This window comes from Streptomyces europaeiscabiei (assembly GCF_001550375.1).
Taxonomy (GTDB): domain Bacteria; phylum Actinomycetota; class Actinomycetes; order Streptomycetales; family Streptomycetaceae; genus Streptomyces; species Streptomyces europaeiscabiei.
The window spans coordinates 1-50,016 of record NZ_LRTR01000103.1; the positions used below are offsets into that span (position 1 = coordinate 1).

At 69.4% G+C, this 50,016-nt stretch carries 36 protein-coding genes and 1 pseudogene; 13 read left to right on the plus strand and 24 right to left on the minus strand.

Features of this window, described 5'->3' with window-relative positions; all coding sequences use genetic code 11:
* A pseudogene (locus AWZ10_RS04400) lies at window positions 1-298 on the plus strand (ribonuclease D); the annotation flags it as partial.
* Between the two features lie 95 nt (window positions 299-393).
* Here AWZ10_RS04400 and AWZ10_RS04405 read toward each other — a convergent pair.
* The 3 genes from AWZ10_RS04405 to AWZ10_RS04415 are packed head-to-tail and all read right to left on the minus strand — an operon-like array spanning window position 394 to window position 3,535.
* The gene (locus AWZ10_RS04405) at window positions 394-1,251 is read right to left on the minus strand and encodes a carbohydrate ABC transporter permease (protein WP_107084586.1); all 858 of its coding nucleotides are present in this window, start codon (window positions 1,249-1,251) and stop codon (window positions 394-396) included.
* Window positions 1,248-2,219: a carbohydrate ABC transporter permease gene (locus AWZ10_RS04410; protein ID WP_060890488.1), complete on the minus strand. Its 972-nt coding sequence runs from the start codon at window positions 2,217-2,219 to the stop codon at window positions 1,248-1,250. Before AWZ10_RS04410 ends, AWZ10_RS04405 begins: the two co-directional genes overlap by 4 nt.
* Entirely contained in the window at window positions 2,219-3,535 is a 1,317-nt protein-coding gene (locus AWZ10_RS04415; RefSeq protein ID WP_060890489.1) for an ABC transporter substrate-binding protein, read from the minus strand. Before AWZ10_RS04415 ends, AWZ10_RS04410 begins: the two co-directional genes overlap by 1 nt.
* Window positions 3,536-3,696: 161 nt before the next feature.
* Between AWZ10_RS04415 and AWZ10_RS04420 the strand changes: the two genes are divergently transcribed.
* From AWZ10_RS04420 to AWZ10_RS04440, 5 genes are all read left to right on the plus strand, one after another.
* A complete protein-coding gene (locus AWZ10_RS04420) occupies window positions 3,697-6,081 on the plus strand; it encodes a glycoside hydrolase family 2 protein (RefSeq protein WP_060890490.1) in 2,385 nt (794 codons plus the stop codon).
* Window positions 6,078-7,127, plus strand: a complete 1,050-nt coding sequence (locus AWZ10_RS04425) for a LacI family DNA-binding transcriptional regulator (RefSeq protein ID WP_060890491.1) — start codon at window positions 6,078-6,080, stop codon at window positions 7,125-7,127. Before AWZ10_RS04420 ends, AWZ10_RS04425 begins: the two co-directional genes overlap by 4 nt.
* Window positions 7,128-7,354: 227 nt before the next feature.
* Complete coding sequence (locus tag AWZ10_RS04430) at window positions 7,355-8,581, plus strand: thiolase family protein (protein ID WP_046703900.1); 1,227 nt, start codon at window positions 7,355-7,357, stop codon at window positions 8,579-8,581.
* Window positions 8,578-10,713 (plus strand): 3-hydroxyacyl-CoA dehydrogenase NAD-binding domain-containing protein, encoded by a 2,136-nt coding sequence (locus tag AWZ10_RS04435; RefSeq protein ID WP_046703899.1) that lies wholly within the window; start codon window positions 8,578-8,580, stop codon window positions 10,711-10,713. The genes AWZ10_RS04430 and AWZ10_RS04435 overlap by 4 nt, the downstream gene beginning before the upstream one ends.
* 133 nt (window positions 10,714-10,846) lie before the next feature.
* Window positions 10,847-11,221 carry a PIN domain-containing protein gene (locus AWZ10_RS04440; protein ID WP_046703898.1) on the plus strand — a complete coding sequence of 125 codons (375 nt, stop codon included), beginning with the start codon at window positions 10,847-10,849 and terminating at the stop codon, window positions 11,219-11,221.
* 127 nt (window positions 11,222-11,348) lie between these two features.
* Here the strand turns inward: AWZ10_RS04440 and AWZ10_RS04445 are convergent, their stop codons facing one another.
* The 9 genes from AWZ10_RS04445 to ngcE all read right to left on the minus strand — a co-directional run bounded on the left by AWZ10_RS04445 (window position 11,349) and on the right by ngcE (window position 23,690).
* The gene (locus tag AWZ10_RS04445) at window positions 11,349-12,872 is read right to left on the minus strand and encodes an amino acid permease (RefSeq protein ID WP_046703897.1); all 1,524 of its coding nucleotides are present in this window, start codon (window positions 12,870-12,872) and stop codon (window positions 11,349-11,351) included.
* 146 nt (window positions 12,873-13,018) lie between these two features.
* Window positions 13,019-14,938, minus strand: a complete 1,920-nt coding sequence (gene dxs / locus AWZ10_RS04450) for a 1-deoxy-D-xylulose-5-phosphate synthase (protein WP_046703896.1) — start codon at window positions 14,936-14,938, stop codon at window positions 13,019-13,021.
* Between the two features lie 300 nt (window positions 14,939-15,238).
* Window positions 15,239-16,570, minus strand: coding sequence for a sugar ABC transporter permease (locus tag AWZ10_RS04455; RefSeq protein ID WP_046703895.1), 1,332 nt, complete (start codon window positions 16,568-16,570; stop codon window positions 15,239-15,241).
* The gene (locus AWZ10_RS04460; protein WP_046703894.1) at window positions 16,567-17,358 is read right to left on the minus strand and encodes an ATP-binding cassette domain-containing protein; all 792 of its coding nucleotides are present in this window, start codon (window positions 17,356-17,358) and stop codon (window positions 16,567-16,569) included. The genes AWZ10_RS04455 and AWZ10_RS04460 overlap by 4 nt, the downstream gene beginning before the upstream one ends.
* 211 nt (window positions 17,359-17,569) lie before the next feature.
* Window positions 17,570-18,661, minus strand: coding sequence for a sugar ABC transporter substrate-binding protein (locus AWZ10_RS04465; RefSeq protein WP_046703893.1), 1,092 nt, complete (start codon window positions 18,659-18,661; stop codon window positions 17,570-17,572).
* A gap of 136 nt (window positions 18,662-18,797) precedes the next feature.
* Window positions 18,798-19,997: an ROK family transcriptional regulator gene (locus tag AWZ10_RS04470; RefSeq protein ID WP_037701069.1), complete on the minus strand. Its 1,200-nt coding sequence runs from the start codon at window positions 19,995-19,997 to the stop codon at window positions 18,798-18,800.
* 202 nt (window positions 19,998-20,199) lie between these two features.
* Window positions 20,200-21,132 (minus strand): carbohydrate ABC transporter permease, encoded by a 933-nt coding sequence (locus tag AWZ10_RS04475; RefSeq protein ID WP_037700587.1) that lies wholly within the window; start codon window positions 21,130-21,132, stop codon window positions 20,200-20,202.
* A 19-nt stretch (window positions 21,133-21,151) separates the two neighbouring features.
* A complete protein-coding gene (locus AWZ10_RS04480) occupies window positions 21,152-22,081 on the minus strand; it encodes a carbohydrate ABC transporter permease (RefSeq protein WP_046703892.1) in 930 nt (309 codons plus the stop codon).
* A 136-nt stretch (window positions 22,082-22,217) separates the two neighbouring features.
* Window positions 22,218-23,690 carry an N-acetylglucosamine/diacetylchitobiose ABC transporter substrate-binding protein gene (gene ngcE / locus AWZ10_RS04485; protein WP_060890492.1) on the minus strand — a complete coding sequence of 491 codons (1,473 nt, stop codon included), beginning with the start codon at window positions 23,688-23,690 and terminating at the stop codon, window positions 22,218-22,220.
* Between the two features lie 472 nt (window positions 23,691-24,162).
* Between ngcE and AWZ10_RS04490 the strand changes: the two genes are divergently transcribed.
* On the plus strand, window positions 24,163-27,960 hold the full coding sequence (locus AWZ10_RS04490; RefSeq protein WP_060890493.1) for a GH92 family glycosyl hydrolase: 3,798 nt from the start codon (window positions 24,163-24,165) through the stop codon (window positions 27,958-27,960).
* A gap of 393 nt (window positions 27,961-28,353) precedes the next feature.
* On the opposite strand, the gene AWZ10_RS04495 is transcribed toward AWZ10_RS04490, so the two are convergent.
* The gene (locus tag AWZ10_RS04495; protein WP_173531599.1) at window positions 28,354-29,427 is read right to left on the minus strand and encodes a lytic polysaccharide monooxygenase auxiliary activity family 9 protein; all 1,074 of its coding nucleotides are present in this window, start codon (window positions 29,425-29,427) and stop codon (window positions 28,354-28,356) included.
* A 540-nt stretch (window positions 29,428-29,967) separates the two neighbouring features.
* Window positions 29,968-30,831, minus strand: a complete 864-nt coding sequence (locus AWZ10_RS04500; protein WP_060890494.1) for an NmrA family NAD(P)-binding protein — start codon at window positions 30,829-30,831, stop codon at window positions 29,968-29,970.
* 192 nt (window positions 30,832-31,023) lie between these two features.
* On the opposite strand from AWZ10_RS04500, the gene AWZ10_RS04505 reads away from it, so the two are divergent.
* Entirely contained in the window at window positions 31,024-31,710 is a 687-nt protein-coding gene (locus tag AWZ10_RS04505; RefSeq protein WP_060890503.1) for a TetR/AcrR family transcriptional regulator, read from the plus strand.
* 90 nt (window positions 31,711-31,800) lie between these two features.
* Here AWZ10_RS04505 and AWZ10_RS04510 read toward each other — a convergent pair whose 3' ends face one another.
* From AWZ10_RS04510 to acnA, 5 genes are all read right to left on the minus strand, one after another.
* Window positions 31,801-32,229, minus strand: coding sequence for a hypothetical protein (locus AWZ10_RS04510; protein ID WP_060890495.1), 429 nt, complete (start codon window positions 32,227-32,229; stop codon window positions 31,801-31,803).
* A gap of 60 nt (window positions 32,230-32,289) precedes the next feature.
* Window positions 32,290-32,769 (minus strand): hypothetical protein, encoded by a 480-nt coding sequence (locus AWZ10_RS04515; RefSeq protein WP_060890496.1) that lies wholly within the window; start codon window positions 32,767-32,769, stop codon window positions 32,290-32,292.
* 177 nt (window positions 32,770-32,946) lie between these two features.
* Window positions 32,947-34,386 carry a sensor histidine kinase gene (locus AWZ10_RS04520; protein ID WP_408991565.1) on the minus strand — a complete coding sequence of 480 codons (1,440 nt, stop codon included), beginning with the start codon at window positions 34,384-34,386 and terminating at the stop codon, window positions 32,947-32,949.
* 209 nt (window positions 34,387-34,595) lie between these two features.
* Window positions 34,596-35,324, minus strand: a complete 729-nt coding sequence (locus AWZ10_RS04525) for a response regulator transcription factor (RefSeq protein WP_060890497.1) — start codon at window positions 35,322-35,324, stop codon at window positions 34,596-34,598.
* A gap of 178 nt (window positions 35,325-35,502) precedes the next feature.
* Window positions 35,503-38,220 carry an aconitate hydratase AcnA gene (acnA, locus tag AWZ10_RS04530; RefSeq protein WP_046707221.1) on the minus strand — a complete coding sequence of 906 codons (2,718 nt, stop codon included), beginning with the start codon at window positions 38,218-38,220 and terminating at the stop codon, window positions 35,503-35,505.
* Window positions 38,221-38,635: 415 nt separating this feature from the next.
* On the opposite strand from acnA, the gene AWZ10_RS04535 reads away from it, so the two are divergent.
* The 4 genes from AWZ10_RS04535 to AWZ10_RS04550 all read left to right on the plus strand — a co-directional run bounded on the left by AWZ10_RS04535 (window position 38,636) and on the right by AWZ10_RS04550 (window position 42,506).
* Complete coding sequence (locus AWZ10_RS04535) at window positions 38,636-39,358, plus strand: VOC family protein (RefSeq protein ID WP_060890498.1); 723 nt, start codon at window positions 38,636-38,638, stop codon at window positions 39,356-39,358.
* A gap of 463 nt (window positions 39,359-39,821) precedes the next feature.
* Entirely contained in the window at window positions 39,822-40,019 is a 198-nt protein-coding gene (locus AWZ10_RS04540) for a DUF4236 domain-containing protein (RefSeq protein ID WP_173531637.1), read from the plus strand.
* Between the two features lie 139 nt (window positions 40,020-40,158).
* Complete coding sequence (locus AWZ10_RS04545) at window positions 40,159-41,688, plus strand: helix-turn-helix domain-containing protein (RefSeq protein ID WP_060890499.1); 1,530 nt, start codon at window positions 40,159-40,161, stop codon at window positions 41,686-41,688.
* A gap of 482 nt (window positions 41,689-42,170) precedes the next feature.
* Window positions 42,171-42,506 carry a hypothetical protein gene (locus tag AWZ10_RS04550; RefSeq protein ID WP_060890500.1) on the plus strand — a complete coding sequence of 112 codons (336 nt, stop codon included), beginning with the start codon at window positions 42,171-42,173 and terminating at the stop codon, window positions 42,504-42,506.
* A 126-nt stretch (window positions 42,507-42,632) separates the two neighbouring features.
* On the opposite strand, the gene AWZ10_RS04555 is transcribed toward AWZ10_RS04550, so the two are convergent.
* From AWZ10_RS04555 to AWZ10_RS04575, 5 genes are all read right to left on the minus strand, one after another.
* Window positions 42,633-43,919, minus strand: a complete 1,287-nt coding sequence (locus AWZ10_RS04555; protein WP_425264477.1) for a PucR family transcriptional regulator — start codon at window positions 43,917-43,919, stop codon at window positions 42,633-42,635.
* Between the two features lie 148 nt (window positions 43,920-44,067).
* Window positions 44,068-45,303: a cation:proton antiporter gene (locus AWZ10_RS04560; RefSeq protein ID WP_046706973.1), complete on the minus strand. Its 1,236-nt coding sequence runs from the start codon at window positions 45,301-45,303 to the stop codon at window positions 44,068-44,070.
* Between the two features lie 563 nt (window positions 45,304-45,866).
* Complete coding sequence (locus AWZ10_RS04565; protein WP_079104289.1) at window positions 45,867-47,483, minus strand: SPFH domain-containing protein; 1,617 nt, start codon at window positions 47,481-47,483, stop codon at window positions 45,867-45,869.
* Window positions 47,484-47,582: 99 nt separating this feature from the next.
* Window positions 47,583-48,092: an NfeD family membrane protein gene (locus tag AWZ10_RS04570; RefSeq protein WP_060890502.1), complete on the minus strand. Its 510-nt coding sequence runs from the start codon at window positions 48,090-48,092 to the stop codon at window positions 47,583-47,585.
* Between the two features lie 125 nt (window positions 48,093-48,217).
* The gene (locus AWZ10_RS04575; protein ID WP_046706970.1) at window positions 48,218-48,442 is read right to left on the minus strand and encodes a heavy-metal-associated domain-containing protein; all 225 of its coding nucleotides are present in this window, start codon (window positions 48,440-48,442) and stop codon (window positions 48,218-48,220) included.
* A 203-nt stretch (window positions 48,443-48,645) separates the two neighbouring features.
* On the opposite strand from AWZ10_RS04575, the gene AWZ10_RS04580 reads away from it, so the two are divergent.
* On the plus strand, window positions 48,646-50,016 hold a 1,371-nt coding region (locus AWZ10_RS04580; protein WP_060890504.1), incomplete at its 3' end, for a methylmalonyl-CoA mutase subunit beta.

A 50,016-nucleotide genomic window follows, 5' to 3' on the forward strand; every position in this document is an offset into this window, starting at 1 on the left:
CGTGACCGGGCCGCCCCCGCCGAAGGCCTGGGCCGACAAGGATCCGGCGGCGGCCGCGCGCCTGTCAGCGGCTCGGGCCGGGGTGAGCGCGCTCGCCGAGCAGATCAACATGCCTCAGGAGAACCTGATCACCCCGGACACGGTTCGACGGCTGTGCTGGGAGCCGCCGAAGTCCCTGGACGCGGAATCCGTCAGTACGGCGCTGGCGGGGTACGGGGCGCGTGCATGGCAGGTGGAACTGGTGACCCCCGTGTTGGTGGGGGCGATGGACGCGGTGGTCAAGGCCAAGGAGGCCTGAGCGCCGTAGGGATGTTGGTGCTTGCGCGAGTACGGATGCGTGGTCGTTGATCGCGCGGTTTCCCGCTCCCCCGAGAAGCCCGCCGTACCCGGCGATTACTTCGTGGCGCCCCTCATGAAGCCGTTGTAGATGAACCTCTGCAGGGCCAGGAAGACGATCAGCGTCGGCAGGATCACCAGCACCGCTCCTGCCGAGATCGTTTCCCAGTGGGCGCCGAAGGGGCCCTTGAAGCGGAACAGGGACGTGGAGATCACGCCCAGGTCGTCGGAGGGCATGTAGAGGAAGGGGATGTAGAAGTCGTTGTAGACGGTGATCCCCTTGACGATGACGACCGTGGCGATGGCGGGTTTCAGGAGCGGGAAGATGATCTTCCGATAGATCGTGAAGGCGTTGGCGCCGTCCAGGCGGGCCGATTCGTCCAGGGAGATCGGGATCGATCGCACGAACTGCAGGAAGATGTAGATCGAGACGATGTCGGTGCCCATGTAGAGGGCGATCGGGGCCCAGAGGGTGTCGAACATGCCGAAGCTGTCGACGATCTGGAAGGTCGCGACCTGGGTGGTGACGCCGGGGACGAGGGTGGCCACCAGGAAGAGGGCGACGACCAGTTTCCGGAAGCGGAAGGTGAAGCGGTCGATCGCGTAGGCCGCCATCGAGCCGATGAGGACCGTTCCGGAGACGGCGAAGAAGAGGATGAACGCCGTGTTGCCGAAGGCGGCGAGCATCTCGCCGTCACGGAAGGCCGTCGCGTAGTTCCCGAGGTTCAGGAAGCTGTCGGGCATCGTGAGGGCGCCGCTGTCGTCCGCCATCTGCCGCTCGGTCTTGAGCGAGGTCAGCAGGACCACCAGAAGCGGCAGCAGGACCACGACCGACGCACCGACCAGGGAGAGGTAGGTGAGCGTACGGGCTGCTCGCCTGCGCGCCACCGGAGCCGAGGTCGTCACCGTCGTCATACGAGGTCCACCCTGTCGTCGGGGACCAGTCGGCGTTGCAGCCACGTCACCGCCAGGATGATCAGCAGCAGGACGACCGCGGCGGCGGACGCGAGGCCCGTCTTGTTGAACTGGAAGGCCAGCTTGACCGTCTGGATCACGAAGGTCTCGGTGCCGGTGGCGCCGCCCGTCATGATGTACGGGATCTCGAAGACCGACAGGGAGCCGGAGATCGAGAGGATCACGCTCAGGCTCAGGACCGGGCGGATACCGGGCGCGATGATGTACCGGAACTGGTGCCAGCGGTTGGCCCCGTCGAGTTCGGCGGCCTCGTACAGCTCCCCCGGTATCGACTGGATCGCGCCGAGGAAGAGCACGAAGTTCAGGCCCATGTAGCGCCAGACGGAGACGCTCGCGAGGGAGACGTTCGCGGACGTCGAGGTTCCGAGCCAGGCGCGGTCGGACTCGTGGCCGAAGAGCGCCAGGACCGAGTCGAGGGTGCCGCCGTCCTGGAAGAAGTAGAGGAAGACGAAGCCGATCGCGACGCCGTTGATCAGGTACGGGAAGAAGAGAAGGCCCTTGAAGAGGTTCCGGAAGCGGATGTTGAAGCTGAGGACCGTCGCGAAGTAGAGGGCGAGCACGATCTGCACGGCCGACGCGGCCAGGTAGTAGCCGCTGACGAAGAACACCTGGAACAGCTCGGGACGCGTGAAGATCTCGACGTAGTTGTCGGCGCCGATGTAGCTCAGTTCGGGGCTGACACCGTCCCAGTCGGTGAAGCTGTACGCCAGCATGTTGGCGACCGGGGCGTACGTGAAGGTGATCAGCAGGGCCAGCGGAGCGGCCAGGAAGAGCCAGGGGGTGAGCTTCCGCCACAGGCGCACCTTGCGTGGGGCGCGCAGGGGCGTGGGGGCCGACGGCGCGGCCGTCGAGGGCCGCGCCACCTTCTTCGTCGCGTGCGAGGGGTCCGTCGTACGCGTGTGGGGCATCAGGAACCCACGGTCTTCCGGGCCTCGGTCCAGCGCTTGCCGAGGTCGGCGAGGAAGTCGTCGACGTCACCGTCCTTGGCGCCGCGGGCGAGGTCGATCAGCTCCTGGCGGTAGGCGGGGCCGTAGATGCCGACCTCGGAGGCGCTGTCGATGTCCTTGACCGTGCCGCCCGCGGTGTCGTCGAGTTCGATCAGCTCGACGCCCTGCTCCTCGTACGGCTTGAGCACCTCGGGCAGCGGGGCGTCCTTGAGTGTCGAGATCGAGAGGTTGTCCGCCGCGTAGCCCGACTTGTCGGTGAACCAGTCGATCCAGGCGCGGGCCGCCTCCTTGTGCTCGGAGTGGATGTTGACGGCCTGGTTGTAGTCGGGGTTGGCGGTCGCGCAGGCCTTGCCGTCGACCCGGGCGGGGAACGGCATGAACCCGATGTCGTCGGGGTCGGCTCCGGCCTTCTCGGCCGCCTGCCGGAACTGGGTGACCGCCCAGCTGCCGAGCCACGCCGTGGCGATCTCGCCCTTGGCCAGCTGGGGCTTGGAGTTCTCCCAGTTCGTGGTCGCCGGGTCCTTCTCGATCAGGCCCTGGTCCACGATGTCGTACAACAGCCGGTCGCCCACGCGCAGTTCGCCGTCCTCGCCCCAGGGGTTGCCCTCGGCGAGCGCGGTGGTGGCCACGGTGTCGCAGCTGACCGAGCCGTTGATGTACGTCCACTGGGTCAGCGGCCACTGGGCGGCGAAGTTGGTGTAGTACGGGACGGCGTCGGTCTTGGACTTGATGGCCTTCAGCGCGGTGAGGAACTCCGCCGGGGTGGTGGGCCAGTCGGTGACACCGGCCTCGGCCCAGATCCTCTTGTTGTAGAGGAAGCCGGGGGTCGCGCCCATGGGGCTCTGGCCGTAGACCTTGCCGTCGACCGCGGTGAAGCCGGTGAAGCGGTACTTCTCGCTCAGCTCCTTCTGTGTGCCCAGGGAGGCGAAGAACTTGGGGTAGTCGTTCTTCTGGATGACGGCCGGGATCATGAGGACGTCGCCGTAGTTCTCCGTGTTCATACGGATCTTGACTTCGGCCTCGTAGTCGGTGATCCCGTCGAACTTGACCTTCACCTTCGGATAGGTCTTGCTGAACGCGTCGGCGTACTTCTTCATCGTGCCGTCCTGCACGATGTCCGTCCGGTGGGTGAGAACCGTGATGGTCCCGGAGACCTTTGACGGATCATCAGCCGCTCCGGCGTCGGCGCCTTTCGAACTTCCTCCGCTGCCGGTGCAGCCCGACGCGAGAAGCGCGGCCGCCAGCAGTGTTCCGGTGAGCGTCTTCCGATGGTTCATGTGCACCAGCTCCGTTCGGGACGGACGAGCACGAGTGGGTTGGCTGGTTCGGCACTCTGACAGCCGTTTACTGAACCGGTAAAGTCCCAATTCCGCCAAGGCTGTCGAAAGATTTCGCCATGCTTTCGGTGAATCGAACTGGACCGGTTTAGGGAGTGCGCATGCTGGAGGCCACACCGCTCACCGAGGGCTGGATCCTGCGGCACGAGCAAGGCCCGCTCGCCGCCGTCGTGCCTGGATGCGTGCATACCGACCTGCTGGCGGCGGAGCTGATCCCGGACCCCTTTCTCGGGCGGAACGAGGCCGAGGTGGCGTGGGTGGGGCGCCGGGAGTGGACGTACGAGGTCGAGCTGCCAGGCATCGGCGTGGCCGGCGGGCACGACCGGACCGATCTGGTCTTCGACGGGCTCGACACGGCCGCCGAGATCCGGCTCGACGGCCGACTCCTCGGCTCCGTACGGAACATGCACCGCTCGTACCGCTTCGACACCACCGGCATGAGCGGCCGGCTGTCCGTGCGCTTCACCTCCGCGTACGCCGAGGCCGAGGCCGTGCGCGAGCGGCTCGGCGACCGGCCCAACGCCTATCCCGAACCCTTCCAGTACATCCGCAAGATGGCCTGCTCGTTCGGCTGGGACTGGGGGCCGACGCTCGTGACGGCCGGGATCTGGCGGCCCGTCCGGCTGGAGAGGTGGTCGACGGCTCGTATCGCCCGGGTACGTCCGCTGGTGACCGTCGACGGCACGACCGGGCACGTGGAGCTGCTCGTCGACGTGGAGCGGGCGGCCGTGGAGACGGGGCTGCGACTGGAGGCCCGGGTGGGGGGTGTCAGCGCGGTCGCGGAGGTCGAGGGGACGAGCGGGGTCGTACGGCTGGAAGTGCCGGGCGTGGAGCGGTGGTGGCCGCGCGGCTATGGCGAACAGCCCTTGTACGAGGTCGAGTTGATTCTGCACGGCCAGGGCGGCGCGCTCGATCTGTGGCGGCGACGGGTCGGGTTCCGGGCCGTGGAGCTGGACCGGAGCGCCGATGAGCACGGCACCGGGTTCACCCTCGTCGTCAACGGTGAGCGGCTGTTCGCGCGCGGGGTGAACTGGATCCCGGACGACGTGTTTCCCTCGCGGATCACTCCCGAGCGGTATCGCGCGCGGCTCACGCGGGCGGCCGAGGCCGGTGTCGACCTCGTCCGGATCTGGGGCGGCGGGATCTACGAGAGCGAGGACTTCTACGACGTCTGCGACGAGCTGGGGCTGCTGGTCTGGCAGGACTTCCCCTTCGCGTGCGCGGCCTACCCGGAGGAACAGCCGCTGCGGGGCGAGGTGGAGGCCGAGGCGCGGGAGAACGTCGTACGGCTGATGCCGCATCCGTCGCTGGTGCTGTGGAACGGCAACAACGAGAACCTGTGGGGGTTCAGGGACTGGGGCTGGGAGGAGCGGCTCGCCGGGGAGTCGTGGGGTGAGGGGTACTACCTGGGGCTGCTGCCGCGTGTCGTCGCGGAGTCGGACCCGACGCGGCCGTACACGGCGGGCAGTCCTTGGTCGGGGTCGTGGGAGCGGCACCCGAACGACCCCGCGCACGGCACGCACCACTCCTGGGAGGTGTGGAACCGGGAGGACTACGCGGAGTACCGGGCGAACGTGCCCCGTTTCGTCGCCGAGTTCGGATGGCAGGCGCCGCCCGCGTACGCGACCTTGCGACGGGCGCTGCCGGGTGAGGTGCTCGCCCCGGACTCGCCGGGCATGCTGCACCACCAGAAGGCTCAGGACGGGAACGGGAAGCTGGAGCGGGGGCTCGCGCCTCATTTCGCCCTGCCCGAGGGGGACTTCGACCGCTGGCACTATCTGACGCAGGTCAACCAGGCGCGGGCGATCGCGGCCGGGATCGAGCACTGGCGGTCGCACTGGCCGGTGTGCGCGGGCACGATCGTCTGGCAGCTCAACGACTGCTGGCCGGTGACCTCCTGGGCGGCGATCGACGGGGACGGCAGGGAGAAGCCGCTCTACCACGAGCTGCGGCGGCTGTACGCGGACCGGCTGCTGACACTGCAGGTGCGGGACGGGGGACTGGTGTTGGCCGCCGTCAATCAGGCGGGTGAGGCGTGGGAATCGGCGGGCGTGCGGTTGCGGCGGATGTCCGTGGAGGGGGTGGTCGTCGCCGAGGTGACGGTGAGCGTGTCCGCCGCCGCGCGTACGGTCGCCGGGGTGCGGGTGCCGCGCGAGGTGGAACCCGTGGAGGCGAAGGAGTTCCTGGTGGCAGACGGGGACGGGCTGCGGGCGGTGTACTTTCCGGTGCCGGATCGCGAAGTGCCTTATCCGCAGGCGGAGTTCGATGTCGAGGTGGGTCCGGGTTCGGTGACCGTGACGGCTCGGACGCTGGTGCGGGACCTGCTGCTCCAGGCGGATCGGCTGGGGACGGCGGCTCGGGCGGACACGGGGCTGGTCACGCTGTTGCCGGGTGAGCGGGTGACCATCGGGGTGCGGGGGTGGGAGGACGTACCGGGCGTGGAGGACGTACGGCGGGCTCTGTACTGCGTGGAGCCCGCGCGATGAGTGCCTCACCGACCCCACCCCCGGCCCCGGCCCCGCGCGTGACCATCAAGGACGTCGCCGCGCGTGCCGGGGTGTCCAAGGGGGCGGTGTCGCTCGCGTTCAACCGGAAGCCGGGGCTGGCCGACGCCACGCGGGAGCGGATCTTCGCGGCGGCGCGCGAGCTGGGGTGGGCGCCGAATCTGGCGGCGCGGTCGCTGTCGAGTCAGCGGGTGGACGTGGTGGGGCTGGCGGTCTGCCGGCCGGCGAAGCTGCTGGGGCTCGAACCGTTCTACATGGAGTTCATCTCCGGGGTGGAGAGCGTGCTGACCGAGCGGTCCTGCTCGCTGCTGCTGCGGCTGGTGCGGAATCTGGAGGAGGAGGTGGGGCTCCAGGACGCGTGGTGGCGGGGGCGGCAGATCAGTGGGTCGATCCTCGTCGATTTCCGCGCGGATGATCCGCGAGTGGCCGCGGTGGGGCGGCTGGGGATGCCGGTGGTGGCCGTCGGGCATCCGTCGCTGACCGGGGGGCTGACGTCCGTGTGGACGGACGACATGACCGCCGTGACGGAGGCGGTGCGGTATCTGGCGGCGCTCGGGCATCGGCGGATCGCGCGGGTGGGGGGCGCGGCCGCGCTGGGGCACACGGCGATCCGGACGGCGGCGTTCGATCAGGTGGCGCGGGAGCTGCGGCTCGCCGGGGCCCGGCAGGTGGCGACCGACTTCTCCGGGGAGGCGGGGGCTCGGGCGACGCGGTCGCTGCTGACCGGGGCGGGCGGTGATCGGCCCACGGCGATCGTCTACGACAACGACATCATGGCGGTGGCGGGGTTGTCGGTGGCCGCGGAGATGGGGGTGCGGGTGCCGGAGGACGTGTCGTTGTTGGCCTGGGACGATTCGCAGCTCTGCCGGCTCACTCGGCCGACCCTGTCCGCGATGAGTCACGACGTGCATGGGTTCGGGGCGGATGTGGCCCGGACGTTGTTCGATGTGATCGCCGGGAACGGGACTTCCCATCCGGTGGCCACGCCTGTGCTGGTTCCCCGGGGGTCCACCGCGCCCGCCCCCTGATCGCCAGGAAGGGGACGCGGGTGCGTCGTGGCTGGTCGCGCGGTTACCCGCGCCCCTAGGATGGCCACACGTAACCGGCGGTAACCCGTGGAACCCATGTGACGTTCGCCGCTCCCCTCCCCAGGGGTGTGCAGCACTGTTACTCGTAAGTAGCATGGGGGCTGAGCGCCCGCTCAGCGGTTGCGCATCGCAGCAGTGCCGTCCCGCACCTCTGGAGGAGAGCCATCGTGCCTCGTACCGTCAAGGATGTCGTCTTCGTCGACGGCGTCCGCACCCCGTTCGGCAAGGCGGGCCCGAAGGGCATCTACCACGAGACCCGCGCCGACGACCTCGTCGTGAAGGCGATCCGGGAGCTGCTGCGCCGCAACCCCGGTCTGGAGCCCGCGAAGATCGACGAGGTCGCCATCGCCGCGACCACGCAGATCGGTGACCAGGGCCTCACCATCGGCCGTACGGCGGGCATCCTCGCCGGTCTGCCGCAGTCGGTCCCCGGTTACTCCATCGACCGCATGTGCGCCGGCGCCCTGACCGCCGTCACCTCGGTCGCCGGTTCCGTCGCCTTCGGCGCGTACGACATCGCCATCGCCGGTGGTGTCGAGCACATGGGCCGCCACCCGATGGGTGAGGGCGTCGACCCGAACCCCCGGTTCGTCAGCGAGAAGCTGGTCGACGAGTCCGCGCTGTTCATGGGCATGACCGCCGAGAACCTGCACGACCGGTACCCGACCATCACCAAGCAGCGCGCCGACGAATACGCCGTGCGCTCGCAGGAGAAGGCCGCCAAGGCGTACGCCAACGGCAAGATCCAGGCCGACCTGGTGCCGATCTCGGTACGCCGCACCAACCCCGAGGCCGGCGAGACCGGCTGGGGTCTCGTCACCGCCGACGAGCCGATGCGGCCGGGGACGACCCTGGAGAACCTGTCGGGCCTCAAGACCCCGTTCCGCGTGCACGGGCGGGTCACCGCCGGTAACGCGGCCGGTCTGAACGACGGCGCGACCGCCTCGCTCATCGCCTCCGAGGACTTCGCCCGCGAGAACAACCTGCCGGTGAAGATGCGCCTCGTCTCGTACTCCTTCGCGGGTGTCGAGCCGGAGGTCATGGGCTACGGCCCGATCCCGGCGACGGAGAAGGCGCTCGCCCAGGCGGGGCTGTCCATCGACGACATCGGTCTCTTCGAGATCAACGAGGCCTTCGCGGTCCAGGTGCTGGCCTTCCTGGAGCACTACGGCATCGCCGACGACGACGCGCGCGTCAACCAGTACGGCGGCGCCATCGCGTTCGGTCACCCGCTGGCCTCCTCGGGTGTGCGTCTCATGACGCAGCTGGCCCGTCAGTTCGAGGAGCAGCCCGAGGTCCGCTACGGCCTCACCACCATGTGCGTCGGCTTCGGCATGGGCGCAACGGTCATCTGGGAGAACCCGCACCACAAGGACGCCGGAGGCGACAAGTGAGCACCACCGAACTCCTCAAGGGCGCGGCCGAGCTGTTCCCCGACGAGGTCGTGACGTCCGCGCACGTACGCCACCTCGACCTGCCGTTCGGCGCCGGGCGCTTCGCGCTCATCACGCTGGACAACGGTTTCGACCACACCAAGCCGACCACCTTCGGCCCGGCGTCGCTGGCGAACCTGAGCATCGCCCTCGACCAGGTCGAGAAGGAGGCCTCGGCCGGCGAGATCATCGGTGTCGGTGTCACCGGCAAGCCGTTCATCTTCGCGGTCGGCGCCGACCTCAAGGGCGTCGAGCTGCTGAAGGACCACAAGGACGCGCTGGCCATCGGCAAGGGCGGCCACGAGGTCTTCAAGCGGCTGTCCGCGCTCGCCGTCCCGACCTTCGCGTACTACAACGGTGCCGCGATGGGCGGTGGCGTCGAGGTCGGTCTGCACTGCGCGTACCGGACCGTCTCGAAGGCCATCCCGGCGTTCTCCCTCCCCGAGGTCTTCCTCGGGCTGGTCCCGGGCTGGGGCGGCTGCGCGCTGCTGCCGAACCTGATCGGCGCCGACAAGGCCGTCTCGGTGATCATCGAGAACAGCCTCAACCAGAACAAGCAGCTCAAGGGCCAGCAGGTCTTCGACCTCGGCATCGCGGACGCGATCTTCGAGGGCGCCGACTTCCTGGAGCAGTCGCTGATCTGGACGGCGAACGTCCTCAAGGGCGACGTCACGGTCGAGCGTCCCGTCATCGACCGCGGTGAGGCCTGGGACCAGGCCGTCGCCAAGGGCCGGTCCATCGCGGACGGCAAGGTGCACGGGGCGGCCCCGGCCGCGTACCGCGCGCTGGACATCATCGAGGCCGCGAAGAACGGCGACCTCCAGCAGGGCTTCGACGCCGAGGACGTCGCCCTCGCCGACCTGATCATGGGTGGCGAGCTGCGCTCCGGCATCTACGCCTTCAACCTGGTGCAGAAGCGAGGCAAGCGCCCCGCCGGTGCCCCGGACAAGTCGCTGGCCCGCCCGGTCACCAAGGTCGGTGTCGTCGGCGCCGGTCTGATGGCCTCCCAGCTCGCGCTGCTCTTCCTGCGCCGCCTGGAGGTGCCGGTCGTGCTGACCGACATCGACCAGGAGCGCGTCGACAAGGGTGTGGGCTACGTCCACGCCGAGATCGAGAAGCTGCTCGGCAAGGGCCGTATCAACCAGGACAAGGCCAACCGCCTCAAGGCCCTGGTCACCGGTGTCCTGGACAAGGCCGAGGGCTTCGCGGACGCGGACTTCATCATCGAGGCCGTGTTCGAGGAGATCGGCGTCAAGCAGCAGGTGTTCGCGGAGGTCGAGGCGGTCGCCCCGGCGCACGCGATCCTCGCCACCAACACCTCCTCGCTGTCGGTCACCGAGATGGCGTCGAAGCTGAAGAACCCCGAGCGGGTCGTCGGCTTCCACTTCTTCAACCCGGTCGCGATCCTGCCGCTGCTGGAGATCGTCCGGGGCGAGACGACGGACGACGCCTCCCTCGCCACGGCCTTCGCCGTCGCCAAGAAGCTGAAGAAGACCGCGGTGCTGGTGAAGGACGCCCCGGCGTTCGTCGTGAACCGCATCCTCACCCGCTTCATGGGCGAGATCCAGAACGTCATCGACGAGGGCACGCCGGTCGAGGTCGCCGAGAAGGCGGTCGAGCCGCTGGGTCTGCCGATGTCGCCGCTGGTGCTCCTGGAGCTGGTCGGCCCGGCCATCGGTCTGCATGTCTCGGAGACCCTCAACCGGGCCTTCCCGGACCGCTTCACCGTGTCCCCGAACCTCGCCGCGGTCGTCAAGGCCGGCAAGCGCGGCTTCTACGTCTACTCCGCGGAGAACGGCTTCAAGCCGGAGCTGGACCCCGAGGTCGCCGCGCTCCTCGAGCAGGGCGACTCCGTCCTGTCCGAGGAGCAGGTGCGGGCCCGTGTCCTCGACGCCGTCGCCCAGGAGATCGGGCTCATGCTCGACGAGGGTGTCGTCGCCGAGGCGCAGGACATCGACCTCTGCCTGATCACCGGCGCCGGCTGGCCCTTCCACCTGGGCGGCATCACGCCGTACCTGGACCGTGAGGGCGTCAGCGAGCGGGTGAACGGCAAGAAGTTCCTGGAGGCCGGGGTGGCTTCGGTCCCCGCGTAACGGTCGTACGGGTATCAGGAGGGCCTCCGCTTTCGGGCGGAGGCCCTCTGCTCTTGTCCACCCCGGCGGTCGACGACGTTCGTGGCCATGGCCCCGCAGACGGTGCGGCCGCCCGGCATGCGACCCTGGCCCCATGGACGACCCCCTGCTCGTGATCGTCGACGCCGCCAACGTCATCGGCTCCGTGCCCGACGGCTGGTGGCGCGACCGACGCGGCGCGGCGGAACGCCTGCGCGACCGGCTCGCCCGGGACGGGGTCCCCGGCCGGGACGGGCCCGTCGAACTCGTGATGGTCGTCGAGGGCGCCGCGCGCGCAGTGGCACCGGTACCGGGCGTACGGGTCGAGGCGGCCCCTCGCAGCGGGGACGACCGCATCGTGGAACTCGTCGCCGCGAAGGCCCACGACCGCCCCTGCCTGGTGGTCACCGCCGACCGCGAACTGCGGCGCAGAGTGGTCGAGTTGGGTGCCGAGGTGACCGGGCCGCGAACAATTCGCGGCGCGTCCTGAAGGGTCGTCAGCCCGCCCTGCGGGGCAGGGGTGCGCCCCCGGCCGCGCGCGACGCGCTCCGGCCCCGCAGTCCCACGGGAAGCGGGACGCACGGGGCCGGAGGGTCGGCTCGGTCGCGGAGCGGCGACTACTCGGTGCCGCGTCCCGGTGGCTTGAGCGTCCCACCCGCCCCGCTCTCCTCCTGACGTCCGAGACGGCTGTGCGAGCGGCCGTAGACGAAGTAGACGAGGAAGCCGAGGAGCATCCAGCCGGCGAAGCGCAGCCAGGTCTCTGTGGGCAGGTTGAGCATCAGCCACAGCGAGGCGCACACCGACAGGATCGGGATGAACGGCACCCAGGGGGTACGGAACGCCCGGGGCAGGTCGGGGCGGGTCCGGCGGAGGATGATCACGCCGATCGCGACGACCACGAAGGCGAACAGCGTGCCGATGTTCACCAGCTCGGCCAGCTCGCTCAGCGGGGTGAAGCCCGCGAGGATCGCGATGACCACACCGAGCAGGATGGTCGGCCGGTGCGGGGTCTTGAACCGGGGGTGGACGCGGGAGAAGAAACGCGGCAGCAGCCCGTCGCGGCTCATCGCGAAGAACACCCGGGTCTGGCCGAGCAGCAGGATCATGCACACGGTCGTCAGGCCGACGGCGGCGCCGAAGCTGATGAAGCCCGCGAACCACGGGTGCCCGGTGGCCTTGAAGGCGTCGGCGAGCGGCGCGGTCACCGACAGCTTCGTGTAGTGCTGCATGCCGGTGACGACGATCGACACCGCCACGTACAGCGTGGTGCAGATGATGAGGGAGCCGATGATGCCCCGGGGCATGTCCCGCTGCGGGTTCTTCGTCTCCTCGGCGGCGGTGGCGACGACGTCGAAGCCGATGAACGCGAAGAAGACGACGGAGGCGGCCGTGAAGATGCCCATCACACCGAAGTTGGAGGGCGCCCAGCCGAACATCAGCTGGATGAGCGGCGACTGGAGGCTGTCGCCCGCGTCCACCGCCTGGGCCTTCGGGACGAACGGGTCGTAGTTGCGACTCTCGACGAAGAAGGCGCCCGCGATGATCACGGTCAGGACGACCGTCACCTTGATGGCGACGACGACGGAGGTGACGCGCGCGGAGAGCTTGGTGCCGATCACGAGGATGGCGGTGAGGATCAGGACGAGCGCGGCGGCGAGGATGTCGAAGCCGAAGCCGTCGGCCCCGTCTCTCGTGCTGAGCGCGGCCGGCAGCTCCCAGCCCGCGTTGGCCAGCAGCGAATGGATGTAGCCGGACCAGCCGACGGCCACCACCGCCGTCCCCAGCGCGAACTCCAGGACCAGGTCCCAGCCGATGATCCAGGCGGGCAGTTCTCCGAGGGAGGCGTACGAGAAGGTGTACGCGGACCCGGCGACCGGGACCGTGGACGCGAACTCCGCGTAACACAGGGCGGCGAGCGCGCAGACGACGCCGGCCACGACGAAGGCGAGGGCCACGGCGGGACCGGCGTTGTTCTTGGCCACCGTGCCGGTGAGGACGAAGATGCCGGTGCCGATGATGACACCGACGCCGAAGACGGTCAGATCCAGCGCGGACAAGGACTTCTTGAGCGCGTGTTCTGGTTCCTCCGTATCGAGGATGGACTGCTCGACCTTCTTCGTCCGGAAGAGTGTGCTGCTCACAGGCGTACCTCCCACGCTTGTCGTCCTCGACATGATCGAGAGGGGGCGTGTTCCGTATGCCCCGGCGCGAGTGGTTTCACGCGAATGGGCCGGTCTCACCACCGTAAAGGATGGTGAAACCGGCCCGAACAGCCCAGTCGGACACGTCAGTCGCGCGCGGGCTCCACCTCTGCGGCGGCGTCGCCGAACCGGCCGTCGATCCTGGAGACCAGCCCGGTGACCTGGCGGGCGATGTCGGGCGCGGTGAGCCCGATCTCGGCCAGGACCTCGGCGCGGGTGGCGTGGTCGAGGAAGCGGGGCGGGATGCCGAAGTCACGCAGCGGGATGTCGACGCCCGCGTCGCGCAGCGCCTGGGCGACAGCCGAGCCGACCCCGCCGACGCGGGAGTTGTCCTCGACCGTGACGACCACGCGGTGCTTGTCGGCGAGCGGTGCCATGTGCTCGTCGACCGGCTTGACCCAGCGCGGGTCGACGACGGTCGTGGTGATGCCCTGCTTGTCGAGCAGGGTCGCGATCTCCAGGCACATCGGCGCGAGGGCGCCGACGGAGACGAGGAGCACGTCCGGGGTGTCGGTGCCCGGCTCACGCAGCACGTCCATGCCGCCGACGCGGCGCAGGGCGGGTACGGCGGGGCCGACGGCGCCCTTGGAGAAGCGCACCACGGTCGGCGCGTCCGTGACCTCGACGGCCTCGCGCAGCTGGGCGCGAACCTGGTCGGCGTCTCGTGGCGCGGCGAGCCTGAGCCCCGGTACGACCTGGAGGATCGACATGTCCCACATGCCGTTGTGCGAGGCCCCGTCGGTGCCGGTGACGCCGGCCCGGTCGAGCACGAAGGTCACACCGCACTTGTGCAGGGCCACATCCATCAGCACCTGGTCGAAGGCGCGGTTGAGGAAGGTGGCGTACACCGCGAAGACGGGGTGCACTCCGCCCGTGGCGAGGCCCGCCGCGGACACGGCGCCGTGCTGCTCGGCGATGCCGACGTCGTACACGCGCTCGGGGAAGGCCTTGGCGAACTTGTCGAGCCCGACGGGCTGGAGCATGGCCGCCGTGATGGCGACGATGTCCTCGCGCTCCTTGCCGAGCTTCACCATCTCCTCGCCGAAGACGGAGGTCCAGTCGGCGCCGGAGGAGGCGATCGGCAGACCGGTGTCCGGGTGGATCTTGCCGACGGCGTGGAAGCGGTCCGCCTCGTCCTGGAGTGCGGGCTGGTAACCGCGGCCCTTCTCGGTGAGGCAGTGCACGATGACCGGCCCGCCGAACCGCTTGGCGCGGGCGAGCGCGGACTCCAGGGCCTCGATGTCGTGCCCGTCGATCGGCCCGAGGTACTTGAGCCCGAGGTCCTCGAACATGCCCTGCGGGGCGATGAAGTCCTTCAGCCCCTTCTTGGCGCCGTGCAGCGTCTCGTAGAGCGGCCTGCCGACGACGGGCGTCCGCTCCAGCAGGTCCTTGCCACGGGCCAGGAACCGCTCGTAGCCGTCGGTGGTCCGCAGGGTGGCCAGGTGGTTGGCGAGCCCGCCGATGGTCGGCGCGTACGACCGCTCGTTGTCGTTGACGACGATGACCAGGGGCCGGTCCTTGGCGTCGGCGATGTTGTTGAGCGCCTCCCAGGCCATACCGCCGGTGAGGGCGCCGTCGCCGATGACCGCGACCACGTGGTCGTCGCGTTTCAGCACCTGGTTGGCCTTGGCGAGGCCGTCGGCCCAGCCCAGCACCGTGGAGGCGTGGCTGTTCTCGATGACGTCGTGCTCGGACTCGGCCTGCGAGGGGTAGCCGGAGAGGCCGCCCTTCATCTTCAGCCTGGAGAAGTCCTGACGACCGGTGAGCAGCTTGTGGACGTAGGACTGGTGGCCCGTGTCCCAGAGCACTTTGTCCTTGGGCGAGTCGAAGACCCGGTGCAGGGCGATGGTCAGCTCGACCACGCCGAGGTTCGGGCCGAGGTGACCGCCGGTCTTCGACACCGCCTCGACGAGGAAGGTCCGGATCTCCTCCGCCAGCTGGTCCAGTTGCTCCAGACTGAGCCGGTCCAGATCGCGCGGTCCCCTGATGCGGGTCAGCAGCGGCACCCGTGCCTCCTTGCGATAGTGCTGTTCGAGCGTTACCGGGCTCGTCGAAGTCTAATCTTCCGCGCACACGGCCGACCGCCGGGCGGTCGACTCCTACGTCACCCGAACGGCCGTAAACCATCCTGCGCAGACGTACCCGTACGAAACGTCCGACAACAACGAGAAGTGCCCGGCGTCAGAATCGACACCGAGCACTTGTTCGTCAAGGCGACTGCGGCGCCCTGTTCTCAGGGGCGCGGGGAACTGCGCGACCAGCCACGAACGGCCGGCACTCGCGAACTCACCGCACCCCCATGGCGCCTAGGCGCGACCAGCGGCCTTCTGGCTCCTGCGGCTGACGGAGTCGATGACCACCGCACCCAGGAGCACCGCACCCGTGATCATGTACTGGATCGAGGTGTTCATGTTCAGCAGGTTGAGGCCCGTCTGGATCGACTGGATGACGAGCATGCCCAGCAGCGCGGACCACACCGACCCCCGCCCGCCGAAGAGGCTGGTGCCACCGATGACGGCCGCGGCGATAGCGAGCATCAGGACGTTGCCGCCACCGGCGGACAGTGTTGCGCTCGCGGTCTGACCAGCGAAGAACATGCCGCCGATCGCCGCGAAGCCACCGGAGATGGCGAACACGGTGATCCGGATCATCGGCACGTTGATACCGGCACGGCGGGCGGCCTCGATGCCGCCACCGACCGCGAACACCTGGCGGCCGTAGGTCGTACGACGCAGCACGAAGTCGACGATCACCAACGCCGCAAGGAAGATCACCAGCGCGTTGGAGACACCGGATGCGTCGTTGAGCACGGCGGCGGCGACGAAGGACACGACGGCGAGCGCGCCGACCCGCAGCAGGATCTCGCTGGTCGGCCGGAACGGCACACCCGCAGCCCGACGGCGGCGCTGCTCGTTGATGTTGCCGACGAGGGAGAGCAACACGGCGAGGCCGGCCAGGATGTACGCGCCGATGATGGCCTGGTCCATGAAGAAGGAACTCTTGCCGAGCAGATGGACCGGACCCGTGTCGGACGGGATGTTGATCGTGCCGCTGTCACCCAGCATCCACAGCATCACGCCGTTCCAGCCGAGGAAGCCAGCCAGGGTGACGACGAACGCGGGGACGCCAATCCTGGCGAAGAACCAGCCCTGCAGTGCGCCGATGGCGATGCCGGTGAGGATCGCGAGGACCAGCGCCAACCAGGAGCCCATGCCGTGGTTCACCGCGAGCACGGCGAACACGGTGGAGGCCAGACCGCTGACCGAGCCCACGGACAGGTCGATCTCGCCGAGCAACAGCACGAAGACCAGGCCGATGGCGAGCATGCCGGTGGCCGAGAGGAAGTAGCTGATGTCCGAGAGGTTGTCGGCGCTCAGGAAGAGGTCGTTCTGGAGCTGGAAGATCGTCCAGATGACGATCAGGCCGATGACCACCGGCAGCGAGCCCAGCTCGCCGCCCTTCACCTTACGCTTGAACTCGGTGACGTAACCCTTGAGGCCCTCTTCGCGGACCAGCAGACGCGGGTCGACGACAGTGACCGGCGCGGCCGTGGGGTCGTCGGCGGGGGCGACCGTGGTCTGGTCCTCCGCGGCGCCCTTCAGGGAATCGCTCTTCACGGTCTTGGACGTGTCGCTCACTTTGCCGCCTCCGTGGTGCGCCGCCCCGCGCGACGGGTCACGGCGTTGTCCGTGGCACCCGTGATCGCGGCGATGATCTCTTCGTGACTGGTGTCCTTCACGGAGAAGGAGCCGTTGTTCCTGCCCAGACGCAGGACCGCGACGGTGTCCGCGACCGCCTTGACATCGGCCATGTTGTGGCTGATGAGGATGACGGCGAGGTTGCGCTCGCGCAGCCGTTCGACCAGGTCGAGGACCTGCGCGGTCTGCTCGACGCCGAGGGCGGCGGTGGGCTCGTCCAGGATGACGAGCTTGGGGTCACCGATGAGGGCGCGGGCGATGGCGACGACCTGGCGCTGACCACCGGAGAGGCTCGCGATCGGGATCCGTACGCTCGGGATCCGGATGGAGAGCGTGGACAGCAGCTCCCGGGAGTTCTTCTCCATCGTCACCTCGTCGATGACGCCCCGGTGCAGCAGTTCGCGCCCGAGGTAGAGATTGCCCACGACATCGAGGTTGTCGCAGAGCGCGAGGTCCTGGTAGACCGTCGCGACGCCGAGTCCCTGGGCGTCGTGCGGCTTGTTGATCTTCACCGGGCCGCCCTGCCACTCGATGACGCCCTCATCGATGGGGTGGACACCCGCGATCGTCTTGACCAGGGTGGACTTTCCTGCGCCGTTGTCGCCCACCAGGGCGACCACTTCTCCGGCGTGAACCTCCAGATCGACGTCGGTGAGTGCCTGCACCGCACCGAATCGCTTGGAGACTCCGCGCAACGCCAACACGGGCGTAGCGGACACGTGAACCATCTCCTTCGCCGCCTGACCGGCGGGGATGCCGCGCTTGAAACCAGGCGCGGAGGAATGTGCGGGCCCCGTGCACAGGGGCCGTCGCACAGGGCTTACAAGGTGAGCATGCGGGTGTCCGCTGCTCTGTCGACAGCGGTTCCGTCCGGCGCCCGCCCCGGAAGCGGGGTATGAGGTGGGGCGGGCGCCGGACAGGCTCAGCGGGCCGGAGTGACTACTCCAGGCCGGCGGACTTGCAGGCCTTGGCGTACTCGGCGGTGCAGATGTCGGCGACCGTGTACAGACCGTCCTTGACGACCGTGTCCTTGATGTTCTCCTTGGTGACGGAGACCGGGGTCAGCAGCTTCGCCTGGACCTTGTCGCCGGAGCCGCTGGTCACCTCGGTGTCGGCCAGGGACTTGATGTCCTTGCCCTCCAGCAGGTTGACCGCGAGCTCGGCGGCCGTGTCGGCCTCCGGCTTGTAGGCCTTGTAGACCGTGGAGGACTGCGTGCCGGCGACGATCCGCTGGATGGCCGCGAGCTCGGCGTCCTGACCGGTCAGCGGGATGTTGCTGATCTTCGCACCCTTGAGGGTGTTGGCGATGCCACCGGCCATGCCGTCGTTGGCCGCGTAGACGCCCGCGATGTTCTTGGCGCCCAGCTGGGTGATCGCCGCGGACATCTTCTCGGCGGCGACGGTGTCCTTCCACAGGCCGGACTGCTCGTAGGCGATGTCGACCTTGCCGTCGAGGGCCTGGTGCGCGCCCTTCTTGAACTGGCCGGCGTTCGGGTCGGCGTCGTCGCCGTTGATCATGACGACCTTGGACTTGGTGGTCGCCTTGTCGCCGAGCGCGTCGAGGAGGGCCTGTCCCTGGAGCTCGCCGACCTTGACGTTGTCGAAGGAGACGTAGGCCGAGACCGGGCCCTGGGCGAGACGGTCGTAGGCGACGACCTTGACGCCCTTGTCCACCGCGGACTGGATGGAGGACTTGATGGCGGCGGAGTCCTGGGCGGAGACGACGATGACCTTGACGCCCTTGGTCACCATGGTGCTCATCTGCTGAGCCTGCTTGTTCGGGTCAGCCGCGGCGTTCGCGTACTGGACATCGCAGTCGTCGCAGAGTTCCTTGACCTTGGCCTCGAAGTAAGGCTTGTCGAACTTCTCGTACCGCGCGGTGACCGAGTCGGGCAGGAGCAGACCGATCGACTTGCTGTCCGAGCCGCTGTCGCTACCGCTGTCCGAGTCCTTGTCGTCGCCGGCCTTGCCACAGGCCGCCACGGACAGCGCCAGCGAGATCGCGGTGGCGCCGATCGCGACTCTACGCATCGTTGCGTTCATTTGGGTTGTGCCTCCCTGACACGGGCCGCAGCACTGCGGCCGAGGTGGCTGGAAGTCAACTCGGCCACACGTGCGACGTCAAGAAGTAAATCCTTAACGGGTTGGCAACGGCGTGTTTCGTTCTCTAAGTGAAGACAGGGGTTGCCGCGGAGAGGGTTCCGTCCAAAAGGGTCGAATCACCCATCTCGCTGAGGGCCAGGGCCAGGGCCCCGAGGACCTCGGCACGGCCACCAAGTGCCCCTGGCAGCACTGAGAGTTGACGTGCGGCACTCGGGATCGCGTACCGGCCGACCGACTCCCTTATGGGTCCGAGAACCAGCTCTCCGGCCTCGGCGAGATCGCCACCGAGGACCACGCGGCTCGGGTTCAACAGATTGCAGAGATTGGCGACTCCACTTCCGATGTGTCGGCCGACGTCGGCGATCACCCGACGGCAGCCCGGGTCCCCGTCCCTCGCCAACCGTACGACCCCTTCCATGGTCAGGTCGGTGCCGTGGCTGGACTGGAGGAGCGGCAGCACATAGCGCGCGGCTGCGAAGGTCTCCAGGCAGCCGCGGTTGCCGCAGCGGCAGACGGGTCCGGATTCATCAAGAGTAATATGCCCGATTTCTCCCGCTGTGCCACCCGGGCCCCTGTAGATCTTGCCATCGATCACCAGCCCGGCACCCACACCACTGGACACCTTGATGTACGCCAGGTCCCGAACGCCCCGGCCGCTGCCCCAGACCAGCTCACCGAGGGCGCCGAGGTTGGCGTCGTTGTCCACGTGCACCGTCACACCGAGGCGGTCGCGCATCTCGGCGGCGGGCTTGGTGCCGGTCCAGCCAGGCAGAATGGCGGTGGAGCCGAGCGACCCCGACTCCACGTCGATCGGGCCGGGCACGCCGAGACCCACACCCGCGATCTTCGTAGGATCCACACCGATGGCCTCGATCAACCGGGTGACGAGCTGCTCCGCCCGGTCGAACCCCTGGGTCGAGGAGGCGTCCACGTCCAGCGGCTCGGCCTCCTCGGCGAGCACCTGATGGGCGAGGTTCCCTATCGCGACGCGCAAATGCGTGTGCCCGAAGTCCACGCCGATCACGATCCCGGCGTCCCCGCTGAGCGAGACCGCGCGCGCCCGGCGGCCGCCCGCCGACGTGGGCGTGACCTCGACGGTTCCACCGTCCTTCAGCTCGCGCACGATGTTGGAGACCGTGGCCGCGGACAGGCCGGTCGTCCTGGCGATCTCCGCCTGAGTGAGCGACCCGGCGAGCCGCACCGCCCGTACGACGCGCTCGAGATTTGCTCGGTGCAGCGACGACTGCGACCCCGGAGTCTCCATCGACTCATCCACTCCCGTCCCAGGCTGGGCGGCCCGCACGCCGCCCGTGACCCAGCTCACAGCAACGGAACCCGGGTCACTTACAAGTTGTGAACTCCAAGCTCCGCTGAACGGGTTACCGCAGTCAAGTCCTTGACGGAAACTGAGACCGCCGAATGACCACTAAATGTCACTCTGCGGCTACTTGAGGTCCCGGAACGGGCTACTTGAGGGTCGCCGAGGTGAGGCCCGCCTGGACCTGGCGCTGGAAGGAGAGATAGACCACGAGCATGGGGATCATGGCGATGGTGACACCGGCGAAGAGGACGGGCAGGTCGGAGGCGTAGCCCTGCTGCTGCTGGAGCTGGATGAGGCCCTGGGTGAGGACGTACCGCTCGGGATCGTCGCCGCTCTGCGGCTGCATGAGGACCGTGGGAAGGATGAACTGGTTCCACTGGCCCAGCGTGTTGAAGATTCCCACGCTGATCAGTCCCGGCTTGGCCATCGGCAGCATGACCTGGAAGAACGTCCGGGTGTGCGAGGCCCCGTCGAGGATGGCCGCCTCGAAGACGGCGGTGGGCAGCGTCCGGAAGAAGGCGTGCATGAAGAACACGGTGAACGGCAGCGAGTAGGCGACGTACACCAGGATCAGCCCCTGGTAGGTGTTCAGCATGTCCAGCCGTTTGACCATGAAGAACAGCGGCACCAGGGCCAGGAACACGGGGAACATCGCGCCTGCGACGAAGAAGTAGTACAGCAGCCGGTTGCCCCGGAAGGGGTAGCGGGCCAGGACGTACGCGGCCATCGAGCCGAACAGCATGGTCAGCGGCACCGAGAAGACCAGCACGATGACGGTGTTGAAAAAGTAGTCCCCGATGCCCTTGTCCCAGGCGCGGGAGAAGACGTCCAGGGACCAGTTGTCGGGCCAGCCGAAGGCCGAGCCGCCGATCTGGGCGTCGGTCTTGAAGGAGCTGAGCACCAGCCACAGCAGCGGCAGCACGATCAGCAGGGCCCACAGGGCGAGGAAGCCGTGCGAGAAGACGTTCAGGACGACGCCTTCGCCGCGCTCGTCGCCGGGGCCGGTCCGGCCCTTGCTCACCGTCGGGCCGGTGGGGACCGAGTCGCCGCGCGAGGCGGTCTTGAGGGGTGCGCTCATGGTGTGTCGTCTCTCCCGCTCAGAACTCGACGCGCTCACGACGGGTGGCACGCAGCATGACCACCGACACGATCAGGGTGAGGAGCAGCATCACGACGCCCATCGCGCAGGCGTAGCCGCTCCTGCCGTACAACAGGAAGTTCCGCATCATCACGGTGGCCATGACCTCGCTGTGGTGGTCGGGGCCGCCCCCGTACTCGCCCGCGGTCATGGTCGAGACCAGGATGAACATGTCCATCGCCACGATGCCGAGATAGACCCAGGCGGTCTGCACGGAGTCCCACAGCAGCGGCAGGGTGATGCGGAAGAACGTGTGGGCGCGGCCGGCGCCGTCGATCAGCGCGGCCTCGTAGATGTCCCTCGGGATGGCCTGCATGGCGGCGGAGAACAGCACGAGGTAGAAGCCGACACCGTGCCAGACGACGACCAGGATGAGCGCCCAGAGCACGAAGTTCGGTTCGTTCAGCCACTCGACGGGGCTGCTCTCGTCGACCAGTCCCAGCTTCAGCAGGAGGCCGTTGAGCATGCCGCCGCTGTCACTGCGGTACACGGCCCCGAACAGCACCGCGAGGATCGCCAGCGACAGCACCTGCGGGAAGAAGTACACGATCTTGTAGAACCCCGACCCGGCGACCCCCGAGACCCCGCCGGCCCGGCCGCGTCCGCCCGCGTTCAGCATGAACGCGAAGAACAGCGCGAGCAGGATGGTGACGACCGGGATGAACACCAGGAACAGGATGTTGTGCCAGATCGCCTGGAGGAAGATGTCGTCCTCGAACAGCGCCGTGTAGTTGTCCAGGCCGATGAAGGAGAACGTCTGCGACTGCCCCTTCCAGTCCGTCAGCGAATAGCCGAACGTCTGGATGTACGGCCAGATCACGAAGATCAGATAAAGCGCCACGGGGACGAGGAGAAACCCCGCGACGAACCGGTTCTGCCCTTTACGCATTGGCGTTTCCCTGCCTCGGGTTCCGTGAGACGAAAGGCGCACCCCAGTTTTTCAGGGGCACGGGAACTGCGCGACGAGCCACGGCGAACCCGCAGCTCACCACAGCGCGCAGCTCCCACGGCGCTCCGACGCCCCACTAGTCCCGACGGTTCTTCTTGGAATCCGGGTCCTTGGCCTGCTTGTCCACCGCGGCCTGCGCCCGCTTCAACCACTCGGCCGGCTGGATCCGCTTCGCCATCAGTTCGTTCGACGCGTTCTGGATCGCCGTGTCCATCTCGCTGTACCACTCGGTGTACAGGTACCGGAACGTGTCGTCCCCGGCGGCCTTGGACACTTCCACCGTCGACTGCGTACCGGGCCGCAGCGAGACCCCGGTGTCGACGCCGTCCTTCACGATCGTCAGGGAGTTCGCCTCCTTGGCGAAGAGCGTCGACCACTCCTTGGAGAGCATCATCCGCATGAACTCCTTGGCCGCCGGCAGGTTCTTCGCCTTGGCCGGGATGATGAACGGCTCCCCGGATCCGGCCCGGATCGCCTCGAACGGCATCACGCTGTCCGGCAGCACCGGCATCGGCATGAACGTCATGTCGAAGTCGTCCGGCGTCTGCTTGAGCTGCTCGTTCTCCAGCCAGGAACCGGAGGTGATGAAGACGGCCTTGTACTGGTTCCAGCGGGCCTGGGACTCCGTGTGGGTGAGGCCGTTCGTGCCGGGCATCAGATAGCCCTTCTCGACGACCTCGTAGATCGCCTCGACACCGGCCTTCGCGGCGTCGGAGCCGACGAACGCCTTCGGGTCGAGGTTGTCGATCGCCTTCATGGCGTCCAGGCCGCCCGTCTTGGCGATCAGGTCCATGATGGCGACGTTGATGTAGTACGGGTACTTGCCCTGGTGGGCGAGGCCGCCGATGCCCTTGGCCTTGGCCTCCTTGCAGATGGTGAGGAAGTCGGCCCAGGTCTTGGGCTCCTCCCAGCCGTTCTCCTTGAAGAGCTTGCCGGAGTACCACAGGCCCCACACCGTGTAGATGTAGTTCAGGGCGACGACCTTGTTCTCCTGCATGCCCGCGTCGAGCGTGCCGGCGATCAGCGTGTCCCGGACCTTCTTGCTCGGGTCGTCGATCGAGGGGGCGTCCAGGACCTCGGCGAGGTCGAGGAGCTGGTCGTTCTTGTACAGGACGTCGATCGGGATCTGCTGGGCGCCGGAGTCGTCGACGATGTCCGGCGGGTTGCCCGCGTTGAACCGCGGCTGGAGCTTGCCGGTGATCTCCTGGGTGCCGGTGTGGGTGGAGGTGACCCCCCACTTCTTCTGGAAGGCGGCCTCCCAGGCCTTGGCGTAGGCGTCGCCGTAGCCGCCCTTGAAGATGACGACGTCGAGCTTGCTGCCCTTCTTGACGCCGAAGGGGTTCGACTCGGAGGTCTCGCCCTGGCTGTCCTTGGAGGTGTCGTCGCCTCCGCCCCCGCTGGCACACGCGGACAGGAAGCTCATCGTCGGGACGGTGATCAGGCCGAGCGCGGCGGAACGCTTGATCAGATCGCGACGGCCGACGCCTTCGGGGTCGGTGGTGCCGACCCCCTCGGGGCCGTTGTCGTTCTCAGCGGTAGTGGATCCCATGCTCAAGTCCTCGCCTTCTCCAGGACTCAGGCGGTGAACCGGATCCTCCCGGCACCGCGGTCGGTTCAAGCTGGGGTCGTGCGTGAGGATTCAACAGGGGCAACACGGCGGTCGGCGCGCGGACACGTCCGCGACCACCGGTAATTCCCCCCAGGTAGCGCCTGCCCGCAGCTGTGCGACGACTATGCGGACGCCGACAGGTATAGTCCACTTCCCGCCAGAGGGGCAAGATCGAATGCAAGGTTCACCATCGGTCTTTTCCGAGTTGAGACCTCTCGGAAATATGAGCGCCGTTGCGCCACCTGACCGGAAAATACCCGCCATTCGACCCGGATGGCGCACTCAACACCCTTGACATCACTCGCCACTTCAATCCCTACTGGTCCCTGCGTTACACGGTCGACAACGTTGTCCTCTTCCGATCATTCCTTGATCGAAATCAGTCTGCTGGACGTAGGGAGGGTGCTCGCCGATGCGGCACGGACGGGGTTCCACGGCGGCGCTGGGCGCCGCCGCGTTCGCTCTGGTGGTGGCCTCGCAGGGCGCGGCCGTCGCGTTACCGGACCGACCGGCGGCCGGCGAGCGGGAGTTCAGCTCCTCGTTCGAACCGGACGAGCCGGCTCCGGACTGGCTCAGCACGGTCGACACGGCACCGGACGGCTCCGCGCGGGCCTCCGGTGTCGACGGCGGCTACACCACCGGCATCCCGGGCAACATCACCGACCACGTCACCGACGTCCGGGCCAGCGGCGAGAACGCGAGCGGCGGGGAGGTGAAGGAGAACCTCGTCGACGGCGAGTCCGGCACCAAGTGGCTCACCTTCCAGCCCACCGGCTGGGCCGAGTTCGACCTCGACAGGCCGGCCAGGGTGGTGACCTACGCGCTGACCTCGGCGAACGACTTCGAGACCCGCGACCCGAAGGACTGGACCCTCCAGGGCTCCACCGACGGCAAGGAGTGGAGGACCCTGGACACCCGCTCCGGCGAGACCTTCGAGGAGCGGTTGCGGACGAAGTCGTACGACATCCCCGGCGACGCGGCGGCCGAGTACCGGCACTTCCGGCTCGACATCACCAGGAACAACGGCGCCTCGATGATCACCCAGCTCGCCGATGTGCAGTTCTCCACGGGCGGCGGGCAGGCACCCCCGCCGAAGGAGATGCTGTCGCTGGTCGACCGGGGCCCGAGCGGCTCGGCGACCGCGAAGGCGGGCGCGGGCTTCACCGGCAAGCGGGCCCTCAGGTACGCGGGCCGGCACACGGCGGACGGCCGGGCGTACTCGTACAACAAGGTCTTCGACGTGAACGTGGCCGTCGAGCGGAACACCGAGCTGGCCTACCGGATCTTCCCGTCGATGGCGGACGGCGATCTGGACTACGACGCCACGAACGTCTCGGTCGACCTGGTCTTCACCGACGGCACCTCGCTCAGCGGTCTGCGGGCGGTGGACGGCCACGGATTCCCGCTGTCGCCGCGCGGACAGGGCGCGGCGAAGGTGCTGTACGTCAACCAGTGGAACGACGTGGTCTCACGGATCGGCTCGGTCGCGGCCGGCCGGACCGTGGACCGGATCGTGGTGGCCTACGACTCCCCGAAGGGCCCGGCGAGGTTCCGCGGCTGGCTCGACGACGTGACGCTGCGGGTGCGCGCGCCCGAGCGGCCGAAGACACATCTTTCCGACTACGCGGTGACCACCAGGGGAACGAACTCCAGCGGCGGTTTCTCCCGCGGCAACAACTTTCCGGCGACGGCGGTGCCCCATGGCTTCAACTTCTGGACGCCGGTGACCAACGCGGGCTCGCTGAGCTGGCTGTACGACTACGCACGGGCCAACAACGCGGACAACCTGCCGACCGTCCAGGCGTTCAGCGCGAGTCATGAGCCGAGCCCCTGGATGGGCGACCGGCAGACCTTCCAGGTGATGCCCTCCGCCGCCACCGGCACGCCCGAACTGAGCCGCACGGCACGGGCGTTGCCCTTCCGGCACGAGAACGAGACGGCCCGCCCGTACTACTACGGGGTGCGCTTCGAGAACGGCGTCAAGGCCGAGATGGCACCGACCGACCACGCGGCGGTGCTGCGCTTCACCTATCCCGGGGACGACGCGAGCGTCCTCTTCGACAATGTGACGGACCAGGCGGGCCTGACCCTGGACAAGGCCTCGGGCGTCGTGACGGGCTTCTCGGATGTGAAGTCCGGACTGTCGACGGGCGCGACCCGCCTCTTCGTGTACGGGGTCTTCGACGCACCGGTCACGGACGGCGGCTCGACCGGTGTGAAGGGCCACCTCCGCTTCGACGCGGGCGAGGACCGCACGGTGACGCTCCGCCTGGCCACCTCCCTCATCGGCCTCGACCAGGCGAAGGACAACCTGCGCCAGGAGATCCCGGACGGCACGTCCTTCGAGACGGTGAAGGACCGGGCGCGAACGCAGTGGGACCGCCTGCTGGGAAGGGTGGAGGTCGAGGGTGCGACCCCCGATCGGCTCACCACGCTGTACTCCAGCCTCTACCGGCTGTACCTGTACCCCAACTCCGGCTTCGAGAAGGTCGGTTCGACGTACAAGTACGCCTCGCCCTTCTCCCCCATGACCGGCCAGGACACCCCGACCCACACCGGCGCGAAGATCGTCGACGGCAAGGTGTACGTCAACAACGGCTTCTGGGACACCTATCGGACGACCTGGCCCGCGTACTCGCTCCTGACGCCCCATCAGGCGGGTGAGATGGTCGACGGTTTCGTGCAGCAGTACAAGGACGGTGGCTGGACCTCCCGCTGGTCCTCCCCCGGCTACGCGGACCTGATGACGGGCACCTCGTCGGACGTCGCATTCGCGGACGCATACGTCAAGGGCGTCGACTTCGACGCGAAGGCGGCCTACGAGGCGGCCCTGAAGAACGCCACGGTCGTGCCGCCCTCGGCGGGCGTCGGCCGCAAGGGCATGGCCACCTCGCCCTTCCTCGGCTACACCGGCACCGACACCCACGAGGGCCTGTCCTGGGCCCTGGAGGGCTACCTCAACGACTACGGCATCGCCCGGATGGGCCGGTCCCTGTACCGGAAGACGGGTGAGAAGCGGTACGAGGAGGAGTCCGCCTACTTCCTCAACAGGGCCCAGAACTATGTGCAGTTGTTCGACAAGGAGGCCGGGTTCTTCCAGGGCCGCGACGGCAACGGGGCCTGGCGGCTCGACTCCGCGAAGTACGACCCCCGCGTCTGGGGCCACGACTACACGGAGACCAACGGCTGGGGCTACGCCTTCACCGCACCGCAGGACAGCAAGGGCCTGGCCAACCTGTACGGCGGTCGCGCCGGGCTGGCGGAGAAGCTGGACACCTACTTCTCCACCCCGGAGACGGCCTCCCCGGACTTCGTCGGCTCCTACGGCGGAGTCATCCACGAGATGACCGAGGCCCGTGACGTCCGCATGGGCATGTACGGCCACTCCAACCAGGTCGCCCACCACGCGATCTACATGTACGACGCCGCCGGGCAGCCCTGGAAGGCCCAGGAGAAGGTCCGCGAGGTGCTCTCCCGCCTCTACGCCGGCAGCGACATCGGCCAGGGCTACCACGGCGACGAGGACAACGGCGAGCAGTCCGCCTGGTACCTGTTCTCCGCGCTCGGCTTCTACCCGCTGGTGATGGGCAGCGGCGAATACGCCGTCGGCTCCCCGCTGTTCACCAAGGCGACCGTCCATCTGGAGAACGGCAGGGACCTGGTGGTCGAGGCCCCGAAGAACAGCGCGAGGAACGTGTACGTGCAGGGCCTGAAGGTCAACGGCAAGGCATGGACGTCGACCTCACTGCCGCACTCGATCATCTCCCAGGGTGGCGTGCTGTCGTTCGACATGGGCCCGAAGCCGTCCCGTTGGGGCACCGGCGAGAGCGCGGCCCCGGTGTCGATCACGAAGAACGGCAAGGTGCCGGCACCCCGTTCGGACGCCATCGAGGGCGACGGCGAACTCTTCGACGACACGTCGTCGACGAAGGCGTCCGTGAAGACACTGCCGCTGCCGACTCCCGCCCGGACCAGGGCTGTTCAGTACACGCTGACCTCCGCCGACCGCACCGGGGCCCCGACCGGCTGGACCCTCCAGGGCTCAGCCGACGGCACCACCTGGAAGACCCTCGACAAGCGCTCCGGTCAGTCCTTCACATGGGACCGCCAGACCCGCGCCTTCTCGATCCCCGTCCCGAAGGCGTACGACCACCACCGGCTGGTCCTCGACGGCGCGGCGACGCTCGCGGAGGTGGAACTGCTGTCCTGACACCGGAACGAAGACCCGCACCCGGGCGCCCGGCGGTCATGAACCGCCGGGCGCCCGGGGCGTGGTTCGCCGGGTGCCTCGGGGCGGACGGGGCCTGTGACCTACTCGACCCGGACCGGCTTGACCTGGTTGCCCGCAGAAACGATAGAGTCTTGTCCAGACCACTCGACAACGTTGTCCTGTCGCTTGGTCCCCTCAGCCGCACTTCCCCGCGCCCGGTCCCCCCCGTACCGGGTCGCGGCTCGCGGACCGGGTGGGCACGCACCGCCCGCCCACCCGGTCCGCCCCGAGCGCAACACCCGCCCCCGCACAGGGCTGGTCATACGGACCGGCCGGTGCTGCGACTCGCGCTGGTTCCGCGGATCTGGTCCGTTCCGCGGATCTGGTACCGGCTCAGCCCACCCGGCAGGGCAGTGTCGTCGCGGGATCACCTCCCGACCCCTGCACCACATAGCCGAACGTGGCGGTTTCGCCGGGATCCAGCTCCCCGTTCCAGTTGGCGTTGTGCACCATCACGTCCTGCCCGCTGTAGGTCGCGCTGCCGCTCCAGAGGCTGTCGACCTTCTGCCCGGTCGGCAGGGTCCAGTTGACCATCCAGCCGAGCATCGGCACGTCGCCGGTGTTGGTGACGACGACCTCGGACTGGTAGCCGCCGCTCCAACTGCCCGTCGTACGACGGGTCGCGGCGCACTCGCCCGGTACCGGCTCGGTGGGGTTGCCGGGCTCCTTGATGCCGGTCACCTCACCGTTGCCGCCGTCGAAGACGATGTCGGAGCAGGAGTAGAAGGTCTCCTGGCTGTCGGAGCGCTGCCACACCATGTAGACGAGGTGGCGGCCCGACTTGTTGGCAGGGAGCTGGCCCCGCCAGGAGTAGTTGGCCTCGACCGTGCCCGGACTGCCGTTCAGCGGCGGGTGGTCGACGCTCAGGAACGGCTGCGCCTCCAAGTCGTTCCAGGTGAGCGTCTTCGTCGGGTCGAACCCGTCCTTGGTGATGTAGACGTAGAACCAACCCGGGTGCGCCGCCCACGCGTTGTACGAGAAGTCGACGGTCGCGCCGGAGGTCAGATGCGTCAACGGCCAGTCGGCGCTGGGGGTGTTGAACCCGGTGAAGTTGGTGTTGCCGCCGCTGCACAGTTGTCCGTCCGGGACGAAGCCCCGGGTGCGGCCGGCGCCGTCCGAGCGGAGCACCGAGAACCAGTTGTAGAACGGGGTCGTCCCGCTCACCTGGTGCGCGGAGCGACAGGCCGGGTTGACCGGTTTGATCTCCCCGGTGTCGGTCAGCCCGTCCTGCCAGCACAGGAAGGTGCGGCTGCCGGGCTTCATCGGAGTCCCGTGCGCCTCCGCCTTGCCGCTGCCGGCCGTGACGACCAGGCCGAGCGCCGGGATCGTGGTCACGAGGGCGAGCAGGACGAGAAGGAGTGCGCGGTGGCGCCGGGGCAGCCTTAATCGTAAATCTGTCACGTGCATGACAAACGCTCCTTGCGTGTACGGCTTGGAGGTGGGGGAACGTGCGCGTGCCGATGCGAAGGTGCCTGGGTGCGGATGAGTGGTGCGGGTGGGAGCGGATCCGGGGGATGACGGGTTCCGGTCCGTCACGCCCTATGGGAGCGCTCCCACCCCCACCTACTTCGGAAGCTAGCGCGGAGCGCCGCGCTTGTAAACGGCTGGCGCGTACCGATGCGCGGGGGCCGCACCCGGGTGGGTGCGGCCCCCGCCATGACGGAACACGCTCGTACACCGGAAGCACCGCCGTACGGGACGACCCTGCGGGTCGAAGCTGAGCGAAACCTGAAGCCGAAGGAGCCGGGCCCGGGGAGCCGGTCAGGGTCAACTGGTGCCGTGGCCGCACGGGTTCGCCGGGTTCGTGGTCACGGGGGCCGGATGGGTTGGTGGCCTGCATTCTGGAGGGGCGGCGTAGGCATCGCCGACCCGGCGGCGTGCGCCGCGCCAGTGGGCTGCGCGTCGTCCGTCACCCAGCATCTGCCCCTCGAACCAGGACTGGTCGGTTCACCGGGAGCGCAAGGCGGTCTCCAGCACCTCGTGGGCGGTCTTCGCGGGGTGGCCGATGGTGGCTTCCAGTGTCGGGTCGGCGGCGTCGAACTCCCCGTCGCGCGATGCAGCGAACATCGTCAGGGAGAACTCCGCAGCCGGCCGCGGCATCCCGCCGGCGACTGCTGCGGATATCCACTCGTCGTCGTCCATGACGACCCGGGTGACGGTCCGGCCGGTGATGCGGCTGAGGATCTCGGCAGCGTCGGCGAAGTCGAGCGTGTGGGGGGCCGTCAGCGGCGGCGTGACCCCTTCGAGTCCACCGTCCTCGGTCAGGGCGAGGGCCGCGGCCTCTGCCAGGTCCTCGTGGGCCGTCCAGGACACCGGGCCATCCTGCGGCACGGCGAGCGTGCCGGTCTTGAGTGCCGCGCCGATGTAGTAGCCCAAGGTGGAGGCGTAGAACCCGTTGCGAAGAGCGGTGTAGGGGACTCCTTGCTGCTTGAGGTGCTCCTCGGTAGCCGCATGGACCTTCTGCGGCGGGAAGAGTGACAGGGGGGAGGCAGCCTGGTGGCTGGTGTACAGGATGCGTCGGGCGCCCGCTTCCCGCGCCGCGTCGATGGCGGCGTTGTTGGCGGTCAACGCGCCGCCGCCTCGAATGGCGGCGGAGACGACCAGGACGCGCTCGGCACCTTCGAAGGCGTGCTTCAGGCTCTCGGGTTCGGTGAAGTCTCCCGCTCGGACTCGGACGCCACGCTCGGCGAGGTCGGCGGCCTTGCTCACGTCCCGCACACTGACGCCGATCCTGTCGGCCGGCACCCGCTCCAGCAGGCGGTTGACGATCAGCGACCCGAGGTGGCCGGTGGCTCCCGTGACGATCAGCATCGATGGCTCCAGGATGTTGTTTCCAGTGGAACAAAAATAACGGTATCACTGATACTTCCAATGGATGGCAACCGTATGAGCCCCTCTGGAGATCGGCCGACAATGCCAGATACTTCGGGCAGGTCGGCGGCGAAGGGTTGTCGATATCATCGATAACATCGCCTGTCACGCGTGGGCGATACCATCGTCTCCATGGCACCGACCACGCAGCGGCGAGACATCACCCGGGAACGCATCGTGAAGGCTGCGGCCGGCCTGCTGCGCGACCAAGGGCCGGCCGTGGTGACCACGCGCCGCGTGGCCCACGAGGCCGGGCTGCAGCCTCCTGCTCTCTACCGTTTCTTCCAGGACAAGGACGAGCTGCTGGATGCCGCCGCGGAGCGTGTCTTCGCCGAACATGTGGCGAGCAAGCAGACCACCGCGCCCTCGGACGACCCTGTGGAAGACCTCCGCGCCGGATGGAACACGCAGATCAGCTTCGGCCTGGCCAACCCGTACGTCTACGGCCTGTTGCTCGACCCGGCCCGTGCACGCGACACCCCGGCACAGGTCAAGGGCGTGACGATCCTCGCCGAGCGTGTACACAGAATCGCCGCCGCCGGGCGGCTTCGGGTGAGCGAGGAACGCGCCGTCAACCTCATCCGCTCCGCGGGCGTCGGCACCGTCCACACCCTGCTGACCCTGCCACCAGAGCAAGGCGACCCGCACCTGGCCGACGCCGCCTTCGACGCGATCGCTCGCGCCATCCTCACAGATGAGCCCGCTGTCCCCACCCGGGACCCGGCGGCCGTCGTCGCGGCCTTCCGCACCCTCCTGCCCGAACTGCCCGCGCTCAGCAAGGCAGAGGCCGCGCTTCTCGACGAGTGGCTGCAACGCTGATCCAGCCGCGACGAACCGGTGCTGCCTCGGCGCACGATCTGCCGCAGCCTCTGCCCCTCCTGACGCGTCGACCTGTGCACACGGACAGGATCAGCCATCACACCCCAGGCGGTCATGAACGGACGTCGCCGCATGTCCGAACGCGATGACCACCATCCCCGGCGAACCTTCCCGGTCTCGGCTGACCTCCGCCTCGGCCGGCTCACGCGGACCGTCCGCCAACGGCATCGGCTCCCAGTCGGCGGCGGAGAGCCACGTCTCCCCTCGTTCCGGCCACGCCTCGCCCTTCACCCGCACGGTCTCCCGGAAGTAGATCCGGCTGCCACGCCGTATGCGAAGGCGGCTCCGCTCCCCGTGGGAGCGTGCGGGCGCGAAGGCCGGCAGACCGTCGGCGCGGCGCACCAGGGACACCGGGGCGGAGGGGGTGAGGCGGTCGAGCCGTGCCCCGTCGCCGAGCGCGAGCCGGAGCACGGACTGCGGACGTTTCTCCCACTCGGGCCGCGACAACCCGACCCGCATCGACCGAGTCCCCGGCGAAGGGACGGTCGCCGAGGATTCGGTCGATGCGGAAACGGGTCGTCATGCCGGTGATTTCGTCCAGGGACGTTCTGCCTGCCGGCGGACGGTGGTGAGCAGGCTGCGGGTGAGTCTCGCGTGCGTGCCGGTCCCCAGGGTGAGTAGCCGGTAGAGGCCGCCGGCCGGGCCCGGGAAGGTGGCCCGGGTTTCGGCGCGGAGGCGGACACGGCCCGGCTCCGCCTCGTCGAGGCGGAAGGTCCAGGTGTACGAGGAGAAGCGGTGGCGTCCCAGGAGGGTCAGTTCCCGGGCCGGGATCACGGTCGCCGCCCGGAAGCCGGGGAACGTCGTCGCGCCCTCGACGGGCGGGCGCGGTCCGGCCGCCGTGTGGTCGGCGCAGCCCACGAGCTTGGCGTAACGGACCGCGGCGGGGCGGGAGAACGCCCAGTCGAGCGCCTCGGCCAGGGCCCACCAGACCTCCCCGGCATGCGCCTCGATGAGGATCGTCTGCTCGTCGACGAACGGGAGCGGGGCACTGCGCCGCATCGGTGCATCCATGAGTGCGAGTCTTCGCCCTCAGGCCTCCCTGCCGCCAGAGGCTGTGGGGCGATGTTCGTGACACCTGCTACTGGGTGTCACTCGGGTCTTCGGCCGGTGCGGCGAGAGGGCGTGCCGGGCGTCGCGACGGGGCTGACGTTGCCTGCCGCGGCGCCGGCCCGGCGGTCACACCGAGATCGACGGCACCGACCGGGTGGAGGGGACGGAAGGCGCCGAGACCGTGTCGATGGTCGGGAGTTCCCTGGTGCCGGTCGGGGGGAGTTCGATGGTGAACTCGGTGCGGCCCGGCTCGCTGGTGACGTCGAGGCGGCCGCCATGAGCGGAGACGATCGCGGCGACGATGGCCAGACCCAGGCCGGAGCCGCCCGCGTGGGGGGTGGCGCGGGCGCGGGAGGCGTCGGCGCGGGTGAAGCGTTCGAAGACGGCGGGGAGGAGGGCCGGCGGGATGCCGGGGCCGTCGTCGCGCACGCGGATCACACAGCGGTCGGCGGTGCTCTCCACGGATGCCGTGACCGTCGTGCCCACAGGCGTGTGCACACGGGCGTTGGCCAACAGGTTGACCACCACCTGGTGGAGGCGCGCCTCGTCGCCGGTGACCAGGGCCGGCGCGTCCAGGAGCAGCGCGAGCTGCCAGTTGTGGTCCTCGCCGGCCGCCCGCGCGTCCCACACCGCCTCCGCCACGAGGGCCGCGAGGTCCACCTCGGCGGACTCCAGAGGGCGGCCCTCGTCCAGCCGGGCAAGGAGCAGCAGGTCCTCGACCAGGCCGGTCATCCGGGCCGACTCGGCCGATACGCGCCGCCACGCCAGCGTCGGCTCGATCCGGTCGGTCCCCCGGTTCATCAACTCCGCGTATCCGGCGATGGAGGCCAGCGGGGTACGGAGTTCGTGGCTGGCGTCGGCGAGGAAGCGGCGCATGCGTTCCTCGCTGCGCTGCCGCTGGGCGAGGGAGGCCTCGACGTGGTCGATCATGCGGTTGAGGGCGGCGCCGACCTGGCCTGCCTCGCTGCCGGGGTCCGTGTCGCGGTCGGGCACCCGGGTCAGGCCGGTGACCTCACCCCGGTCCAGCGGCGAGCGGGAGACCTCGACGGCGGTGGCGGCGACCCGCCCGAGGGGGCGCAGCTGACGCCGGATGACGACCGCGCAGACGCAGGCCGCCACGGTGAGTCCGACGCCCGCGACCAGCGCCTCCACCACCACCAGACCGCCGATCATGTCCTGGACGTCGTCCATGGGCAGGCCCGTGAGGACGTGCAGCCCGTCCTCGCCGAGGGCGGTGATCCGGTAGGTGCCGAGGCCGGGGACGGTCCGGGTGTGCGTGGAGCCGTCGGCCGCGATGCCGTCGAGGGCTGCCCGCTGCTCGGCACTGAGCGCCTCGGGGTCGCCGCTCGCGCCGACGACCTCGGCGGAGGTGATGTTCCCGGCGCCGTCGAGCCGCGCGGCGAGCGTGCCGACGGCTTGTCCCTGCTCCCTGAGGAACGTCAGGTCGGTGTGGTTGCGAGGGCCGACGCCCACCCCGCCCAGGCTGCGCTCGGCGGCGTCGGTGACCCGCTCGTCGAGGGCGCCGAGCAGCGAGGCACGCTGCGCGACGACCGTGGCCAGCGTCATCGCGGCGCACACCGCGACCAGCGTGGCGGAGATGAAGAGGAGGAGGCGGGTACGGAGGGAACGGCTCCGCAAGGGCCGCCGGATTCCGCTCGGCACGGTCCGCCGGATTCCGCTCGGCACGGTCCGCCTGGCGACCTTCCGCAGGGCCCGCCGGGTTCCGCTCCCCCGGGTCCGCCGGATTCCGCTCTTCGAGGTCCGCGAACGCGTCGTCATCTTCCGTCCTCCCCCGCCCGGATCGCGTATCCGAGTCCGCGCACCGTGTGGATCATCGGTGCCCTGCCCTTGTCGATCTTTCGGCGGAGGCTGGAGATGTAGACCTCCACCAGGTTGCCGCCACCGTCGAAGGAGCTGCTCCACACGTGGTCCAGGATCTGGGCCTTGCTCAGCACCTGCCGCGGGTGGCCGAGCAGCAGGCCGAGCAGGTCGAACTCCTTGGCGGTCAGCCGGACCGGCGTACCGGCGCGGCGCACCTCGCGCGTCTGAGCGCTGAACACGAGGTCGCCGAGCACGAGGTCGCCGTCGTCCGACGACCTGGTCTCCTCGACGCCGGACCGGCGCAGCAGGCCGCGCAGCCGCAGGACGACCTCCTCCAGGAAGAACGGCTTGGTCACGTAGTCGTCGGCGCCCGCCGAGAGTCCGTCGATACGGTGTTCCAGCCCGTCCCTGGCGGTGAGCATGAGGACGGGCAGCCTCGGGTTCTCGTAGCGCAGCCGTCGTAGCACCTGGAGGCCGTCGAGGTCGGGCAGCATCCCGTCGAGGACGACGGCGTGCGGGGCACAGCCGCGCGCGACCCGCAGCGCGCTGTACCCGTCGGCCGCCGGGTAGGCACGCCAGCCCGCCTCCGTGACAGCCACGGACAGCAGTTCGGTGAGCCCGGGTTCGTCGTCGACGATGAGAACACGGACTCGCCCGTTTCGGGGCGCGGAGGTACCAGCCATGTCGTGATCCTGTCGCGCTTGCCTGGGGGAACCCTGTGTTCCGGCTGAGCCGGAGCCGTGCGACCTGGTCGGCGGGCACGGCCGGCCCCGACACGATCGCCCAGGATCCGCCGGCGACGGCGAAGGGCCGCACCCCCGTCGCCCGGGGATGCGGCCCTCAACTGCCTTACTGAGCCGCTTACTTGCGGATCAGGCTGCGCAGCACGTACTGCATGATGCCGCCGTTGCGGTAGTAGTCGGCCTCACCGGGGGTGTCGATGCGGACGATCGCGTCGAACTCGACGCCGCTGTCGGTGGTGACCTTGACCGTGCGCGGGGTGGTGCCGTTGTTCAGCTCCTCGACGCCGGTGAAGGAGAAGGTCTCCTCGCCGGTGAGGCCGAGGGCGGAGGCCGAGGCACCCTCCGGGAACTGCAGCGGGAGGACGCCCATGCCGATGAGGTTCGAGCGGTGGATGCGCTCGTACGACTCGGCGATGACGGCCTTGACGCCCAGGAGGGCCGTGCCCTTCGCCGCCCAGTCACGGGACGAGCCGGAGCCGTACTCCTTGCCGGCCAGGATGACCAGCGGGATGCCCTGCTCGATGTAGTTGCGCGAGGCGTCGTAGATGAAGGCGACGGGCGCGCCCTCGACGGTGAAGTCGCGGGTGTAGCCGCCCTCGGTGCCCGGCGCGATCTGGTTGCGCAGGCGGATGTTGGCGAACGTGCCGCGGATCATGACCTCGTGGTTGCCTCGGCGCGAGCCGTAGCTGTTGAAGTCACGACGCTCGACACCGTGCTCCGTGAGGTACTTGCCTCCGGGGGTGTCGGCCTTGATCGCGCCGGCCGGGGAGATGTGGTCGGTGGTGACCGAGTCGCCCAGCTTGGCGAGGACGCGGGCGCCGGCGATGTCCGAGACCGGGGTGGTCTCCATCGTCATGCCGTCGAAGTACGGGGGCTTGCGGACGTACGTCGACTGCGGGTCCCACTCGAAGGTGTTGCCCTCGGGGATCGACAGGGCCTGCCACTGGGCGTCGCCCGCGAAGACGTCGGAGTAGGACTTGGAGAACATGTCCTCGCCGATGGCGTTCGCCACGACGTCGTTGACCTCGGCCTCGGAGGGCCAGATGTCTTCGAGGTAGACCGGCTTGCCCTCCTGGTCCACACCGAGGGCGTCGCGCGTGATGTCCACCTTCATGGAGCCCGCGAGGGCGTACGCGACGACCAGCGGCGGGGAGGCCAGGTAGTTCATCTTGACGTCGGGGTTGATCCGGCCCTCGAAGTTCCGGTTGCCGGAGAGGACCGAGGTGACCGCGAGGTCGTGGTCGTTGACGGCCTTGGAGACCTCCTCCGGCAGCGGGCCGGAGTTGCCGATGCAGGTGGTGCAGCCGTAGCCGACGAGGTTGAAGCCGACCTTGTCGAGGTACGGGGTCAGGCCCGCCTTGTCGAAGTAGTCGGTGACGACCTTGGAGCCCGGGGCGAGGGTGGTCTTGACCCACGGCTTGCGGGTCAGGCCCTTCTCCACGGCCTTCTTCGCGACGAGCGCGGCGGCGACCATGACGTACGGGTTCGAGGTGTTGGTGCAGGAGGTGATGGCCGCGACCGTCACCGCACCGTGGTCGATCTCGTACGTCGAGCCGTCGGGGGCGGTCACGGTGACCGGGTTGGACGGGGTGCCGTTCGGGGCGACGGCCGGCGAGTCGGAGGCCGGGAAGGACTCCTTGCCGGACTCGTCCACGGAGTCGACGTAGTTGAGGACGTCCGACTTGAACTGCTCGGCGGCGTTCGCGAGGACGATGCGGTCCTGCGGGCGCTTCGGGCCGGCGATGGAGGGGACGACCGTGGAGAGGTCCAGCTCCAGCTTCTCGGAGAAGTCGGGCTCGGCGGCCGGGTCGAGCCAGAGGCCCTGCTCCTTGGCGTACGCCTCGACGAGCGCGAGCTGCTGCTCGCTGCGGCCCGTGAGCTTCAGGTACTTGATGGTCTCGCCGTCGATCGGGAAGATCGCGGCGGTCGAGCCGAACTCCGGCGACATGTTGCCGATGGTGGCGCGGTTGGCGAGCGAGGTGGCGGCCACACCCTCGCCGTAGAACTCGACGAACTTGCCGACGACACCGTGCTTGCGGAGCATCTCGGTGATGGTCAGCACGAGGTCGGTGGCGGTGGTACCGGGCGTCAGCTCACCGGTGAGCTTGAAGCCGACGACACGCGGGATGAGCATGGAGACCGGCTGGCCGAGCATCGCGGCCTCGGCCTCGATGCCGCCGACGCCCCAGCCGAGCACACCGAGGCCGTTGACCATGGTGGTGTGCGAGTCGGTGCCGACGAGGGTGTCGGGGTACGCCTGGCCGTTGCGGACCATGACGGTGCGGGCCAGGTGCTCGATGTTCACCTGGTGGACGATGCCGGTGCCGGGCGGGACGACCTTGAAGTCGTCGAACGCGGTCTGGCCCCAGCGCAGGAACTGGTAGCGCTCCTTGTTGCGGCCGTACTCCAGCTCGACGTTCTGCGCGAAGGCCTCGTTGGTGCCGAACTTGTCGGCGATGACGGAGTGGTCGATGACCATCTCGGCCGGGGAGAGCGGGTTGACCTTCGCCGGGTCGCCGCCGAGCGCCTTCACGGCCTCACGCATGGTGGCGAGGTCCACCACACAGGGCACACCGGTGAAGTCCTGCATGATCACGCGGGCCGGCGTGAACTGGATCTCCTGGCTGGGCTGGGCCTGCGAGTCCCAGCCGCCGAGGGCACGGATGTGGTCGGCGGTGATGTTCGCGCCGTCCTCCGTGCGGAGCAGGTTCTCCAGCAGGACCTTGAGGCTGTAGGGCAGGCGAGCCGAGCCCTCCACCTTGTCCAGCCGGAAGATCTCGTACGACTCGTCGCCCACCTGCAGCGTGCTGCGGGCGTCGAAGCTGTTCGCCGACACGACAGTCTCCTTCATTCCATGTGCGCGTACCACCGCATCCTGCCGCCATGCCCCCTTGGCCGATCCGCTAAGGTAAGGCTAAGTTAGGTACCCCTTACCGGGGTGGCGGCCGCAGTGCGCCTCGGCAGATATCTCGATGTCGAGATAACAGTAGTACATGGGCGCGGGCTGGTCATGCCCGGCCCGATGTGGCGTGCGCCAATCTCCGAGCGATCGCCGAGCTACCAGGCACGGCGCCGGGGCCGTTTTCTTTGCGTTGCACGGATTTATTGCGTTGCACGGAGGTTCCCGGGCTTCATAGCATTGTGGCCCTCATGGGCAGGGGGACGAGCCCCGTCCGCGGCCGGACCGGCCCTGTCCGCTGATGGACGAGCCCCTCCGCGGCCGTGAGTCAGCGGATCGGAGATCCCCAGGCATGACTTCTCACCTCCACGCGCTCTGCTTCGACGCGAACGACCCCGTCGGTCTCGCGCGCTTCTGGGCCGGCGTCCTGGACTGGGAGACGGTCGACGACCCCTACGACGGCATCGCGCTCGCACCGAACGACGACACCGGGTTCCGGCTCCGTTTCCTGCCGAGCCAGGAGAAGAAGACCGTCGCGAACCAGATGCACTTCGACCTGACCAGCAAGTCCCTCGACGACCAGCGCAGGGTCGTGGCAAGGGTGCTCGAACTCGGCGGCCGTCACATCGACATCGGCCAGCTCCCGGACGAGGAGCATGTGGTCCTCGCCGACCCCGAGGGCAACGAGTTCTGCGTGATCGAGCCGGGCAACAACTTCCTCGCGGACTGCGGATTCATCGGAGCGCTCGCGAGCGACGGCTCGCAGGAGGTCGGGTACTTCTGGAGCCGGGCGCTGGGCTGGCCGCTGGTCTGGGACCAGGACGAGGAGACCGCGATCCGCTCACCGCACGGCGGTCCGAAGGTCACGTGGGGCGGCCCGCCGCTGGCCCCGAAGGCCGGGAAGTACCGGCTGCACTTCGACCTCGCCCCGCCCTCCGACGGCGATCAGCAGGCGGAGGTCGACCGTCTCGTCTCCCTCGGCGCGACGCGGATCGACGTCGGCCAGGGCGAGGCCGACTGGGTGGTGATGGCCGACCCCGACGGCCACGAGTTCTGCGTACTGCCGCCGCGCTGACGCGAACGGGCGGAGGCCGACGGGACGGATCCGGGCGAGGCTGAGCAGTCCGGGGCGGGGTGTGACCCAGATGGGCGGCGCTGAGCAGTCCGGGCGGGGCGTGACCCCCATGTGCGGCGCTGAGCAGTCCGGGCGGGGCGTGACCCCCATGTGCGGCACGTGACCGCGCCGGGCGGGGTCTCCCCGATCCGAGTGGGGGCCTCCCGATCCAGCGAGGCCTCCCGCGATCCAGGCAGGGGCCCGACACCCCCGTCCACCCGTCCACCCGTCCACCCGTCCACCCGTCCACCCGTCCGACCTTGCCCCTCGCACCCCCGCCGCCGCCGGAGACTCCCGGCCCCGGACCGGCCCCCAGCCCCCGGCTCACCGCCAATACCCCTCACCGAACTCGCAGTTGCCGACAAGTGACAGGGATGCGAACGGCCGAGAGGGGTACCCGGTGTGCATCGGGAAGGAGGCACACATGCCGCTCACGTTCCGCAAGAGTTTCCGCATCCTGCCGGGTGTGCGACTGAACATCAACAAGCGTTCGTGGTCCATCACCACCGGTGGCCACAACGGCCCCCGGCACACCCACAGCAGCACGGGACGCCGCACGACCTCGATGGACCTGCCCGGCCCCTTCGGCTGGCGCCGCACGCGTAAGGCCAGGCGCCACTGAGTCTCACCGGCGGCCCGCCCACCGCCGACGACGGCGCCCTCCCGCACGGCTGACGCCTCGTCACCTGAACGGGCCCTCGCCACAACTCCAACGGACCCCCCAAGAGGTGCCATCTCATATCTGAGATAACCTCGACCCCATGGCAGACGACTACCTCGAACGCATCGGCAAGCTCATCCGTGACGCAAGGCAGCACCGCGGCTGGACACAGTCCCAGTTGGCGGAGGCGCTCGGCACGAGTCAGAGCGCGGTCAATCGAATCGAGCGCGGTAATCAAAACATCAGCCTTGAGATGATCGCCCGAATCGGTGAAGCCCTGGACAGTGAGATCGTCTCGCTGGGATACGCGGGGCCGATGCATCTGCGAGTGGTCGGCGGGCGTCGACTGTCCGGCTCGATCGACGTGAAGACCAGCAAGAACGCCTGTGTCGCGCTGCTGTGCGCCACCTTGTTGAACAAGGGGCGCACAGTGCTGCGCCGGGTGGCCCGCATCGAGGAGGTGTACCGCCTTCTGGAGGTGCTCGGCTCCATCGGCGTACGCACCCGGTGGATCAACGGCGGTGTCGACCTGGAGATCGTGCCGCCGGCCGAACTGAACCTCGACGCGATCGACGCGGAGGCGGCCCGCCGCACCCGCTCGATCATCATGTTCCTCGGTCCGCTGCTGCACCGCATGGACCACTTCAAGCTGCCGTACGCGGGCGGTTGCGACCTCGGGACGCGGACCATCGAGCCGCACATGATCGCGCTGCGCCGCTTCGGCCTCGACATCACGGCCACCGAGGGGCTCTACCACGCCGAGGTGGACCGGTCCGTCACCCCCGGCCGGCCGATCGTGCTGACCGAGCGCGGCGACACGGTGACCGAGAACGCGCTGCTCGCCGCCGCCCGCCACGACGGCGTCACCGTCATCCGCAACGCCTCCTCCAACTACATGGTCCAGGACCTCTGTTTCTTCCTGGAGGCGCTCGGTGTACGGGTGGAGGGCATCGGCACCACCACGCTCACCGTGCACGGGGTGCCGCACCTCGACGTGGACGTCGACTACTCGCCCTCCGAGGACCCGGTCGAGGCGATGAGCCTGCTGGCAGCCGCGGTCGTCACCGAGTCCGAACTGACCGTGCGCCGGGTGCCGATCGAGTTCCTGGAGATCGAGCTGGCGGTCCTGGAGGAGATGGGCCTCGACCACGACCGCTCACCGGAGTACTTCGCCGACAACGGCCGTACGCGCCTGGTGGACCTCACCGTCCGCCCCTCGAAGCTCCAGGCGCCGATCGACAAGATCCACCCCATGCCGTTCCCCGGCCTGAACATCGACAACGTCCCGTTCTTCGCGGCCATCGCCGCCGCCGCGCAGGGCCAGACCCTCATCCACGACTGGGTCTACGACAACCGCGCGATCTACCTGACCGACCTCAACCGCCTCGGCGGACGCCTCCAGTTGCTGGACCCCCACCGTGTCCTGGTCGAGGGCCCCACCCGCTGGCGCGCCGCCGAGATGATGTGCCCGCCCGCCCTCCGCCCCGCCGTCGTCGTCCTCCTGGCGATGATGGCCGCCGACGGCACGTCCGTCCTCCGCAACGTCTACGTCATCAACCGCGGCTACGAGGACCTCGCGGAACGCCTGAACACGGTGGGGGCGCAGATCGAGATCTTCCGGGACATCTGACGAGCGTCCCCGCCCGGGTGGGCTGTCGCTCGGGACACGGCACGGCCGCTGCGGACATCCGCGGCGGCCCTGGGTCGGAAGCGGGGATCAGCACTCACCGCGCCAGGTGGCCTGCTTGGTGGGATGGGGCCGGCGTGGCACAGCCGGGGTACCTCCAGTCGGCGCGGCGCGCGGCGCGTCGTGCGCGAGGGAGGCCCCTGCACGCGGTGACGTACCCGGTGCCCCGGTTGACTGCCTGTACGCCCTCAAGTCCGGCCGCCATGCGGCGACAACCTCCCGGCCCGGCGCCGCCACCGGGCTGGGCCGCTAGGGCCGCAGGGCCGCTAGTGTCCCGCGCCGGAAGTTCCTAGGTAGTTCCGGCTGGGGCTCGAAGGGCCAACACGCGCGGTCGGCGTCCAGCCCCTTGGCCGCCAGGGGCTGGACGGATCTACCGACGAATTACTGGCGCAGGTCACTAGGGTGCCGCAATGAGGTTGCGCGGAGTGTTCATCGCATTTTTCCTGGTCCCGCTGGCGTGGGGGGTGATCACCCTGCTGAGGGCCGGGGCTGCCCACGGCGTCCCGGACTGCCCGGGGCTCCAGTTGGGCGAGGACGGCGAGGACCACCCTGGCCCCATGCGGCAGGGCTATACCTGCGCGCTCGACTACAGCGTCCGCGGCGGCGATTCGACCGCCACAGCCACGTTCGACCAGCTCAAGTACGCCCAGGAGGTGAAGCGCGGCGACCTCCTGGGCCAGGGCCTGCTGTACACGCTGTACGGAACGGCGGGCGCGGCCGCCACCGTGATCGCCACCCGGAAGCGCGCCGACGGACTCTAGTGTCCGCGCCGGAAGTTCCTAGGTAGTTCCGGCTGGGGCTCGAAGGGCCAACACGCGCGGTCGGCGTCCAGCCCCTTGGCCGCCAGTGGCTGGACGGATCTACCGACGAATTAATGGCGCAGGACACTAGGGAGACGTCTCCGTGGAACTCAGGGGTCTCGTCGGCCAGTCGAGGAGACGGGCGCCGATGACCGCGGTCTGGAGGGTGTAGCGGTCCGCGGGGTCGGTCGGGTCGGCGCCGGTGAGGGTGTGGACGCGGGCCAGCCGGTAGGTGAGGGCGCGCACGCTGAGGGAGAGCCGCCGGGCGGTCGAGGCGGCCACGCAACCGGTGTCGAAGTACGCGGTGAGGGTGTCGAGCAGGGGCTGGGCCCCGCCGCGCGCCTGTTCCAGGGGGCCGAGCGTGCTGCTCACCAGGTCGACGAGTGCCTGCCGGTCCCGGGCCAGTACGGGAAAGACCAGCAGGTCGGCGGCGCGCAACAGCGGCTCTTCCAGGCCCATGCGCTGGGCCACGTCCAGGGCGTTGAGTGCCTCCTCGTAGCTGTGGCCGATGCCGACCGGGCCGGGCCGGGAGCGGCCGATGGCGACCTGGGCCCGGCCGGTGGCGGCGTAGGAGCGTTTGGCGAAGTGGGTGAGGACGTCGTCCTGGTCTCCGGGGGCGATGCACACCATCCGGCCGTCCTTGGTGGTGAACAGGATGCGGCGGTTCTCGAATCGGGCGAAGAGTTCGCTCGCCACCTGCCGGGGTACGGGGTCGGTCTCGTCGTACTTCTCCGGCCCCTCGGCGACGGCGACCGCGTGCGCGCGGGACAGCCGCAGCCCGAACCGTTCGGAGCGGGCCGCGAGCTGACCCGGGGCGCCGCGGCCGTGGAGGAGGTCGTCGATGAACTCCCGGCGGGCGGCCTCCTCCTTGCGGACCACGAGCCGCTGGGCGCGCTCGTAGCCGTCGGCGAAGGCGTCCACGGCCTGTTCGATGACGGCGAGCACACTGTCCGGGTCGGCGGCCCGCGGCCAGTTGTCCCGGCCGGCCACGAGGTGCGCCCTGACCAGTGACCGCCAGCCGTGCCCGGCTTCCGCCGCCCGTGCGCCGAGCGCACGCCGCGACTCGATCTCGTCGCGCGTCAGACGACGGCCGGTGGGTGCGGCGTCCGCGAGGACCTGTTCGAAACCGTCGAGGAAGTCCTCGCCCGGGTGCCCGCCGACCGCGCTCTCACCGGCCGCGCTCTCACCGGCCGCGCTCTCACCGGCCGCGCTCCGAACGCCCGCGCTCCGGCCGGCTGCGCTACGGACGGCCGCGTTCCGAACGCCCGCGCTCTCGCCGGCTGCGCTACGGACGCCCTCGCTCTCACCGTTCGCGCTTCGTCCGTTCGCGCTTCTGCCGTTCGCGCTTCTGCCGTTCACGTGCTGACCGTTCATCTGCTGACCGTTCATCTGCTGACCGTTCATGTCCTCCCCGTTCGGTTCGAGGGCGATCGGGTTCTGGTGGCCGGGGCGCAGCGCGGGGTGGCCGGGGTAGCCCGACGCCGTGTCGCCCCCGAGTCGGGCGCGCCCCTGCACGGCCTCCTCAGACGTTCGCGTGCACGGCCTCGGTGGTGGGCTCGGGGTTCAGGTCGGGCCGCGCCGCCGGTGTCTGTGGGGGCGCGGCCGACGCGCGGCGGGTGAGTCGGGTGGCGAGGGGTTCGGTCCAGCGGGCGGTGAGGGGGCCGAGGACGACCAGGATGAGGACGTACGCCGTCGCGAGAGGGCCGACGCGAGGCTCGACGCCGACGGCGAGGCCCGCGATGACGATGGAGAACTCGCCCCGGGCGACCAGCGTTCCGCCCGCCCGCCAGCGGCCCTTGGCGGAGATCCCGGCCCGCCGGGCCGCCCAGTAGCCGGTGGCGATCTTCGTGACGGTGGTGACGGCGGCCAGCGCGAGGGCCGGGAGGAGGACGGGCGGGATGTCGGCGGGGTCGGTGTGCAGGCCGAAGAAGACGAAGAACACCGCGGCGAACAGGTCCCGCAGCGGGCTGAGGATGCTGCTGGCACCCTCAGCGACCTCACCGGACAGTGCGATGCCGACCAGGAACGCGCCCACGGCGGCCGAGACCTGGAGGTGCTGGGCGACCCCGGCGACGACGAGGGTGAGGCCGAGGACGACCAGGAGGAGCATCTCGGCGTTGTCGGAGGAGACGGCACGGCTGATCAGCCGGCCGTGGCGCAGGGCGACATAGAGGACGGCACCCACCGTGCCCAGGGCGATCAGGAGGGTGAGGGCGCCGCCCGCCAGGCTCACCCCGGCGAGGAGGGCGGTGAGGATCGGCAGGTAGACGGCCATGGAGAGGTCTTCGAGGACCAGGACGCCCAGCACGACCGGGGTCTCGCGGTTGCCGAGGCGGCGCAGGTCGCCGAGGACCTTGGCGATGACGCCGGAGGAGGAGATCCAGGTGACGCCGGCGAGGGCGACGGCGGCGACCGGGCCCCAGCCGAGCAGCAGCGCCATCGCGGCGCCGGGGGCGGCGTTGAGGACGAAGTCGACCGCGCCGGAGGGGTACTGGGTCTTGAGGTTGGTGACGAGTTCGGAGGCGCTGTATTCCAGGCCGAGCAGGAGCAGCAGGAGTATGACGCCGATCTCGGCGCCGGTGGCGACGAACTCCTCACTGGCCTGCAGGGGAAGTATGCCGCCCTGGCCGAAGGCGAGCCCGGCGAGCAGATAGAGGGGTATGGGTGAGAAGCCCACCCGTCCGGCGAGGCGGCCCAGCAGACCCAGGGCGAGAATGATCGCCCCGAGCTCGATGAGCATGGCTGTGGTGTTGTGCACGGGCGTCTGTCCTCCGTTGACGAGTGCGGTGACGGCGTCTGTGCCTGGTGCGGGTTCGAGTGCGAGTGCGAGTGCGAGTGCGAGTGCGAGTGCGGGTGCGGCTACGCCGGTCGCGGGCGGTCACGACCGCGACTGCGGGACGGCGGGGCCCGGCACACCGGTCGGGCGGGGCCTTCGGTGTCGTACGAGCGCGCGGGTTCACCCGCAGGGCCCGGTCGCCTACATGACGGAGCGTCGACTGCCCGAGGGCATCGGGCAGTCGACGAACTCTGCTACGGCCGCGAGGGCGTCAGCGCGCGGGGCGGTCGCTCGGGTCCGCGGCGCGGCCGGTATCGGGTACGGCGTCGCGAGCGGCGTTCACGACGCGCACGCGGACTACTCGACCCATGTCACGCCCCCCAACACGCCGTCGGCCGCATCACCGACCACCACTCGAACGAATGAGCAAATAAGCGCTCACCAGAGCGTCAGCGCTTGGTAAAGGATTCTAGCGCAATCCGAAAAGGTGAAATCACACAATAGGTAAAGCGCTACCCATTTCCCTTTACCTCGGGCTCATCCTGTCACTCGCCGATCTCGACCTTGCCGTTGCCGTTGCCGTGGCCGTGGCCGTTGCCCTTGCCGTTGCCGTTGCCGTTGCCGTTGCCGTTGCCGTTGCCACTGTGGCGCTCGGACCGCTCCCCCGACCGCTCCCCCGCCGTCGCACCACCGCCACCGCCCCGCGAGAGTCCCTTCAGGAGTTCCGCGAGGTCGACGCCCGTGGTGGAGCCGAGGAGTTCGATCCCCTGGGCGACGTTGTCGGCGACCGCGCGCGGGATGCGGGCGGCGCCGTCGGTCGAGATGACGGTCATCTTCTCCACCGCGGACAGCGGTTCGGACGCCTTGGCGACGACCTGGGGCAACACCTCGACGAGCATCTGCAGGACCGCCGCGTCGCCGTACCGCCCGAAGGCGTCGGCCTTCTGCCTCATCGCCTCGGCCTCGGCCGCGCCCTTCGCGCCGATCGCCGCCGCCTCCGCCTCGCCCTCCAGCCGCACCGCCTCGGCGATCGCCGCCCGCCGCGCCCGCTCCGACTCGCCCTGCCTGAGCCCCTCGACGGCCTCGGCCTCCGCCAGCGCGGTACGCCGCTGCTTCTCGCCCTCACCGGTCAGCCTCGCCCGCTCGGCCTCCGCCTGGGCACCCGCGATCTCGGCCAGCCGCTCGGCCTCGGCCTGCTTCACCCGGGCCACCCGCCGGGCCTCGGCCTCCTGTTCGGCCGCGTAACGCTGGGCGTCGGCGGGCTTGCGGACCTCGGTGTCCAGCTGCCGGTCCTTCAACGCCGCCTGCCGCTCCGCGACCTTCTCGTGTTCGGCGAGGATGTCCTGCTGACGGGCCGCCTCGGCGAGCGGGCCGGCCGCGTTCGCCTGGGCGGCGGCCGAATCCGTCTCGGCCTTGATCTCGGCCTGCTTGAGGGCGAAGGTCCGCTGGGCGACCGCGATCTCCTCCTCCGCCTTCAGCCGGGCCTGCTCGGCGGCGCGCCGGGCCACTGCCTCGGCGATGTCGGCCTCCTGCTTGGCGCGCGCGGCCTCCGGTCGGCCGAGGTCCTCCAGATAGGAGCCCTCGGTGGTGATGTCCTGGATCTGGAAGGCGTCCAGCACGAGGCCCTGCCCCGACAGGCTGGCCTCGGCCTCCTCGGCGACCTGACCGGCGAACGCCGCCCGGTCACGGATGACGTCCTCCACGGACATCCGGCCGACGATGGCCCGCAGCGCGCCCGACAGCACCTCCTGGGTGAAGCCGACGATGCCGTCCTGCTGCATCAGGAACCGCTGGGCGGCGGCCCGGATCGAGTCCTCGGTTCCGCCGACCTTGACGATGGCCACGCCTTCGAGGTTCGCCTTGATCCCGCGCAGGGTGACCGCACCGCGCACCGCCACCGGGATGTGACGTGACGACAGGTCCAGGGTGAACCGCTGCTGCACGAACGGCACGACGAACACCCCGCCGCCGACCACGACCTTCTGGCCGCTGTTGTCGGTGAACACCCGCCCGGTGTCCGGATCGGTGGCCTGCTTGCCACGCCGGCCGGTGACGATGAACGCCTCACTGGGACCGGCCACCTTGTAGCGGGTGACCACGACGAGAGCCAGCAGCACCAGGAGTACGACGACTCCCAGCACCGCGAGAACGACAGGACTCATGACAAATGCCCCCGAATCGCCTACGCGAAGAGAAGAGAGGAACGGAGAGGAACGGAGAGGAACGGAGAGGAACGGAACGGAAGAGGAGAGAGTGGCGGCTCAGCGGTCCACGGGGCGCACGACGACCGACGTGGCCGTAGGAGCCGCCTCCACCCACACCTCGGCGCCCCGGGAGACCGGCACCCCGCTGCGCGCGGCGAACTTCACCGGCTGCCCGGCCAGCCGGAGCAGCACCTCGCCGAACCCGTCGGCCGGAATGGCGGTCACCACATGGCCCGCGGTGCCCACCAGGTCGTCGCCCCGTGGGGCGACGGCCGTCTGATCACGCATCAGGGCCTGGCCGAAGCGGTACGTCAGCCAGGCCGCGCCGACCCCCAGGGCCGCACCGCATCCGGTGGCGACCACCGGGCCGACGTCGAGCAGTTCGGTCGCGAGGACCCCGCCGAAGCCGGTCGCCGCCAGGAATCCGGCGACGACCGGCAACGACAGCCACCCGTCCAGGGCGCCGTCCAGAACACCGTCGAACGCGCCGTCGAGCACCCCGTCGAAGACCAGCGACAGGGCGAGCAGCGCGACCCCCGTGATGCCGAGTCCGAAGAACCAGGCCATACGCGCCGTCCCCCTCTCACCCCGCCGCCGGTCTCCGGCTTGACGAGATCCTCACACGGGTAGGGGGGCCGGTTCATTGCCGTGTTCCGGCAACGTTCCCGTGCCTTTCCTTCCTGCTTCCCGGTTCAGGCCGCGGCGTGCCGTACGACCTCCGCGACCTCGTAGCCCGCCTCGACGACCGCCGCGCGGACGGCCGCGTCGTCGACCGCCTCCCCGCGCACGGTCACCAGGCCGGCCCGTACGTCGACATCGACCTCGGTGACGCCGGGCACCGCGACGACCTCCTCGGTGACGCTCGCGGCGCAGTGGCCGCAGCTCATGCCGGACACGGTGAAGTACTTCTCGGCCATGGGGTCGCTCCTGTCCTCGGTCGGCCCGGTGACTGTGCCGTAGGGGCTCACGAACCGCTTGGCACGAGGTACGGCGGACGGCCCCACCACGTTCAGTCAAGCCCCGGCAGGTGCCCCGTTCGAATTCGAGGTCGATATATAGAGGGCAAGGTCACAGCCGTGCCCCCTGCTGCTCCTTTGGGCCTCTGGCCTAGCATCCGAGCATGACAGTCCTGCCTGACGACGGGCTTGAGCTGGCCGCCGAGTTCCCTGACGCAACCCACGAGCAGTGGCACCGCCTCGTTTCGGGCGTGCTGCGCAAGTCGGGCAAGGACGTCGAGGGCGCTCAGGCCGAGGAAGCCCTGTCCACCGCGCTGGAGGACGGGCTGCGCACCCGTCCTCTGTACACCGCGCACGACACCGCGCCCCCTCCGGGATTCCCCGGCTTCGCGCCCTTCGTACGAGGAGGCCGGGCCGCGGGCAACACCGTCGGCGGCTGGGACGTACGCCAGCGGCACACGGCGGCGGACGGCGACGCGGTGCTCGCCGACCTGGAGAACGGCGTCACCTCTCTGTGGCTGGTGCTCGGCGGGGCCGGGCTCCCGGTGGCCTCGCTCGGCCGGGTCCTCGACGGTGTCCTCCTCGATCTCGCACCGGTCGTCCTGGACGCGGGCGCCGAGGTCGAGCCCGCCGCACGGGAGTTGCTGCGGCTGTACGCCGAGCGGGGCGTCGCCAAGGAGGCGGCGCGCGGCAACCTGGGCGCGGATCCCCTCGGCCACGAGGCCCGCACCGGACAGACGTACGACTTCGCCCCCGTGGCCGGGCTCGCCCGGCTGTGCGCCGAGGACTACCCGGGGCTGCGGGCCCTGACCGTGGACGCCCTGCCGTACCACGAGGCCGGTGGCTCGGCCGCACAGGAGCTGGGTGCCTCGCTCGCGACCGGTGTCGCGTATCTGCGGGAGCTGACCGAGGCCGGGCTGAGCGTGGAACAGGCCTGTGCGCAACTGGAGTTCCGGTACGCGGCGACCGCCGACCAGTTCCTGACGATCGCCAAGCTGCGGGCGGCGCGCCGGCTCTGGGCCCGGGTGGCCGAGGTGTGCGGGGTGCCCGCAGCCGGGGCGCAGACACAGCACGTGGTGACCTCGCCCGTGATGATGACGCGCCGCGACCCGTGGGTGAACATGCTGCGCACGACCATCGCCACGCTGGCCGCGGGTGCGGGCGGCGCCGACTCCGTCACCGTGCTGCCCTTCGACCACACGCTCGGGTTGCCGGACGCGTTCGCCCGGCGCATCGCCCGCAACACCTCCACGATCCTCATCGAGGAGTCCCACCTCTCCCGGGTGATCGACCCGGCGGGCGGCTCCTGGTACGTGGAACGCCTCACGGACGAACTCGCCCACGCGGGCTGGGAGTTCTTCCAGGGAATCGAGGGGCTGGGCGGCCAGTCGGCCGCGCTGCGTTCGGGCCGCCTCGGACAGGACCTCGCCGACACCTGGGCGGCCCGCGCCGGCAAGCTCGCCAAGCGCCGCGAACCGGTCACCGGCGTCAGCGAGTTCCCGCACCTGGCCGAGAAGCCGGTCGTCCGCGAGCCC

What these genes read in the sequence shown, in the direction of transcription:
- AWZ10_RS04480 (WP_046703892.1), bottom strand. Translation starts at nt 22,081, where the DNA reads ATGCGTAAAGGGCAGAACCGGTTCGTCGCGGGGTTTCTCCTCGTCCCC.
- AWZ10_RS04475 (WP_037700587.1), bottom strand. Translation starts at nt 21,132, where the DNA reads ATGAGCGCACCCCTCAAGACCGCCTCGCGCGGCGACTCGGTCCCCACC.
- AWZ10_RS04425 (WP_060890491.1), top strand. Translation starts at nt 6,078, where the DNA reads ATGAGTGCCTCACCGACCCCACCCCCGGCCCCGGCCCCGCGCGTGACC.
- AWZ10_RS04470 (WP_037701069.1), bottom strand. Translation starts at nt 19,997, where the DNA reads ATGGAGACTCCGGGGTCGCAGTCGTCGCTGCACCGAGCAAATCTCGAG.
- AWZ10_RS04500 (WP_060890494.1), bottom strand. Translation starts at nt 30,831, where the DNA reads ATGCTGATCGTCACGGGAGCCACCGGCCACCTCGGGTCGCTGATCGTC.
- AWZ10_RS04405 (WP_107084586.1), bottom strand. Translation starts at nt 1,251, where the DNA reads ATGACGACGGTGACGACCTCGGCTCCGGTGGCGCGCAGGCGAGCAGCC.
- AWZ10_RS04535 (WP_060890498.1), top strand. Translation starts at nt 38,636, where the DNA reads ATGACTTCTCACCTCCACGCGCTCTGCTTCGACGCGAACGACCCCGTC.
- AWZ10_RS04525 (WP_060890497.1), bottom strand. Translation starts at nt 35,324, where the DNA reads ATGGCTGGTACCTCCGCGCCCCGAAACGGGCGAGTCCGTGTTCTCATC.
- AWZ10_RS04415 (WP_060890489.1), bottom strand. Translation starts at nt 3,535, where the DNA reads ATGAACCATCGGAAGACGCTCACCGGAACACTGCTGGCGGCCGCGCTT.
- AWZ10_RS04465 (WP_046703893.1), bottom strand. Translation starts at nt 18,661, where the DNA reads ATGCGTAGAGTCGCGATCGGCGCCACCGCGATCTCGCTGGCGCTGTCC.
- AWZ10_RS04540 (WP_173531637.1), top strand. Translation starts at nt 39,822, where the DNA reads ATGCCGCTCACGTTCCGCAAGAGTTTCCGCATCCTGCCGGGTGTGCGA.
- AWZ10_RS04410 (WP_060890488.1), bottom strand. Translation starts at nt 2,219, where the DNA reads ATGCCCCACACGCGTACGACGGACCCCTCGCACGCGACGAAGAAGGTG.
- AWZ10_RS04555 (WP_425264477.1), bottom strand. Translation starts at nt 43,919, where the DNA reads ATGAACGGTCAGCACGTGAACGGCAGAAGCGCGAACGGCAGAAGCGCG.
- AWZ10_RS04460 (WP_046703894.1), bottom strand. Translation starts at nt 17,358, where the DNA reads ATGGTTCACGTGTCCGCTACGCCCGTGTTGGCGTTGCGCGGAGTCTCC.
- AWZ10_RS04505 (WP_060890503.1), top strand. Translation starts at nt 31,024, where the DNA reads ATGGCACCGACCACGCAGCGGCGAGACATCACCCGGGAACGCATCGTG.
- AWZ10_RS04545 (WP_060890499.1), top strand. Translation starts at nt 40,159, where the DNA reads ATGGCAGACGACTACCTCGAACGCATCGGCAAGCTCATCCGTGACGCA.
- AWZ10_RS04565 (WP_079104289.1), bottom strand. Translation starts at nt 47,483, where the DNA reads ATGAGTCCTGTCGTTCTCGCGGTGCTGGGAGTCGTCGTACTCCTGGTG.
- AWZ10_RS04495 (WP_173531599.1), bottom strand. Translation starts at nt 29,427, where the DNA reads ATGCACGTGACAGATTTACGATTAAGGCTGCCCCGGCGCCACCGCGCA.
- ngcE (WP_060890492.1), bottom strand. Translation starts at nt 23,690, where the DNA reads ATGGGATCCACTACCGCTGAGAACGACAACGGCCCCGAGGGGGTCGGC.
- AWZ10_RS04520 (WP_408991565.1), bottom strand. Translation starts at nt 34,386, where the DNA reads ATGACGCTGGCCACGGTCGTCGCGCAGCGTGCCTCGCTGCTCGGCGCC.
- AWZ10_RS04490 (WP_060890493.1), top strand. Translation starts at nt 24,163, where the DNA reads ATGCGGCACGGACGGGGTTCCACGGCGGCGCTGGGCGCCGCCGCGTTC.
- AWZ10_RS04570 (WP_060890502.1), bottom strand. Translation starts at nt 48,092, where the DNA reads ATGGCCTGGTTCTTCGGACTCGGCATCACGGGGGTCGCGCTGCTCGCC.
- AWZ10_RS04420 (WP_060890490.1), top strand. Translation starts at nt 3,697, where the DNA reads ATGCTGGAGGCCACACCGCTCACCGAGGGCTGGATCCTGCGGCACGAG.
- AWZ10_RS04440 (WP_046703898.1), top strand. Translation starts at nt 10,847, where the DNA reads ATGGACGACCCCCTGCTCGTGATCGTCGACGCCGCCAACGTCATCGGC.
- AWZ10_RS04515 (WP_060890496.1), bottom strand. Translation starts at nt 32,769, where the DNA reads ATGCGGCGCAGTGCCCCGCTCCCGTTCGTCGACGAGCAGACGATCCTC.
- AWZ10_RS04510 (WP_060890495.1), bottom strand. Translation starts at nt 32,229, where the DNA reads ATGCGGGTCGGGTTGTCGCGGCCCGAGTGGGAGAAACGTCCGCAGTCC.
- AWZ10_RS04575 (WP_046706970.1), bottom strand. Translation starts at nt 48,442, where the DNA reads ATGGCCGAGAAGTACTTCACCGTGTCCGGCATGAGCTGCGGCCACTGC.